The sequence below is a fragment of the uncultured Barnesiella sp. genome (assembly GCF_946496565.1).
Lineage (GTDB): Bacteria > Bacteroidota > Bacteroidia > Bacteroidales > Barnesiellaceae > Barnesiella > Barnesiella merdigallinarum.
In genome coordinates this window covers 1-57,671 of sequence record NZ_CAMMHD010000019.1, presented here as the reverse complement: position 1 = coordinate 57,671, position 57,671 = coordinate 1, and the positions used below count along the sequence as shown (strand labels likewise).

Annotated in this window: 51 protein-coding genes and 1 tRNA gene (1 of these 52 running past the window's edge); 18 read left to right on the top strand and 34 right to left on the bottom strand. The window is 47.0% G+C overall.

Features of this window, described 5'->3' with window-relative positions; genetic code table 11:
• The 3 genes from Q1K76_RS10295 to Q1K76_RS10285 form a co-directional block, all read left to right on the top strand.
• A protein-coding gene (locus tag Q1K76_RS10295) for an electron transfer flavoprotein subunit beta/FixA family protein (protein WP_087409536.1) crosses the window boundary here: on the top strand, window positions 1–546 show its 3' portion. 327 nt of this gene lie to the left of the window's left edge; 546 of the gene's 873 nt are visible here — the last part of the coding sequence; its start codon lies off the left edge, out of view; the stop codon is at window positions 544–546.
• 34 nt (window positions 547–580) lie between these two features.
• Window positions 581–1,600 (top strand): electron transfer flavoprotein subunit alpha/FixB family protein, encoded by a 1,020-nt coding sequence (locus tag Q1K76_RS10290; RefSeq protein ID WP_087409535.1) that lies wholly within the window; start codon window positions 581–583, stop codon window positions 1,598–1,600.
• A 103-nt stretch (window positions 1,601–1,703) separates the two neighbouring features.
• Window positions 1,704–3,407, top strand: coding sequence for an acyl-CoA dehydrogenase family protein (locus Q1K76_RS10285; protein WP_300133109.1), 1,704 nt, complete (start codon window positions 1,704–1,706; stop codon window positions 3,405–3,407).
• A 164-nt stretch (window positions 3,408–3,571) separates the two neighbouring features.
• Here Q1K76_RS10285 and Q1K76_RS10280 read toward each other — a convergent pair whose 3' ends face one another.
• The 23 genes from Q1K76_RS10280 to Q1K76_RS10170 form a co-directional block, all read right to left on the bottom strand.
• A complete protein-coding gene (locus tag Q1K76_RS10280) occupies window positions 3,572–4,642 on the bottom strand; it encodes a DUF1972 domain-containing protein (RefSeq protein WP_300133107.1) in 1,071 nt (356 codons plus the stop codon).
• 80 nt (window positions 4,643–4,722) lie between these two features.
• Complete coding sequence (locus Q1K76_RS10275) at window positions 4,723–5,811, bottom strand: glycosyltransferase family 4 protein (protein WP_300133105.1); 1,089 nt, start codon at window positions 5,809–5,811, stop codon at window positions 4,723–4,725.
• Window positions 5,808–7,073, bottom strand: coding sequence for a glycosyltransferase (locus Q1K76_RS10270; RefSeq protein WP_300133103.1), 1,266 nt, complete (start codon window positions 7,071–7,073; stop codon window positions 5,808–5,810). The genes Q1K76_RS10275 and Q1K76_RS10270 overlap by 4 nt, the downstream gene beginning before the upstream one ends.
• 1 nt (window position 7,074) lies before the next feature.
• Complete coding sequence (locus Q1K76_RS10265; RefSeq protein ID WP_300133101.1) at window positions 7,075–7,941, bottom strand: glycosyltransferase family 2 protein; 867 nt, start codon at window positions 7,939–7,941, stop codon at window positions 7,075–7,077.
• A complete protein-coding gene (locus tag Q1K76_RS10260) occupies window positions 7,910–9,136 on the bottom strand; it encodes a hypothetical protein (RefSeq protein ID WP_300133099.1) in 1,227 nt (408 codons plus the stop codon). Before Q1K76_RS10260 ends, Q1K76_RS10265 begins: the two co-directional genes overlap by 32 nt.
• A complete protein-coding gene (locus Q1K76_RS10255) occupies window positions 9,111–10,112 on the bottom strand; it encodes an acyltransferase family protein (RefSeq protein WP_300133096.1) in 1,002 nt (333 codons plus the stop codon). The genes Q1K76_RS10260 and Q1K76_RS10255 overlap by 26 nt, the downstream gene beginning before the upstream one ends.
• A 62-nt stretch (window positions 10,113–10,174) precedes the next feature.
• On the bottom strand, window positions 10,175–10,981 hold the full coding sequence (locus tag Q1K76_RS10250) for a glycosyltransferase (RefSeq protein WP_300133093.1): 807 nt from the start codon (window positions 10,979–10,981) through the stop codon (window positions 10,175–10,177).
• Window positions 10,981–11,949: a glycosyltransferase family 2 protein gene (locus tag Q1K76_RS10245; RefSeq protein ID WP_300133090.1), complete on the bottom strand. Its 969-nt coding sequence runs from the start codon at window positions 11,947–11,949 to the stop codon at window positions 10,981–10,983. Before Q1K76_RS10245 ends, Q1K76_RS10250 begins: the two co-directional genes overlap by 1 nt.
• A gap of 5 nt (window positions 11,950–11,954) precedes the next feature.
• On the bottom strand, window positions 11,955–13,022 hold the full coding sequence (locus Q1K76_RS10240; protein ID WP_300133088.1) for a polysaccharide pyruvyl transferase family protein: 1,068 nt from the start codon (window positions 13,020–13,022) through the stop codon (window positions 11,955–11,957).
• On the bottom strand, window positions 13,023–14,189 hold the full coding sequence (locus Q1K76_RS10235; protein WP_300133086.1) for a Coenzyme F420 hydrogenase/dehydrogenase, beta subunit C-terminal domain: 1,167 nt from the start codon (window positions 14,187–14,189) through the stop codon (window positions 13,023–13,025).
• Complete coding sequence (locus Q1K76_RS10230) at window positions 14,176–15,714, bottom strand: lipopolysaccharide biosynthesis protein (protein WP_300133083.1); 1,539 nt, start codon at window positions 15,712–15,714, stop codon at window positions 14,176–14,178. The genes Q1K76_RS10235 and Q1K76_RS10230 overlap by 14 nt, the downstream gene beginning before the upstream one ends.
• Entirely contained in the window at window positions 15,714–16,853 is a 1,140-nt protein-coding gene (locus Q1K76_RS10225) for a glycosyltransferase family 4 protein (protein ID WP_300133080.1), read from the bottom strand. Before Q1K76_RS10225 ends, Q1K76_RS10230 begins: the two co-directional genes overlap by 1 nt.
• Window positions 16,854–16,863: 10 nt before the next feature.
• The gene (gene rfbB / locus Q1K76_RS10220) at window positions 16,864–18,009 is read right to left on the bottom strand and encodes a dTDP-glucose 4,6-dehydratase (RefSeq protein ID WP_300133137.1); all 1,146 of its coding nucleotides are present in this window, start codon (window positions 18,007–18,009) and stop codon (window positions 16,864–16,866) included.
• Complete coding sequence (rfbD, locus tag Q1K76_RS10215; protein ID WP_300133135.1) at window positions 18,009–18,881, bottom strand: dTDP-4-dehydrorhamnose reductase; 873 nt, start codon at window positions 18,879–18,881, stop codon at window positions 18,009–18,011. Before rfbD ends, rfbB begins: the two co-directional genes overlap by 1 nt.
• 1 nt (window position 18,882) lies before the next feature.
• Window positions 18,883–19,455, bottom strand: coding sequence for a dTDP-4-dehydrorhamnose 3,5-epimerase (rfbC, locus tag Q1K76_RS10210; RefSeq protein WP_258328020.1), 573 nt, complete (start codon window positions 19,453–19,455; stop codon window positions 18,883–18,885).
• A gap of 3 nt (window positions 19,456–19,458) precedes the next feature.
• Complete coding sequence (gene rfbA, locus Q1K76_RS10205; RefSeq protein WP_258328019.1) at window positions 19,459–20,364, bottom strand: glucose-1-phosphate thymidylyltransferase RfbA; 906 nt, start codon at window positions 20,362–20,364, stop codon at window positions 19,459–19,461.
• 18 nt (window positions 20,365–20,382) lie between these two features.
• Window positions 20,383–21,039, bottom strand: coding sequence for a CpsB/CapC family capsule biosynthesis tyrosine phosphatase (locus tag Q1K76_RS10200; RefSeq protein ID WP_300133077.1), 657 nt, complete (start codon window positions 21,037–21,039; stop codon window positions 20,383–20,385).
• Window positions 21,040–21,105: 66 nt separating this feature from the next.
• Complete coding sequence (locus tag Q1K76_RS10195; protein ID WP_300133075.1) at window positions 21,106–23,511, bottom strand: polysaccharide biosynthesis tyrosine autokinase; 2,406 nt, start codon at window positions 23,509–23,511, stop codon at window positions 21,106–21,108.
• Between the two features lie 9 nt (window positions 23,512–23,520).
• Complete coding sequence (locus Q1K76_RS10190; protein ID WP_258328017.1) at window positions 23,521–24,312, bottom strand: polysaccharide biosynthesis/export family protein; 792 nt, start codon at window positions 24,310–24,312, stop codon at window positions 23,521–23,523.
• 4 nt (window positions 24,313–24,316) lie between these two features.
• The gene (locus tag Q1K76_RS10185) at window positions 24,317–25,447 is read right to left on the bottom strand and encodes an MraY family glycosyltransferase (protein ID WP_300133073.1); all 1,131 of its coding nucleotides are present in this window, start codon (window positions 25,445–25,447) and stop codon (window positions 24,317–24,319) included.
• A 50-nt stretch (window positions 25,448–25,497) separates the two neighbouring features.
• The gene (locus Q1K76_RS10180; protein WP_300133070.1) at window positions 25,498–25,884 is read right to left on the bottom strand and encodes a hypothetical protein; all 387 of its coding nucleotides are present in this window, start codon (window positions 25,882–25,884) and stop codon (window positions 25,498–25,500) included.
• Window positions 25,885–25,923: 39 nt separating this feature from the next.
• Window positions 25,924–26,526, bottom strand: coding sequence for a UpxY family transcription antiterminator (locus Q1K76_RS10175; RefSeq protein ID WP_366944496.1), 603 nt, complete (start codon window positions 26,524–26,526; stop codon window positions 25,924–25,926).
• A gap of 506 nt (window positions 26,527–27,032) precedes the next feature.
• Window positions 27,033–28,241, bottom strand: coding sequence for a site-specific integrase (locus Q1K76_RS10170; protein WP_298662964.1), 1,209 nt, complete (start codon window positions 28,239–28,241; stop codon window positions 27,033–27,035).
• 301 nt (window positions 28,242–28,542) lie between these two features.
• Between Q1K76_RS10170 and Q1K76_RS10165 the strand changes: the two genes are divergently transcribed.
• Window positions 28,543–29,919 carry an aldehyde dehydrogenase gene (locus Q1K76_RS10165; protein ID WP_300133067.1) on the top strand — a complete coding sequence of 459 codons (1,377 nt, stop codon included), beginning with the start codon at window positions 28,543–28,545 and terminating at the stop codon, window positions 29,917–29,919.
• Between the two features lie 244 nt (window positions 29,920–30,163).
• Here Q1K76_RS10165 and Q1K76_RS10160 read toward each other — a convergent pair whose 3' ends face one another.
• Window positions 30,164–30,535 (bottom strand): hypothetical protein, encoded by a 372-nt coding sequence (locus tag Q1K76_RS10160; RefSeq protein WP_143240980.1) that lies wholly within the window; start codon window positions 30,533–30,535, stop codon window positions 30,164–30,166.
• Between the two features lie 436 nt (window positions 30,536–30,971).
• Window positions 30,972–31,388 carry a hypothetical protein gene (locus tag Q1K76_RS10155; RefSeq protein ID WP_087423062.1) on the bottom strand — a complete coding sequence of 139 codons (417 nt, stop codon included), beginning with the start codon at window positions 31,386–31,388 and terminating at the stop codon, window positions 30,972–30,974.
• Window positions 31,389–31,420: 32 nt separating this feature from the next.
• Between Q1K76_RS10155 and Q1K76_RS10150 the strand changes: the two genes are divergently transcribed.
• The 4 genes from Q1K76_RS10150 to Q1K76_RS10135 all read left to right on the top strand — a co-directional run bounded on the left by Q1K76_RS10150 (window position 31,421) and on the right by Q1K76_RS10135 (window position 36,408).
• Window positions 31,421–32,362, top strand: coding sequence for an IS982 family transposase (locus tag Q1K76_RS10150; RefSeq protein ID WP_258327747.1), 942 nt, complete (start codon window positions 31,421–31,423; stop codon window positions 32,360–32,362).
• A gap of 244 nt (window positions 32,363–32,606) precedes the next feature.
• Window positions 32,607–34,961 carry an ATP-dependent helicase gene (locus Q1K76_RS10145; protein WP_300133063.1) on the top strand — a complete coding sequence of 785 codons (2,355 nt, stop codon included), beginning with the start codon at window positions 32,607–32,609 and terminating at the stop codon, window positions 34,959–34,961.
• Between the two features lie 42 nt (window positions 34,962–35,003).
• On the top strand, window positions 35,004–36,137 hold the full coding sequence (nspC, locus tag Q1K76_RS10140) for a carboxynorspermidine decarboxylase (RefSeq protein WP_300133133.1): 1,134 nt from the start codon (window positions 35,004–35,006) through the stop codon (window positions 36,135–36,137).
• 61 nt (window positions 36,138–36,198) lie between these two features.
• Window positions 36,199–36,408, top strand: a complete 210-nt coding sequence (locus Q1K76_RS10135; RefSeq protein WP_087409709.1) for a hypothetical protein — start codon at window positions 36,199–36,201, stop codon at window positions 36,406–36,408.
• On the opposite strand, the gene Q1K76_RS10130 is transcribed toward Q1K76_RS10135, so the two are convergent.
• The 6 genes from Q1K76_RS10130 to Q1K76_RS10105 all read right to left on the bottom strand — a co-directional run bounded on the left by Q1K76_RS10130 (window position 36,383) and on the right by Q1K76_RS10105 (window position 43,441).
• On the bottom strand, window positions 36,383–36,595 hold the full coding sequence (locus Q1K76_RS10130) for a hypothetical protein (RefSeq protein ID WP_300133060.1): 213 nt from the start codon (window positions 36,593–36,595) through the stop codon (window positions 36,383–36,385). The two genes, Q1K76_RS10135 and Q1K76_RS10130, sit on opposite strands and share 26 nt — an antisense overlap.
• 503 nt (window positions 36,596–37,098) lie before the next feature.
• Window positions 37,099–38,127 (bottom strand): winged helix DNA-binding domain-containing protein, encoded by a 1,029-nt coding sequence (locus tag Q1K76_RS10125; RefSeq protein ID WP_300133057.1) that lies wholly within the window; start codon window positions 38,125–38,127, stop codon window positions 37,099–37,101.
• 1,394 nt (window positions 38,128–39,521) lie between these two features.
• On the bottom strand, window positions 39,522–40,550 hold the full coding sequence (locus Q1K76_RS10120; protein WP_300133054.1) for a winged helix DNA-binding domain-containing protein: 1,029 nt from the start codon (window positions 40,548–40,550) through the stop codon (window positions 39,522–39,524).
• A gap of 303 nt (window positions 40,551–40,853) precedes the next feature.
• Window positions 40,854–40,926, bottom strand: a tRNA-Thr gene (locus Q1K76_RS10115).
• A gap of 249 nt (window positions 40,927–41,175) precedes the next feature.
• Window positions 41,176–42,606 (bottom strand): DUF4270 domain-containing protein, encoded by a 1,431-nt coding sequence (locus Q1K76_RS10110; protein ID WP_258327750.1) that lies wholly within the window; start codon window positions 42,604–42,606, stop codon window positions 41,176–41,178.
• Window positions 42,607–42,625: 19 nt separating this feature from the next.
• Entirely contained in the window at window positions 42,626–43,441 is an 816-nt protein-coding gene (locus tag Q1K76_RS10105; RefSeq protein WP_300133052.1) for a glycogen/starch synthase, read from the bottom strand.
• 219 nt (window positions 43,442–43,660) lie between these two features.
• On the opposite strand from Q1K76_RS10105, the gene panC reads away from it, so the two are divergent.
• From panC to Q1K76_RS10090, 3 genes are all read left to right on the top strand, one after another.
• Window positions 43,661–44,515 (top strand): pantoate--beta-alanine ligase, encoded by an 855-nt coding sequence (gene panC, locus Q1K76_RS10100; RefSeq protein WP_300133050.1) that lies wholly within the window; start codon window positions 43,661–43,663, stop codon window positions 44,513–44,515.
• Between the two features lie 12 nt (window positions 44,516–44,527).
• The gene (gene panD, locus Q1K76_RS10095) at window positions 44,528–44,878 is read left to right on the top strand and encodes an aspartate 1-decarboxylase (RefSeq protein WP_300133047.1); all 351 of its coding nucleotides are present in this window, start codon (window positions 44,528–44,530) and stop codon (window positions 44,876–44,878) included.
• A 96-nt stretch (window positions 44,879–44,974) separates the two neighbouring features.
• Window positions 44,975–46,297: an MATE family efflux transporter gene (locus Q1K76_RS10090; RefSeq protein WP_300133044.1), complete on the top strand. Its 1,323-nt coding sequence runs from the start codon at window positions 44,975–44,977 to the stop codon at window positions 46,295–46,297.
• A 56-nt stretch (window positions 46,298–46,353) separates the two neighbouring features.
• On the opposite strand, the gene Q1K76_RS10085 is transcribed toward Q1K76_RS10090, so the two are convergent.
• Window positions 46,354–47,037, bottom strand: coding sequence for a hypothetical protein (locus Q1K76_RS10085; RefSeq protein ID WP_300133041.1), 684 nt, complete (start codon window positions 47,035–47,037; stop codon window positions 46,354–46,356).
• Window positions 47,038–47,322: 285 nt separating this feature from the next.
• Between Q1K76_RS10085 and ffh the strand changes: the two genes are divergently transcribed.
• The 3 genes from ffh to Q1K76_RS10070 all read left to right on the top strand — a co-directional run bounded on the left by ffh (window position 47,323) and on the right by Q1K76_RS10070 (window position 50,738).
• A complete protein-coding gene (ffh, locus tag Q1K76_RS10080; RefSeq protein ID WP_087409618.1) occupies window positions 47,323–48,645 on the top strand; it encodes a signal recognition particle protein in 1,323 nt (440 codons plus the stop codon).
• Window positions 48,646–48,761: 116 nt separating this feature from the next.
• Window positions 48,762–49,643 carry a bifunctional methylenetetrahydrofolate dehydrogenase/methenyltetrahydrofolate cyclohydrolase FolD gene (gene folD / locus Q1K76_RS10075; RefSeq protein ID WP_258327762.1) on the top strand — a complete coding sequence of 294 codons (882 nt, stop codon included), beginning with the start codon at window positions 48,762–48,764 and terminating at the stop codon, window positions 49,641–49,643.
• A 12-nt stretch (window positions 49,644–49,655) separates the two neighbouring features.
• Window positions 49,656–50,738: a CapA family protein gene (locus tag Q1K76_RS10070; RefSeq protein ID WP_300133036.1), complete on the top strand. Its 1,083-nt coding sequence runs from the start codon at window positions 49,656–49,658 to the stop codon at window positions 50,736–50,738.
• Window positions 50,739–50,898: 160 nt separating this feature from the next.
• On the opposite strand, the gene miaA is transcribed toward Q1K76_RS10070, so the two are convergent.
• Window positions 50,899–51,798, bottom strand: coding sequence for a tRNA (adenosine(37)-N6)-dimethylallyltransferase MiaA (miaA, locus tag Q1K76_RS10065; protein WP_289541300.1), 900 nt, complete (start codon window positions 51,796–51,798; stop codon window positions 50,899–50,901).
• Window positions 51,799–51,886: 88 nt separating this feature from the next.
• Window positions 51,887–53,107 (bottom strand): peptidase T, encoded by a 1,221-nt coding sequence (pepT, locus tag Q1K76_RS10060; protein WP_087409621.1) that lies wholly within the window; start codon window positions 53,105–53,107, stop codon window positions 51,887–51,889.
• A gap of 121 nt (window positions 53,108–53,228) precedes the next feature.
• On the opposite strand from pepT, the gene Q1K76_RS10055 reads away from it, so the two are divergent.
• The 4 genes from Q1K76_RS10055 to Q1K76_RS10040 all read left to right on the top strand — a co-directional run.
• Window positions 53,229–54,083: a DNA/RNA non-specific endonuclease gene (locus tag Q1K76_RS10055; protein ID WP_300133034.1), complete on the top strand. Its 855-nt coding sequence runs from the start codon at window positions 53,229–53,231 to the stop codon at window positions 54,081–54,083.
• 8 nt (window positions 54,084–54,091) lie between these two features.
• Complete coding sequence (gene mnmE / locus Q1K76_RS10050; RefSeq protein WP_300133131.1) at window positions 54,092–55,498, top strand: tRNA uridine-5-carboxymethylaminomethyl(34) synthesis GTPase MnmE; 1,407 nt, start codon at window positions 54,092–54,094, stop codon at window positions 55,496–55,498.
• 268 nt (window positions 55,499–55,766) lie between these two features.
• Window positions 55,767–56,678, top strand: coding sequence for a helix-turn-helix domain-containing protein (locus Q1K76_RS10045; protein ID WP_117701813.1), 912 nt, complete (start codon window positions 55,767–55,769; stop codon window positions 56,676–56,678).
• Window positions 56,679–56,770: 92 nt separating this feature from the next.
• The coding region (locus Q1K76_RS10040) for a site-specific integrase (RefSeq protein WP_300133029.1) at window positions 56,771–57,671 on the top strand (901 nt) is incomplete at its 3' end.

The window sequence follows — 57,671 nt, the reverse complement described above, 5'->3', positions numbered from 1 at the left end:
GTGCGTAAAATCAAAGACTACGACATCATTCTGGGCGGTCGTCAGGCTATCGACGGCGACACGGCTCAAGTAGGTCCTCAGGTGGCCGAGAAGCTGGGTATCCCCCAAGTGACTTATGCCGAGCAAATACTCAAAATCGAGAACGGCAAAGCAACCGTTAAACGTCGTCTCGAGCGTGGTGTCGAGACCGTAACGGTACCCCTGCCCGCCGTCATCACCGTAAACGGTTCGGCCGACGAATGCCGTCCCCGCAACGCCAAACTCGTGCAACGCTACAAATATGCCAAGACGCCCAGCGAAAAACAGGGTCTCAGCGAAGAGTGCCTCAAGCTTTACGAGGAGCGTCCGGCCCTGAACCTCTACGAATGGAGTGTAAACGATGTCGATGCCGACCTCACGCAGGTAGGTCTCGCCGGTTCGCCCACCAAGGTGAAAGCCGTACAAAACGTAGTATTCCAAGCCAAAGAAAGCAAGCAGCTCACGGCAGCCGACAACGAAATCGAAGACCTCGTAAAAGAGTTGATCGCCAATCACACCATTGGTTAATGCCCGTGTACTATGAACTAAAAAACTAACGATTATGAACAATCTGATTGTATATTGCGAAATAGAAGACGGCATTATCGCCGATGTGAGCCTCGAACTGCTCACCAAAGGTCGTTCGTTGGCCAATCAACTCAACTGTAAACTCGAAGCCCTCGTCATCGGCAGCAACCTCGACGGCGTGGAGAAACAGATATTCCCCTACGGGGCCGACACGGTTTATACCGTAGACGATCCCCGCCTCTATCCCTACACCTCGATTCCCCACACTTCGGTACTGGTTCACCTCTTCAAGGAACAGAAACCCCAAGTGTGCCTGATGGGTGCCACCAGCATCGGCCGCGACCTGGGTCCGCGCGTATCGTCGTCGCTCCATAGCGGTCTGACGGCCGACTGTACGGCTCTCGAAATCGGCCCGCACGAGGACAAGAAAAACAACAAGACCTACGAAAACCTGTTGTACCAGATTCGTCCCGCCTTCGGTGGTAACATCGTGGCCACCATCGTCAACCCCGAGTGCCGCCCGCAAATGGCAACCGTGCGCGAGGGTGTGATGAAGAAAGAGATTTACGACCCCAACTACAAAGGCGAGGTAGTGAAACTCGACCCGAAAAAATATGTATCCGATACCGACTTCGTAGTCGAGGTTATCGACCGCCAGATGGAGAAATCGAAAGCCAACATCAAGGGCGCTTCGATTATCGTAGCCGGTGGTTACGGCATGGGCTCGAAGGAGAACTTCGACATGCTCTTCGACCTGGCTGCTACGCTGGGTGCCGAGGTAGGTGCTTCGCGTGCCGCCGTCGACGCCGGCTTCGTAGAACACGACCGTCAAATCGGCCAAACGGGTGTAACGGTACGTCCCAAACTCTATATCGCTTGCGGTATCTCGGGACAAATCCAGCACATCGCCGGTATGCAGGACAGCTCGATCATCATCTCGATCAACAGTGATCCCAACGCTCCTATCAACACGATAGCCGACTATGTAATCACCGGTACGGTCGAAGAGGTAGTTCCCAAACTGATCAAATACTACAAGAAGAACTCCAAATAATCGCACACGCTGCCACCATAGCCGTGCCGCGAGAAGACCTCCGGCCGAAGAAAGCCGCGAGAAAAGGAGGTTTCATTCATATATGAAAAAGTAAAAACAAAATATGGCTAATTTCTTTTTAGACAACAGTGATCTGAAACATCACTTGCACCACCCGCTCATGGAGAAGCTGGTGGCCTTACGGGAACGGAACTACTCCGATGCCGAAAAATACGACTATGCGCCCTTCAACTTCGAAGACGCCATGGACAGTTATGAAAAGGTGCTCGAAATCGCCGGTGAAATCAGCGGCGAAATCGTAGCTGCCAACGCCGAAGACGTAGACCACGAGGGTCCCCACGTAGTCGACGGCCACGTAGTATATGCCAAAGGTACGCAGAAGAACCTCGACGCCCTGGTAAAAGCCGGCCTGATGGGTATCTCGATGCCCCGCCGCTACAACGGCCTCAACTTCTCGCTCGTGCCCTACATCATGGCAGCCGATATGGTGAGCCGCGCCGATGCCGGTTTCGTAAACATCTGGGGTCTGCAAGACTGCGCCGAGACCATCTACGAATTTGCCAGCGAAGAGCAGAAACAGAAATACCTGCCCCGCGTATGCGCCGGTGAAACCATGGCCATGGACCTGACCGAACCCGATGCCGGTTCGGACCTCCAGGCCGTCATGCTCAAAGCCACTTACAGCGAAGCCGACGGCTGCTGGTATCTGAACGGTGTGAAACGATTCATCACCAACGGCGACGGCCACATTGCCCTCGTGTTGGCCCGTTCGGAAGAAGGCACCAAAGACGGCCGCGGATTGTCGATGTTCATCTACGACCGCAACAGCGGCGGCGTAACGGTTCGCCGCATCGAGAACAAGATGGGTATCAAAGGCTCTCCTACCTGCGAACTCGTGTTCAAGAATGCCAAAGCCGAGCTCTGCGGCAGCCGCAAGCTGGGTCTTATCAAATATGTAATGGCCCTGATGAACGGAGCCCGTCTGGGTATCGCCGCCCAATCGGTAGGTGTATCCGAGGCCGCTTACCGCGAAGCCATCGCCTACGCCCGCGACCGTAAACAATTCGGCAAACCCATCATCGAGTTCCCCGCCGTATACGAAATGATTTCGTTGATGAAAGCCAAACTCGACGCATCGCGTTCGCTCCTCTACGAGACGACCCGTTTCGTCGACATGTACAAGACTTACGAGGACATTGCCAAAGAGCGCTCGCTCGAGCCCGAAGAACGTGCCGAGATGAAAGCCTACCAGAAACTGGCCGATGCCTTCACCCCTCTGGCCAAAGGCATGTCGAGCGAATTCTGCAACCAGAACGCCTATGACTGCGTGCAGGTACACGGCGGTTCGGGCTTTATGAAAGACTACGCCTGCGAGCGTATCTACCGCGATGCCCGCATCACCTCGATCTACGAAGGTACCACCCAGCTGCAGGTAGTAGCCGCTATCCGCCACGTGACCACCGGCACCTTCCTCCACCAGATCGAAGCCTACGAGGCTGCCGCCATCGCTCCCGAACTGGAGCCCCTGCGCGACCGCCTCAAAGCCATGAAAGAGGCCTATGTAAAAGCTGTCGAATCGGTTACCGAAACCAAAGACAACGAATACATCGACTTCCAGGCTCGCCGCATGGTCGAAATGGCCGGACACATCATCATGGGTCACCTGCTGCTCGCCGATACCACACGCAACGAATCGTTCCGCCACTCAGCCGAGGTATACATCAACTTCGGTGAGGCCGAGGTAACCAAACACGCAGCCTTCATCGCCCACTCCAAACCCGAAATGATGGCCGACTATCGCAAGTAACAAGAACGATATACCCCTACCAGAGAAAGAGCTCGATACAATATCGAGCTCTTTCTTTTTTATCTATGTGACTGAAAATAGAAATGGGCCTCAAGAGTCTGAATCGACTCTCAAGACCCACTCCAATAAACTGTTCTAACAGCTTCAGCGTCAAAGCCGGGACATCAGTACAGCGAACAATATTGCTGAGAAATAGTTTTCCAGGTATATACCGACTCGGCCAGCTGTTTCATCTTATCGCCACACAAGTCCTGCCGTGCGATAAGAGTCTTCAGACTCTCTACATCAGTAAAATAATATGCTTCATTTCGTGTCGTTTCGCGATTATAAACCACATCATAGGCTATGATGGGACGACCGAAAAACATGGCCTCGACCAACGACGGATTGGTACCTCCGGCACTATGACCATGAATATACATCTCGGCATTGGCCCGCAAAGCATACAATATATCAAGATTATAGATGCCGTTAAGCAGAACGATATTCGGATATTTGCAATACGTCTCACGCAGATTCCGGGCATACTCGCTATGCTTCCAGTTACCGATGAACACCAGCTTTTTACCACTCTGTGCAAAAGCTTCCAACGTGACATGGCAGTTATTCTCCGGCTCTATTCGACAAACGGTGATGGCATATTTTCCACGCTGCAAGCCATACCCGGTGAGACACTTGTCTTGAAACTCTTCACTGACCTCGCGTCGCACATGGTCGCCTCCGTAAGCAATAAGAACCGATTTACGGTGATAGGTTTCGGTCACATAATCCTGTATTCCTTTATTATCCGAGATAATCACATCGGCCCAACGAATTGCCATAGTCGTCGAAAAGCGAAGAATCCACCGGGCTACTCGTCCCCACTTGGCACGACGGAACTCCAACCCATCGATATTAACTACCAAACGCTTATGACAAAACAGCCGAAAGACTGGCAGAAAACTGCAACCCGAGGTACCCAATACAAGTACACAGTCATACCCCCTCATCGACTTACATAACGACCAAATATCGTACGGGATACTCTGCATACCATTGGCATGCAAGGGAATATATTTCAAAATACAGCCCTTATAAAACGCCCCCGGCTCCCGAGGAATATCCTTACTGCTGCAAAAAATCGTATACTGAATATCCGACGGACAGTTGTCGCCAATGATATTCTCGACCAGCGTTTCAAAACCGCCATAACTCGCAGGAACACCTTGCGTGCCCACGATTGCTACTTTTTTCATAAAATCAGGGTAAAAAAAGAATCGCTACTAACCTTAACTCGGTAGTAGTCTTCAAATATGGTTAAAATAGTGTTCTTCGATTATTTCTCTATACACGCGACGATATGCTCTATCATCGAACGGACATCATAGCGTTTCGAACAGTTCAACGCATTGCCCGACAAACATACATACAGCGCTTTGTCGCTGAGTATTTTCCTTATGCAATCGGCTATACGATCCAACTCTTGGACATCGATCTTATAACCATTATACCCATCATCCACCAACTCGGCAATGCCGCCTACCGTAGGAACGACGACTGGCAACCCGGCCGACAGGGCCTCCAACGCCGTCAGACCAAAAGTCTCGATAGCCTGGGTCTTGTCGGTCAAATTCAGCACGACAGAAGCCCGATTGTAAAACGGCACCACATCGTTTCGGCGAGGATACACCTCCAGATTTTTCAAATTCTCAATCTTGTTATCCTGCCAAAATACGGCAATATTTTCGGGAGTCTCATTCAGCACCAATTCAAACGAAATGTCGTTCAGTCGTCGAGCCAACTCGATAAACTCCAATGTACCTTTGTATCGTTTCAACGAACCGAGCATCAGTACACGCTTCCGCTCAAATGCGGCCTCCGGATTGGGACATAACCGCTCGACAAAGCCACGAGGAACTGCATTCGGAACCACATACACATTCTTCTCCCGCTTCAAAAACGAACGCTGATAAGCCGACACACAAACAATCTCCGAAGCCAAAGCCTGCATGGCTCGAGCCAGTAGCTTATAAAAAGCCCCTTTCACAAAGGCATTTTCGTGATAGTGATATACCACTCGCTTCCCCATCAACCGACCGGCAAGCGCAGGGCCGACCGGCAAGATAGTATTCACATAAAATACAGTACCTCTACTGAATAAATAGCGCCAAGCAAGACAAAAGGTATAGAACTGCACCCACAAATAACGTCCCATCGTAATCAACGGATTATCGGAGAAACGATAGGCATAGCTGCTTATCTGCACATTCGACCATTGCGACAGGTCACTCAGTGCCCCGTCACCGCACGAAGTAACCAAATCGATATTTACTCCTCTTTCGGCCAACTCACCCAACACCAGTCTCAACACCTTTGGGCTACCGCTGTAGTCGTTAAAGAGATGAAAACAGACAAGTTTGTTCATCGGTTATGAAAGTTCTTTATGGCTTCATCATAGCAGCTCAACAAAATTTTTTCACGAGTATTCCAAGTGAATTTTTGAGCACATTCTATTACACCATTTGCAAGTTGCTCAAATCGGTCTGGATGCTCCAAGAGACCATCTATTTTATCGGCTAAATCATTGACACATTGCTCATAGCTATGAATTGGGATAAGAATGCCGCATCGATCACATATTGTATCGTGCATACCACAATGATCAAAACTCATAGTCGGTACACCATAGCTCATTGCCTCCCATATAGTAGTAGGATTACCTTCTTTAGCACTAGTAATAACATGCAAATGAGCACTATTAAAAAGCTCTATCGCTTTTTCTCGAGGTAGTTTCCCATGCCATTTAATTATCGATTGAAGTTGATGTTTTTGAGCAAAAGATTCCAAAGAATGTCGTTCTGGTCCATCTCCAACAATATCTACGACTACTTTTTCTTTGTTTTTTATCATCGTCAAAGCTTCCAATAAAATATTAACCACTTTCCCTGCCTCTAAGCGGCCAATAACAATTATACGATACCTTGTACAATTTTCAAATTTCAAAGTATTTAGATATATATTTGTTGCTATTGAATTTTCTGGTAAATAGATGCTATTCTTATTAAATCTTATTTTGAAAATCTTTTGATTCTCAGATATAGCAGTCAACAATAAATCAGTCCTTGTTAATGCTTTTTTGAGTCGTAAAGAATATTTAAGTTGTAACTCATTCAAAAGATTTCGAATTAAAAACTTTAATTTTGCAGAAATCGGCGATTTTGATAATAATATGACAGATGCTTTGTTGGCACCTCCAATCGGCCCCCATATATAAGGTAAATCTATTTTCCACAAATATCCTGGTTCTCGATATCCTATTGGCCCTACAAAATGTATTAAATCAAACTTTTCGTTCTGAACTAATTTTTTTACCACTTTATACACCTGTTTTTGCCATGATCTATAAGCAATATAAAATGTATAATTAAGGAAATTATGGCGATTACACCAATTTAATGCATTGGTCCAATTACTTGGTTTTATACAAATAAATGTAACATTAGGTAAAATATTTGTTTGAGCAAATTCTTCCATTTCACTACAATCTCCTAAATGCTCACCTGATGCACCATAAAGGACTGTTAATCGATTATATTTCGACATACGTATCACATAGTTCCATGCTACTGAATATTCAGATCCCTTGGTCGGAGATAATTGATATGCTAAGACTAAAATATTTTTCATTTTATTTACCTGATAATACCAAACGATATGCCTTAAGTTTTTCTGAAAACGTCCAATTTGTAGTTATAAAAATAGTAAGACGTATTAAACATAACATAAAGCGATTATAGTAATAGCTAAAACCATGAAAATTTTTTCTCATATAATAGTTATAACTACTTTGAGCCATCAAAAAACGGCTAAAAGAAAGCCCTTTATTTTCAAAACTACCACCTTCTAAATGAATAATACAAGGACCTGGGATAATTCTTCTACACAACCCAAGCAATGCTATTCGATATTGCAAATCGGTCTCTTCATAATACATAAAAATATTATTATCAAAACCATCTAACTGATCAAAAAGTTTCTTTGCGATGAATAAATCTGCTCCTACTATATAATCTACATTTTTCTCTAATACAATATCATTCAATATGGGCAAATGATGAATTTTCAGTAAATAGTTTATTTCGTTTTTCGCATTAGGAAAGAACCCGAATGATCTATTGGGCTTCTTGTTTTCATCTAGTAGCCATCCACCCAATACTCCTATATTCTGATTACTATGCTTCTGCATATATTCCCAGAATATCTTAACCGCATTATTTTCTAATAATGTATCTGAATTTAACAGAAATAAATATTGACCAATAGCATACTTTGCGCCTAAATTATTTGCCCGACCAAATCCTAAATTTTCTTTACTACTTATCCATCTCACGCTCGGATAATGTTGACATATATACTCCTTTGAATCATCTTGGGAGGCATTATCTACCACTATAATTTCAAAACTCACATCCTTTGTGTTATCAAAAATCGTAGATAAACAATTAGCTAATAAATATTTTGTATTATAATTCACTATGATTATCGAAACATCCATTGGCCTTTTGAATTTGAAAATATCTAACTGCAGTGAACATCATCATGGCCCCCCAATTAATAGGGACATTTGCTAATGTCGCCATACCTAATCCTACCCAAAGAAGAGATTCAAGAGAGAAAATTCTTCGAATCATACTTGTATAAACAATTATTTGCAATATTAGAAAACTTATAAAACCATAATCCGCAATATTTCCAACCATTACTATATCACTAAAGAGACCTTCACTTAATCCATAATCTACCCCATGCCCCAGCCAGCCATCCACAGAAGTTAAATCCAATTTAGTCAATGTATTAACAATAGGTATTATTCTTGCTGCGGCGCTACCATCAGCCATGGCAACAGTTTGATTATCAAGTGTAATAAATGCCAAAACTGAATCTTTGGCTCTTTGCAATGGAACAAAATCAATATACATAATACAAAAATAAACGACAATAGCCAAAAGAACTGTTGATATATAATACTGAGGCCGAATAAAATAACATAAGAGAATAGCTAATCCAATAAATGCAGAGCCACTTCCCATTGAAACCATACACCATAAAAAACCGACAGAAGGCCATTTGGACTCCCTAAATATTTCTTTTAACGATAACTTGCGATTATAATCCAGCTCTATCATTCTAATAAGTGAGAGCATAGCAAAAGACAAAATAATTGCGGCTGAAGATGGTTCATATGTTAAAGAATTTGCTCCGATTCCTCTATCTAAAAATTGCACCAAGTTAATCAAAGGGAATATTCGTACCCCAATAAGTATAAAGAACTGTTGCATAACTAATACGATAGTATAAGCAAGGATTAATCTTTCAATCAATCGTTTAAAATATTCTTTTGTATAAACTTGTTCTATGACAACTAAATTATAGAATGCGATAAATGTCACAATAAAGGTTGCCATAAATATAATAGTACTCCATCGTAATGATTCAGGATGCATAACTGCCATAACAATTATGGTAATATAATATACTAAAAACAAAAGCATTGTCCGTCCTATCTTTGGCGAATATATTAAGATTATAACAGGACATAATGCAGAAACGAATAGTTTTAAATAACTAACGCCTTCCCTACTTTCTAGTGGTATATATTGAATACAAAATAGCACTAAGATAAAACTAGCTATATTTTGTGGCGTAATATATGAAAATAAACGATTATTTTCCCAATGTAACCCTTGCATATTTTCCAATTACAAAAACAAAAAGGTATTGAATAGGAATAGATAATCCAAAGCACAACAATGTAATCCAACCATCAAAAGGTATTCCAAATTCTTGCTCAATTACAATAGAGAATAAAACAAGAGTAATAGAATAATGTGTAACCATCAAATTCAATGAATTTCTACCCCAATAATCATAAAAATTTAGACCTTCAATCTGTTGTACAGATTTTGCAACCAACAATAATCCCAATGGTCCTAATAATGGAGCAAATAAACTCCAAAAAGGAGACAGAATTGCTGGTAAATAATTTGCAGAAATAAATGCTAAAACACAAAGTATTATACCCAAAGTCATCATCGTAATATTTGATGATTTTAATACGTTTCTATGTAATATAACATACGAAATATATCCAAAAGCTATGCCGACCCAAGCACCCAAAATATTACTAATAGTACGAAATGGCGCATCAATAATTCGATAAATAAGCTCTGTTCTATCTCCCAAAAATTGGGTGTAAAAATATTGATAACAAATCGTTAGAACAAGGGCTATGAGTATTAACCATATCTTATTCTGTTTTTTCAATCCATACCAAATAATTTCTCCACCAAACAATGCTGGGAGGAACCATAAAGTTCCAATACCACGAAGTGTAATTGCTTTATATAATTCTATTTCTATATATCGAAAATCATAATATCTGAAACCCAATAAAATAATATCAAAAACAAGAATAATAACAGTCCACCATACATAAGGCATACCCAACTGTTTCCACCGCTTTTTAATAAATTCTTTTATTGTTGTATGTCGTGATGATTGAGACATTGCTGCCACCCAGCCAGAAGTAACATAAAATGCTGTTATCATAAAAGATCCAACAAAAACATTGAATTCATTAGGGAATACATTTTTCACATAATGCAACAAAACAATACACCATATAGAAAAACCCTTAACCAAATCAATATATTTTTCTCTTTTCATAATTATTTAGAAAACTGGGGAATGTATCAAGCATACTAGAATCACTAAAAAATCATCTACAATTATTTATACAATTTTTGTTTGAAAAATCTAAAACATTTAGGAATAAAGTTTATAAAATATTTTCCTAAAAGGGACTCACCTACTTTCTTAAAAATATCCCATAGCTGAATTATCCTTGCCGGTTTTATTCCCCAAGCTGCATTGAAGCGATGGATACAGTATGTTTCCGGATTTTCACGATAACTGTTAGCTATTTTATTTTTATAACTATAACTCTTTTCTATATCATATTTAATTGGGGAAAAATAGTATGTCGGACATACTAATATTACATGATTTACGAGTATTGCTTTAGAAGGCAGTTGTGTCGGGAAATTGGGATACGTTTTACATAATGCATCTTTGACAATCACAGGAGCTGTAATATTTAAATTCACTCCTCCAACTTCATCCATAACAAAATGCTTATCATGATAGAATTCCATTGCTTTTTTACACCACTCCGTTCCAGGTTCTCCTCCAAAAATAGCAGCTTCGACAGAACCTGTTGCAGCCTCAAATCCAATAAATGTCTTGTTTTCAAGCAAATCGTTAAATGATTTTACCATTTCAACATCCGAATCCAAATATATACCACCCTCTGTGTAAACTGCGTAAAGACGAATATAATCAGCTGCAAAAGCGTATTTTTTAGCTTCATAGGCCTCTTTTACCCAATCTACAGAATTAATATCAAAACGCTTTGTATCCCAAAGCACTATCTCATAATCTGGTAATACTCTTTTCCATGTATCTATACAATATTGAATTAACGATGGAAATTCGTCATTACTCAACCAACAAAAATGAATTTTCTTCGGAATCATTATCGTTTTAAAATTTTATATATCACTGGATATATTCCCAAGATAGCCAATAAAAAGATGAATTTCAATATAAAAGATATACCTTTTGTAAAAAAATATTTACAATTTATTTCAGGATAAAAACTTTTCCATAAGGGAAGATAGTGCTTGGGATTATCGAGCAATAACGGCCAAATAAAAACCCGAGGAGTATATTTTAACCGAACTATTTCGTGTCTATATTCTTTCAAAAGTCCTTTGCGTTGCAAAAATGTAAGTAATAAGTTTATATTATTTTGAGCATCAATTGCTCTCCTTCTACATGCGTCTTCCGATAAACGATGACATACAGATAAAGAATTGACGAAATAATAATATAACGGCTTTTGAATATAAATATACTTTGATGCGTAGAAAACATATTGAACACATAAAAGTTGATCTTCCAACATATGACTCTCCGGATATATTATCTTATCAGACTGAACAATTGATTTACTTACCAATTTATTACATATAGAGCATGTAGTTTTTCGACTAATTAAGTCTCTTAAATATCTATCTTTATTATAACTAACAGTTTGAGTATACTGAACTTGAGTTTTACTATCAACTTTATACATATCACAAATAACTATATCTGCCTTTTTTACAGTTGCTTCATTATATAAGATTTCATAAATATGAATATCAACCCAGTCGTCACTATCACAATGTATCACATATTCCCCTCTTGCAGCAAAGATTCCAACTTTACGAGCCTGTGCAGCCCCCATATTTTGAGGTAAATTAAATATTCGAACTTGGTGTCTTCGTTCAGGATAATTGGAAAGTGTATCTTCAAGCACCTTAACAGAATTATCCGGTGTACAATCATTTACAAATATAAATTCGATATCATCCAAAGTTTGCTCAAACAGACTTCTTGCACATCGTTCTATATACTTTTCTACTCCATAAATAGGAATAATTACGCTAACTTTAGGCATATTTTTTATAAAGTTCTTAAATATTCAAGAGAGTCAACTCGTAAGTTTTCGAGCGTCGAAACTACTTTAGAATAGTCTATTGTTGAAAGCTTAAGTGTAGACAATGAATCTACATTTATCAAGCGATCAACACCCAATGCTTCCATCAAATTAATGTAACGGATATCTCTACCATCATTAGACCGCAGTGCATAAAATGTTTTTTGAAAAAGGATAGAAAATACAACAGCATGAAAAGATGTCGTTAAAATACATTCGGCATATTTTATGGCATTCAAAAAGCTAACAGGAGAAAATGCTATATCGAACACATCTACCAACTCCAATCCTTGTCGTTGCACAAATTGCTTTATTTTAATTTTAAATTCCAAATCCGTCGATTCGGCATGAAGAAAATAAGTGAGAATATACTTTCTCCTAACTCTACTTGTTTTTGTAAGCTTGTTCCAATCCTCACAATTAAGAAGTAAAGTGGGATCTAATACGACTTTTCCCCTATACCCCGTTAATCTTTCCACTTCATCACAGATTGTTTTCTCACGGAATGACAGTCGCTTAAAATTCTGGATATATTTCGAAAGGCAATCAGCCCCAATTTCTCTAAGTGATTGAATATTGGAGCTAATGGCATATCCTTGAATACTGCTTGTTTCAGGAATCTTAAATTCTCCAAAATAAACAGGTTCAAGTTTATATCCCGTTGGATGCAAACTCCACATTTGATCAGAACCAATAAGAAATACATCTATACTCTGTGGCATATCTTGACCTTTTGCTATACGAAAAGTACAGTCCAAGTATTTTTTTCTAAAAGCATTATACTGTTTGGCGCGTTTGTAGCGTTCCGGTAGTACTTTCAGTAAATACCCAGCCATTAAACGAGGCTGTGTAATACCTTGCTTCATAATATCCCAACGGATAGGATTGTAAATCAGTTCTGTATAAGGTTCACGAAAATCGACTACTTGAGCATTATAGCCCAATTTTTTGAGAATTTCTTGAAGTGCATAACACTGAAGAACTGCTCCAAAGTTATTCGCTCTATGAAATGTTATAATACCAACTCGTTTCATTTAACAATGTATTTTTATATGCCATTTTACTTTGTCACATAACGTGACAAAATTTTTCAATAAACGCCTTAAATGATACTGAAAACCTATTACCCCATATTGCTTTGCTACATATTGGAATCCTCTCTGATTAAAATCTATTTCGAATTGTTCCCTTTTAGGATGTTTAGGAGCGGGATACTGAAGTTGTGGTTGTAAACAATTTATCACATTACTCTTAATATAAAGAATATGGGGCTTTGTTGAGTTAAATAAAAATTGTCCCCTTTCTGTATTGATAAAAACCAGGGAGACACCTAAATTATCGTTAAACTCTGTACTGATATTCGACCATCCCCAAAAATCTCCAATCGTTATATCTCCCACTCTCTCTAAATTAGTAAATGGACATTTATAACATGAATATCTCAATATAAGATGATTGTAAAATAGATCACGAAAAATACGTGTAGACATTGTTTTCCCATTACAGAATATGAACGATTCAAAATGACTTGCCCAGCCAAATTTTTTATCTCTAAATATGCAACATCTAATCTTCCCATATTTATTTCCTATATATTTGATATATTCCTGCCATACAGAAGGAGATGGAACTCCATGACATATAACATCAATAGTAGTAAGAAGAGATCTCAATTTCTCTGAGATAAACGAATTTAATCCAGCAATTTGACATGGTGTTCCACTAAATAAAACTTTAATTCCGTTCTGTAAATCCTTTTTAACTTGTTGAAATATTGTTTCTAATTGACTTTGCGTATATTTTGATAATCTCAACCTCTCAAGACCGGCTATAGTATCTACTCTTATATGCTTTACTACAAAATCGGTATCTAAACTAGCTCCATAAACGATTCCTCCTAACTTAATAAAACTCTTTGCAAACTCAAAGAAAGCAGCCCCACTTTGACTTTTTAGAAGATTCTCTTTTTTTCGACTTCTTACAGCAAATACAATCTGATTTTCACAGTGACATTTTTGCTTGTAATTTATAGAGAAACTACATATTTTTTCACACAGACCACAATCAATACATTTCTTATCATCAATTCTAGGATAAAGAAATCCTAATAAATCTGGCTGCATAGTAATAGCATGCTTAGGACAAATATTTTCACATGCGGTGCACCCACAACAATCATATAAACCTTTATGCATTCTCATCTTTATGTCGTTGTTTAAGCGATACTAATTTACTAATAATCAATTGTTTTTCATATTTATTACACCCTATTAGATAAATTATTATCAATGTTCCGGTAATACTTACAATAATGGATAAAAATAGCCTAAAGATATTTTCTTCTATTAAAACGACAAGTATGCAAGGGAGAATAGCAGACAAAATTCCAACAAATATAATCTTGAATAATTCTTCGTAAATAAATTGCCTAACCGGAAAATTTATCATCCGTTTAAGCATCAAAAGTCTTAACACAAGACATACAAATGCAATAACAATAGATAATATTATTGTCGATTCCGGTATATAACCTAATTTTAATAAGACATAAGCTAAAGGAAAATTCAACAACTGACACCCGCCAACAATCAACTGATAATTTCTAATATTCCCTATAGCCAACATTAAAGTAACCATGGTAAATGATATAGACTCTACCATCGTATATATAATAATAAGACGCACAAACCAAACAGTATGTTCAGGAACCAACTTAAGCCAAATCCCTAATATTTGATGAGCTTCAGTTATAACTGGAAGAGAAATTAACAAAATAAGAAAAAAAGAGAAACGTGCCCCTTGTAATACAATTTGAATTGAATTACTAATTTCTCCTGCTGCAAATTCTTTTGTAATTTGAGGATTCATAGCCATTGTAAAGTTATTAGCAAACTGATTTACAATACCATTAACTTGCATAGCTATTCCCCGTGCTGCATTTACGGCAGGCCCACAAAATAAATTTAGAAGTATATTTACCCCTTGGTCTCGTAATATAGCGGAGCCTGATCCGATAAAATTCCAACCAGCAAAACTAAAAATATTTTTTTCCATCTGTTTATTTCTTCCTAGAGTATATACACATTCTGCAAACATTCGCTTACAATATACCCAATAAATAATTTGACGAATAACACTTTGTATTAAAGTTAGAATTGACAAAAGTATCAATTTATCATTTTCATAATAATATATACTGAATGCGATTAGCAATTTGAATACTGCTTCAAAAATCGTCATATAAGCAAATACAGACATCTTTTCATGAGCGATGATAGCAGAATTGTAAGGGACTGAAAGTAACCCTATAGCGAATGTAAAAATAGAACTCTGTAAAATCCAGTTAGCTGCAGATAAACGATTTGCAGGAATAACCATCTTATGATTTAAAAACCATACCCCAATTATTTCGATTACAACAACAATAGCAATAGCTAAAATAATATGTATATTGAGTGTCGTGGAAAATATTTTCTTTAAATTATTGATATCTCCTTTACCAAGTTCATATGTAAGAAAACGACTGGTTGCTGTAGACAAAGATCCAGAAAGTAAAGAAAACATTGTAACCAATCCACCCACTACATTATTGATACCATAGTCATCAATCCCCAAAGCATTCAGCGTAATTCGTGCTGTCCAAAAGCTGATAAACATCATTATCAGCATTCTAATATATAATAGCCCTGTATTTTTAGCAATTCGTTTATTCCCTGGTTCTGTCATTATTGCAAAATAGAATCTATAATTTTCTCAACTTTTTGTCCCCAAACTTGCCAATTCAACTTTTCTTTATACATACTTACAGCGAACTCGGACATTTTTTCCAATTCTCCAGAATCAAGACATTCTCTAATTTTTTGTCCAAAATCTTTTCCTGTAGCGCCCAATGATAACATATAGCCATTTCGCCCATTTTCTACATAGTTGGCAACTCCACCTGTATTATATGTAAAAATAGGTAATCCATTTGCGCTACTTTCACAAAATACAATACCAGCACATTCGGCCTTAGTCGGAAGTAATAAGCAATGTGATTGTTGTATTATAGAAACCAATTGATTATAGTCGTCCGGATTGTTTTTATCAAAAAAACCATAATTCTTTACGTAAGGAAGATTTGCTATATCGTTGTCTAAATTTCGGATACCGACTATTTGCAAAGTTGTAAAAATACCATTTTCATTAAGATATTTGACTGCTTCTACAGCAATTTCTCCTCCTTTGCGAATCCAATCTACACCTAAAAAAAGAATATTCAAATGGTTGTTATATATGAATTTATGAGGGACAATATCCTCTTCATCAATATTCGCTCCAAATTCTAAAACATGTATTTGGGGTTGCGGTATGTTGTAATCTGATTGCACAGACTGTCTTGCCCACTCCGAAGAGACAACAATTATTGTTGCTTTTGATAATGCTGTTTGTTCAATTTTATTCGCCTGTTTGATATTCCAGAATGCAATTCCTTTGAAATAGTAGTCTAACATTGCGGCGAATGTGGCATCCGATAAGTAGATAATTGGCTTATCAGTTTTTAGATAATAAAGCGCAGTGGAGGCAAATGGAGCAAATAAAATATCACACTGCTCGATATATATTTTTTTCAGCGATTTGGATTCAATTTTGGCAAGAGGGACAATGTGATCGCGTAGTATTCTTGAACGAGTGAACACAGCCAACAGTTTGAAAAATAGATTGACCAATTTGTAGAAAAAATCATGTTTAGGTTGAAGCCAAACAATATCTGCTCCTATTTTTTTTAATGCCTGATACATTTGAAATGTAGTTCCACTCGATGTTTTTCTGTCGAGTGGAGAATTCACACTGATAAATCCAATTCTAACTTTTTTAGAAAACATAATCGTTGAATTATCGATTCTTATACATCTCCTCGTAATACTTTTCGTATTCGCCGGAGGTGATGTGGTCCATCCATTCCTGATTGTCGAGGTACCAGCGTACGGTCTTCTCGATACCCTCTTCGAACTGGAGAGAGGGTTCCCAGCCCAGTTCTTTCTGGAGCTTGGTAGAGTCGATGGCGTAGCGTTTGTCGTGTCCGGCACGGTCGGTTACGTAGGTGATGAGGTTCATATCCTCCCCTTCGGGGCGGCCGAGCAGGCGGTCGACGGTCTTGATGACGACTTTGATGATGTCGATGTTTTTCCATTCGTTGAAGCCACCGATATTGTAGGTTTCGGCGATCTTACCCTGATGGAAAATAAGGTCGATGGCTCGGGCGTGATCCTCTACATAGAGCCAGTCGCGCACATTCTCGCCTTTGCCATAGACGGGCAACGGCTTGCGATGGCGAATGTTGTTGATGAAGAGTGGTATCAGCTTCTCGGGGAACTGATACGGGCCGTAATTGTTCGAACAGTTGGTCACGATGGTAGGCATCCCGTAGGTGTCGTGAAAGGCTCGCACAAAGTGGTCGCTCGAGGCTTTCGAAGCCGAATAGGGACTGTGTGGATTATACTTGGTATCTTCATAGAAGAAATCTGTACCGTAGGCCAGATGGTGCTCGGTCGACGAGGCGGTAGTGGTAAAGGGCGGCTTAATCCCTTCGGGATGGGTCATCTCCAGTGCACCGTAGACTTCGTCGGTCGAGATGTGGTAAAAACGCTTGCCTTCGTATTTCTCGGGGAGCGATTCCCAATAGAGTTTGGCCGCCTGAAGCATGCTCAATGTCCCCATCACATTGGTGCGGGCAAAAGTGAAGGGGTCTTTGATAGAACGGTCGACATGACTCTCGGCAGCCAGATGGATAATGCCGTCGATCTGGTATTGCTGCATCAGCGATAAGATGGTATCGAAATCGCAAATATCGGCTTTGACAAATGTATAGTTGGGTTTGTCTTCGATGTCTTTCAGATTGGCCAGGTTGCCGGCATAGGTCAGCTTATCGAGATTTATAATGTGATAATCGGGATACTTGTTGACAAAAAGGCGCACTACATGCGAACCAATGAAACCGGCACCGCCGGTAATGATGATATTTCTTTTAAAGGCATTCATCATTTACTGATAGTTTTTAAGTTGGTCATACACACTCTCAGCGAATCGGTCCAATAGGGAACCGCCACGCCAAAAGTCTTTTTTATTTTGGTTTTATCGAGAACCGAATAGCTGGGACGTATCACTTTCGAGGGAAATTCGTCGCTGTGACAGGGCTGAATGTCGCAACCTGTGTGGTCGGCATATTCGGCTATCATTTTTGTGAAATCGAACCACGAGCATACCCCCTCGTTTGAATAGTGATAGATACCGTCGTTATCGACATATTTGCGATTCTCGACAATGTCGAAAATGGCAAGCGCCAAATCATAGGCGTAAGTGGGCGAACCAACCTGGTCGAAGACGACCTTCAGTTGAGGTTTGGTTGCCGTGAGATCGAGCATCGTTTTCAAAAAGTTCTTGCCAAACTCGCTATACAACCAAGCTGTGCGAATAATGATATGGTGACAGCCCGAGGCGATAATAGCCTGCTCGCCATGTAGTTTGGTTACGCCATAAACGCCTGTCGGGTTGGCCGGTTCATCTTCTCTACAAGGGGTATTGTTTTTGGTTCCTCCAAATACATAGTCGGTCGAGACATGCACAAGCACTCCGTCGTTTCTGCGTATAGCCCGTGCCAGATTTTCAACGGCCCGAGCATTGAGCAACTCGGCAAACTCACGGTCGTCTTCCGCTTTATCTACATTGGTATAGGCAGCACAGTTGACGATTACTTTCACATCGTTGTCGGTGACCATCTTTTCTACGGCTGCGGCATCGGTAATATCGAGCTCGGCCACATCGGTAAAGATGTAGTTGTCTGCACTGTTCCGGGCCACCACGCGCATCTCGTTGCCAAGTTGTCCGTTGGCCCCGGTTACAAGTATATTCATCTTACTCATACAAATTTTCGTTTATATCAAACGGACTGTCGAAATCGCACAACAAAGGGTGTTTCGTGTCCTTCTCGCTTAAAATTGCTTTATCTGGAGCTATCTGCCAGTCTATTCCCAACGAGGTATCCAGAATACTGATTCCGCCATCGGCCTGCGGAGCATAAAAATTGTCACACTTATACTGGAACACAGCCGTTTCGCTCAATACGGCAAAACCATGAGCAAAGCCTCGCGGGATAAAAAACTGCCGATGATTCTCTTCGGTCAGCTCTACGGCCACATGCTTGCCGTATGTAGGAGAACCTTTGCGAATATCCACGGCAACATCGAGCACACGACCTTTGACACAACGCACCAACTTGCTTTGCGTGTAGGGAGGACTCTGAAAATGCAATCCTCGCATCACGCCATAAGACGACATGCTTTCGTTGTCTTGTACAAAAGAGATTGGACGCACCTTTTCATCGAACTCCTTTTGCGAGAACGATTCGAAGAAATAGCCTCTCGCATCCCTGAAAATCCGAGGCTCTATAATGACAACTCCCTCAATTTCGGTTTTGATTACATTCATAAGTCAATCCAAATTTTCTTTTCCGGTTTGTTCTATCTCGGCAATCACTTTCAGTAAATATTGTCCATATTGATTTTTCAACATCGGTCGGGCTACCTCTTCCATTTTCTCGCGTCCAATCCAGCCCTTCCGATAGGCGATACCTTCCAGACAGGCTACCTTCAACCCTTGTCGTTTCTCTATCACTTCGACAAAAATAGAGGCTTCGGCCAATGAATCGTGGGTACCGGTATCGAGCCAGGCAAAGCCTCGGCCCAAGGTCTGAACTTTCAATTTCTGTTCTTGCAAAAACACTTGATTGACTGTGGTGATTTCCAATTCGCCACGAGCCGACGGCTTTATATTCTTTGCCACATCGACCACCTGGTTGGGATAGAAATAGAGCCCCACAACGGCATAGTTCGATTTCGGATGCTCGGGTTTCTCCTCAATCGACAAGCAGTTGCCATTGGCATCAAACTCAGCTACGCCATAGCGCTCTGGATCGTCGACCCAATACCCGAAGACTGTGGCTTTACCTGCTTGTTCGGCATTCTCGACAGCCTCTTTCAGCAACTTGGAAAAACCGGTTCCATGAAAGATATTATCGCCCAAAACCAAGCATACCGAGTCGTCGCCAATAAACTGCTCACCGATAATAAATGCCTGTGCCAGTCCATCGGGCGACGGCTGCTCGGCATATTCAAACCGTACACCATAATCCGATCCATCACCCAACAATCGCTTGAAGCCTGGGAGATCGTAAGGCGTAGAGATAATGAGTATTTCTCTGATTCCCGCCAACATCAACACCGATATGGGATAATAAATCATCGGTTTGTCGTAGATAGGCAACAACTGTTTGCTAACCCCTTTCGTAATGGGATAAAGTCGCGTGCCGCTTCCACCGGCCAATACAATTCCTTTCATAGTTTTCTTATATATTCATTATTTAATATGCAACAACCATTTTATGGTATGAATATCAGTTCCCTTATAATTATAAAATCCCCTCTTTTCGAGCTGTTCGGCTGTTGCTTGAACCTGTTTTCCATACAATCCCGTCAAAGATGGCAAATTGAGTTGAAACTCCACCCCCATCTCTTTCAGCCGTCGATAATCTCGATTGCCCATATACACATATCGCTCGGGATGTGCCAATACCGGATAATACCCCTTGGACTTGATACACTCCAAGGTCTCATACAGATTCATCGGCGGATTGAAATATGAGGTCTCTACCAGTAACCTGTTACCGGCATCTCCAATGGGCAGCAAATCATTGCTTTCCAATCGTTCTTCAAAAAGATGGTCGAGCATGTTCTCGGCAGCCAGATGAAGAGCAACCGGTCCTGGATAGGCCTGCTGCAATTCGGCAAAGCGCTCCTTCAAACGCATGGTTGTGTTGGGTATGTCCTCCATGATATGTGGGGTAAGCCATACGGCTTTCACTCCCAGCACTTCGTACTGCTGCAATATTGCCAACGACTCTTCCATGGTCTGTACACCATCGTCCACCCCCGGCAGAATATGACTATGCCAATCGGTAAGTCCGGCAAATATGCCACTTGCCTTTAATGAAATCCGTTTCTTAAAGGGCCACATTGTTCGTTCTATTCATCCACTCCTTCCGAATGGAATCTAACCATACAGTCTTCCCCAGACTTCGTGTTATTCTTCGTCCGATCCATAGTGGTAACCATAGCCATAACCGTAGTGATAGCCATATCGATAACCATATCGATAACCATACTTATTGGTATTCGACTCGGTACCATTGAGAATCAAAGCCATGTTTTTGAGCTTCTGTTCGTCATAGAGGGTCTCCAACTCGGCAAGCATACTGCGCTCGAGCAGTCCGGCTCGTACAACGAAGATAGTTCGATCGGCCAGCTTTTCTATAATCTGTGTATCGGCTACCAATTCGATAGGCGGGCAATCGATAAATACATAATCGTATTGAGTTCGCACACTGTCGGTTACCTGTTTCAGCCGTTCATTAAACAGCAATTCGGTCGGGTTGGGAGGAATCGTACCCACCGGCAGAATATCCAGATTCTTATACTTTGTATCGTTCACGATGATAGCGGACAACTGTGATACCCGACCACCCAGATAGTCACTTAATCCCAGTTTAGGAGAATTGACATAAGCCGAAGTAGACCCATGGCGCAAGTCTCCGTCAATAACCAGTACACGCTTGTCCTTGATAGCCAGACTCACCGCGATATTCATCGTCAGGAACGATTTGCCACTACCGGGATTGAACGAGGTCAGGATAATCACATTTCGATTCTTATCGCTACCGGTCATAAACTCGAGGTTGGTACGCAACACCCGAAATGCCTCGTTGATAATATCGCGGCTCCCCTCTTTGACAACAACCGATTTCGGTCTGGACACAGTCCTTTTGAACCAGCCTTTTTTCTTGTGCACACACAATGGTATCTCCCCAATAAACGGGATGCTCAACGACTCCAAATCTTTTCTTCCTCGTACCCGCGTGTTCATCGTTTCCCGCATGAAGACAATAATAATCGGTATCAGCAACCCCACGGCAAAAGCGACCAACAGAATATTCTTTTTTATTGGCGCCGTCGGATTCAGACTACCATGAGGGGGCGTAACGATACGGGTATTGTATGCCGTAAAGGCCTGAGACAATTCATTCTCCTCTCGCTTTTGCAACAAGAAGAGATACAAGGCCTCTTTCACTTTCTGCTGACGCTCTACCGAGAGCAGATATTTGGCCTGAGTCGGGTTAGCTGCAATACGTGAGGTGGTTTGCTGCTCGGAATATTGCAGACTCTTTATCTGTGCATTCAAGGTCTCAATCTGGTTGTCTATCGATCCTATTATAGCTTTGCGCATGGATTTCAGAGCCTGGTCCATGTCTACGACCAACGGGTTATCGGTGCTACTGTTGGCGACCAGATTGTTGCGTTGCAGCAACTGCCGGTTATACTCCGATATTTGAGACTCGATATTGCCATTATCTATTCCCGAATTGGCCGGCAACAACTGGCTTTTGTTCGCGTCGTTGGCCAGATAGTTCCGTATATAACGGGCCATATATAATTGATTGTTCAAAGCAAGAATCTGAGAGTTGGTCTCACTGCTTTGCATCATATACATGTTCGATGCAGCCTGAACATCGGGCAACAGATGCTCCGACTTGTACGACGATATGTCCTCATCGACATTCCCCAATTCCTGTTCGATTACCCCCAATCGCTCATTGATAAACATAGAGGTACTGACAGCAACCTGATTCTTGTCCTTGACCCAATTCTCGTTATATACCGAGATTAACGTATTCAGTACATCCTCGGCACGTTGTGTCGACAAGTCCTTAAACGACAAGTCTATGACCGATGCCTTTTCATTATTCAACGATACCGACAAATTGGCCGAATAGGCATTCACGGCACTGTATAAGGTCGATCTATCTACATAGAGGGTGCACGGGGCATCGACATAATTTGCCGTAGCATTCACCACCATACGCCCCAGCGGAGTGGCAATGGTATCGGCCAAGGTTCCCGTAATCTTATCGCTCTTCATATCGTCGCCGTTTCGAGTGAAATCGGACAGACCAAACGATCTTCCCGGACGTATCTCCACCGTAAAGCTACCCGTCTCGTCCTCGGGGAGGTCGCAAAGCGTAACCGTCACTGGCAGATTTTTTCCATAAGCGACCACCCGATGAAATTTACCCGGCAAATAATAGGTCGTCCCCAACTGCAGGCGCTTGACCACCTCGGTCATTACTGCCGGAGACTGGAATGCCAGCAACTCGTTGTTTACATTCGTACTCGACTGAAAAAGGCCAAACTCCGAAAAGGTCTCCATACCCGACGAGATGGAATTGCCTTTGGAATCCTCCTTAATCAATACCGATGCCGTGCGCGTATAAACCGAAGGGGTACGCAACAGATACAACACCGCTATACCACAGGTCACCACGAGCGATATAACGAACCATTTCCATTTGGCCAGACACAGGTAAAACAGGTCTTGAATGCGCAAAAAATCATCTGTCTGCTTATTCTTGGTAGTATCTTTATTGATTGCCATATCAAAATTTTATTTTACGATTAACACGGTAATAGTAGTCAACAGCGAAGCCAACGATATCCAGAAAGAGGTAGAACGAACATTATTACCGTTGACTGTCGATTGTCTCGCTCTCACCGAATTAGGCTCAACATATACGACATCGTTTTGCTGCAAATAGTATACGGGCGATGTGTAGAGGTCCTCTCCCGTATTTATATTCACTCTATAAAATACCTTCGTACCATTCTCTTCACGCTGAACCAAAATGTTGTCGCGCTTCCCATAAATAGTCAAGTCTCCGGCCAAGCTTAGGGCCTCCAACAGCGTCAATCGGTCTTTGTCGATGCTGAAACGTCCCGGATGGGCCACTTCACCCAATACCGATACCGTCAGGTTCATAAACTCGACCGTCACAACAGGATCTTTCACCAGATTCTTCTCCATCAACTCTTTCTTTATGTATGCAGCAATCTCGGCTCGGGTCATCCCCTCTACGTGTACATTGCCCAATACCGGGAAGTCGATATTTCCCTCGTCATTGACAGTATAGCCCGAAATGCCTTGACTTGTATTGTTGTTACTCGTCATCCCAATCTGACGGGTAATGACCGGGAGATTGAACAGATTGACCAGTAACTGATCTTTGCTATTCACCAGAATGGAAATCTTGTCACTTGGTCGGATTCGAATCTCCATCGGTTCCGATACCGTCTCCGCAGCCCCGGGTTGCACGTTTTGAAAATAGGCGACCTTAGGCGTTGCGCAAGAGATCAACATCAATGCGGTCACAATCGAAAAGACGACGTTTTTCTTTTTCATACTATTATGCGTTTGATTGTAGCTTTTTGATTCGACGAGACAATCCGATATTTACCAAAGTCCATATTGCAATATCTATGACCAGTAAAAGATTGATTTCTATATACTTCGACAACAAAATATTACCTAAGGTAAAAAGAAGAGAGACCGCAATAATCAATATCATCACGGTTCGTTGCTTCATACCGATAGCTATCAGTTTGTGATGAATGTGGTTTTTGTCGGGAAGGAAAGGATTTTTCCCATTTCTCACCCGATGCAGATATACCCGCACCACATCGAAACAAGGAATTATCAACGGCGAAAATGCCAATATCATTGGATTCAATATCTTTCCACCCTCATCGGCTCCACACTGAACCAACCGGATACTCAGGAAACAGAGCATCATCCCAATAGTCAGACTACCGGTATCGCCCATAAATATCTTTTTATGATGTTCTACCTTGCCGAATACGTTATAGTAAAAGAAAGGCATCAACACTCCCAATGTAGCGAAAGCCAACATCGAGTAGATATATTTTTCAAACAAGAAAAAGATAACGCCATAGAAGAGACAAGCTATGCTACACAGACCCGAAGCCAATCCATCGATACCATCAATCAAATTGATTGCATTGATAATAAAAACAGTAGCCAGTACCGTCAACAAATACCCAATCCATGCCGGGAGTTCATGTATACCCAATATTCCGTTCAAATCGTCGAGATAGACCCCGCCGGCAATAAGCATGACTCCACACAAAACTTGTACAAAAAATTTAGCTCGATACTTCACCCCGATAAGATCGTCGGCAATGCCAACCAAATAAAGTACGATAATCGAGCAAAATCCAAAGAAAAGAGGTTGAGCATCTTTACCAATCTCCGATAAGACTTCGGTATGCCCCACCATCATGTCTATTCCTAACAGGAGAAAAACCGAGAAAAAGATCACCGGTTTAAATGCAATCCCTCCTAAACGGGGTACAGCTCCCTGATGTATCTTTCGTTCATCAGGAACATCGAACAACTTCCGGCGAAAAGCAATTAACAAAATTTGCGGAATAACAATTCCTGCCAAAAAAACGCACAGCACAAAAACCAAGCTCACGTTTATAATCCAAAAATCTGTGTTTTGTGTAAAATCGGCCATAACCAACTTATAAATTTTTTGATAATCCCCTGTGAAAATTTGTGACCCAATTAACTATCCTCTATCTCCATGCGATACCATGTCCAATATTGCTCGGCAACAATCTTCGTCCCCACTATGACTTTATGGTCCTGATAATCGCGACAAAATATATGTTTCTCTCCATATTTTTGCAATTCATCGTCCGATATGCAAACCATGATTACCGGGAAAGGATATTCTGCAACTCGCAATATGGAGGTCTGGGTATCCTTAAATAACCGGCAAAGCAGAAACGCCGATTCGTCGAAAGCAACCCAATAGTCACGCATCTTATACAAATAGATGTATTGCCGGTTGTTTCGTTCCCGATGTATAATTCCAGGGATATAACCGGCCAACTGCTGCATAAATTCGAGATTAGAAATATTGTCAGTTGCAGAACCATTCATAGCCATAACCCGGACCTTTCTGAAAAATACTTATTGAATCGCAACTTATTCACACAGCTCAATATACTCCGAACTAATTTCAACCCCCACCGAAAAGAAATTAGGCAATTCGACCAACAGACGTTTGGTTTTAGAGCCTCGTACGGTCAGCAAGGTGCCTTTATAGCCATCCAAACCTCCTCCTATAATCTGTATCGTGTGCCCATACATAGCCGGTGTAATCTCCTCGGGTAAGTAATACTTGGGATTATCCGAAGACTTCACAGCATATATGAATCGCTCCATATCCCTGTCGCGTACAACCATGGGACGACGGAATCCCCCTTTTTGATAGCGGAATTGCAGGGTAGGAATCTTTTGGACGATTGCCTCTATCTCACACGCTTTACCGTGGACAAAAAGAAGATCCTGTATAAAAGGGACCTCTTCCCGCACTCGACGACCATGCGAAATTTTCAAAATCCGCTTCAGTGGCGTAAAGACTTCACACGGTTCATCGGCAAGTTGTTTATAGGCCGGTATCTTGGCATTAGGACGTTTAAGGTCACGCATAACAAACCAATACTTCTGCTCGTTATTCCCAGATAAAGAGCGCCCCTCCTCTGGCCTCTTCGATCCATTTAACGACTCGGTCAATTCTTTTCCCATATTGAGTTCAGAGCAAATCTTCTAATCCTGCATGATACATTTTATCGTTGTATTTCATGCAGTTACAGACACATAGACCATAAGTTCGGGGTGAATCCCCTTTTTTGCCCAATCTTTCCATCTACTGTTCAAAAGATGTTGTACACCTTTATTGTAGATTATTACAAATTAACATATCACCCACTCTATATTTCTCTGTTCAAGAGAAATATAGAGATAAGTAAGGTGCTAAGGAATAGTTATATAGAAAAAAGGGAGTGACTTTTTATATAACATCTTAATGCAAGAGTCTGGTAAATATACTTTCGGAAATATAATTTTATATGCTTCTTTTTGTGTATTTATCAAAGTTTTTTGTAATTTTGTGCCAAATATCATTCTCTTGAACAGAGAAGTTTTTTCTATTTAACGCGGCCCCTTTTACCTATACAATCTCTGGTTTTTATAATATTACTGATACTCAGACAGAACTTTCAAATAACGAGTACCTTTTTCACAAGTTTTTTTTATAGAGATTTAAGGATTATATTGTTTGCCTTATCTACAACAGAGGTATCTAACGAAGCCAAATAAATACGAGTCGTGCTCTCTGAGTCGTGCCCCATAGCCTCACTGATAACCGATATGGAAATATTTTTACTTCGTGCAATACTGGCCCATGCGTGGCGAGCCACATAGCTGGTCAAGGGTATGGACAAACCTATCTGCCGGCCCAACTGCTTCAATTTGTTATTCACCAGATGTGCGGCATTCCTATACTGTTTTCGCTCATCTATATATACACTGCGAATGATAGGCAATAAATAAGGGGAGTCCAATGTATCATATTTTTCTATAATCTCTTGCATAGGTTTCTCCCATTTGATAAAAAGCCGCTGGTTTGTTTTTTGCCGACGATACGACAATATTCCATTCTGTATATCCTTCTTTCTCAAAAAGGCCATATCTACAAACGACATTCCTCGGGTATAAAACGAAAACATAAATATGTCGCGAGCATAATCCAACGACGGATTCATCCGTAAATCCAAATCTCGTATCTGGCGAATTATCTTCAACGGCACTGCTCGTTTCACCGTTTTGTCAATGCCTGTATATACATGCCTAAACGGATACCTCTGCATTGTAAATCCCTGCTCTACGGCTCTGTTGTATATGGCTCGGAGATTACGCATATAAAAAGAGGTGGTATTCGGGCAAAGACCGGAAGCCTTCAAATAGATTTCATACGCGACCATTACGTTTGAGTCTATCTGGTCGATACCAATCTCCTGCCCGTCTCTAAATCGTACAAAACTATTCAGAGTTGTAGCGTACGTCTCGGCCGTACGTCTCTTCCCGATTTGGTTTAATTGCTCGATAAGCCTCCTTGTAAATTCCAAAAACTCCCTATTTTCTATCGGGGCAGAAAAAGCTTGGACAATCTGGTCTGCAGTATAAACCACCCCCGATTGCTCAAAGGTGTCGACAATATCCTCCAGCCGGGCTAAATCGGCACTCACCTTTTCTTTCAACGAAATCAGATAATGTTGCCGATTATTATTCCTACTGTTAGAAAAATCAAATGCCATATCTTCTTCATTCCACTCATCGGGATGCAACTTGAATCTTGTACGAATCTGTCGCGTTACTCGATTATGAATGATCTGATAATACAAAACGCCCTCTTTCGAAGGGATGGAAGAGGGGCGGAATTTTACTTTTATTGTTGCCATATTACTTATATAAGTTAAACTACTCTCTATTCTCTCTCAACAAAAACAACAAATCGTCCAACGACAAAACCCGTTTGTCAAAGGTGATAAAAAGTAATACATTCTCGATTCTGACCATAACCGGCGCCCTCTTTTTATTATATTTTCACCCTACTTATGGTCTTTTCAAAAGTTCGATTTCTTTGCCATGTAAATTCTCTATAATGCTTTCATAACGGCTCAAACAAGAATTTAGAATAATTTTAAACTGTATCTGCCGGCGAATTGTTATCTTTATCACCCAATTACAAACGACGACGATATGACAACGCACGACTATCATCACTTGGTCAATTTGCAAAAAGCATTCTTCAACGAACATATTACCCGCGAAATCCCCTACCGTTTGTGTGCCCTCGACCGCCTGGCCGAAGGAATTGCCGACCGGGAAAAACAACTGGCCGAGGCTTTGCGGACCGACTTGGGCAAGTCGCCTTTCGAAAGTTATGTAACCGAAATCGGTATCCTGCTGCACGAGATACGCATCGTCAAAAACAACCTGCAGAGTTGGGCTCGCGACCGCCGGCGCCCCACGCCTCTCTTCCTCTTCGGCTCTCACAGCCGCATTCATTACGAGCCTTACGGGTGTGTGCTCATCGTTGCCCCGTGGAACTACCCGCTGCAACTGGCGCTGTCGCCTCTGGTAGGTGCCATCGCGGCCGGCAACTGTGCCATCATCAAGCCCTCGGGCGAAGCGCCCCACACGGCTCGGGCCCTGCAAGAGCTCATCGGCGAATGTTTCGAAGAGGAGTACATCGCCGTAGCCGATGACCGGCGCGAGACGACCGAGGAGCTGCTGCAGGAGCGGTTCGACTACATCTTCTACACCGGCGGCGTGGAGTATGGCCGCCACATCATGCAGGCGGCTGCCCGATACCTCACGCCGGTCACGCTCGAGCTGGGTGGCAAGAGCCCCTGTATTGTCGACGACGACGCTCACTTGCCCACGGCTGCCCGCCGTATCGTGTGGGGCAAATTCCTGAACTGCGGACAGACTTGCGTAGCGCCCGATTATCTACTGGTACACAGCCGGGTAGAGTCGCATCTCATCGAGCTGATGCGCCGGGAAATCGTGCGGCAATTTGGCCAGGACCCGCAGCACAACCCCGACTATCCGCGTATCGTCAACGAGCGGCATTTCGAGCGACTGGCGGCTCTGCTCTCGCACGGTACTCCCCTCTGCGGCGGTACCTGCGACCCTACCGACCGCTACATAGCCCCTACGCTGCTTACCGACATCGACCCGCAATCGCCCCTGCTCACCGACGAAATTTTCGGACCCATACTCCCCGTAATTCCGTTCGACGACATCGACGACTGTGTCGAGCACATCAACCTGCGCGAGAAACCGCTGGCCCTCTACTACTTTACCCGCAGCCGCAAACGGGCCCGCTACATGATACAGCACACCTCGTCGGGCGGCGCCTGCATCAACGACACCATCATGCAGATTGTCAACAGCCAGCTTCCCTTCGGTGGCATCGGCAACAGCGGCATGGGGGCCTATCATGGCCGCACCAGTTTCGAGACCTTCAGCCACCAGCGCGGCATAGTCACCTCGAATCAGCGGCTCTACTCCGAATTCCGGTTCCCGCCCTACGGCAACAAACTGAAGTGGCTCAAACGGGTTTTGAAATAAAAAATGTTACTCTTGTTATCTAAGAATTTGGATACCACATTGCAGCGCGATATGATACGCCTCGTCACCCCGCAGTCCCATGCGGAGCCCAAGGGGCCTATTTTCTCTCTAATATCTCATCCCAACATTTCATAAACAAAAGACAATCATTTTGAACTGCACCCCAAAAGTTTCGTATCTAACTTTTGGGATGCAGTTCATTTTAAGACAGTCTTTCTTGTGTATGACAAGGATAAGTAAACACTTATCTCACAACGACTTTAAACGAAGACTCTTTTGTACAAATCACATAGACGCCAGAATCGGACAACCGTACAACCCGATCACTCCCCGTATAAACGATCTGCCCTATAAGATTATACACCCGATAAATATCTTCTCTATTCTCCACATGCAGAGTATGACCAACAACATAGATGCGATGTTTTTCATTAACAATCGCTTCAATGGCACTTTCATCAGCAGACTCTACAATATATTCAAAGTTCTTCCAATACTCGGAAACCCGATAAGCATCACTGCAGTTAATTGGCACATACAGTGTTTTATTATAGTCGCTAAATGTCTCAGCATCAATTATCGGGGGTATACTAGCTTGAACATGTACTTCCTTCAATTCATTACAATATGTTGTATTTACAACCGATTATTACTCAATATTTTATAGGTAATAAGTCAGAAATATGGTCGTTGTCTTTAATTGTACATTCTAAAGGGTGAAGATTTAACGCTTTTATTGATTATTAACTCAATTAGGATAACAATATAGGCGGTATCTTCTATTTTTCTATGCAATTCGTTTCCAATATTCCACTTCAGTTTTAGCTTATTGTTTAAGACGATAACAAAGGTAATGTATTTTGCTTAATTTATTCAATATTTCTTTACAGCACCATAAAGATTGAGTATTTCGCGCATTAAGTTGAGAAGAAAGATGGAATATCTGCTATTCTTTGAATAGTAAAATTTAAGAGGGAGAATCGTGTGGTCCTCCCTCTTAAATTTTATCATGTTAAAATATTATAGCTATTCCTAGGAATACAAAAGTTATCTTAGTTCTTATTTTGCTCAAACAAAAATGAATCAAAAGCATTTTCTGCTTGAATTCCTATTTTCAAAGTTCTATTGTCATCACTACTATTCGATAGAATCGAAACAGTCATGGTGTTTCCATCATTTATTTTTATAGAGTACCACTCTCTTTCTATTTTTTCATCTTCATTATCTATTGGAAGAGACTCACCGTTTTCAGACAACGCATTAATCCAAAAACTTTTATAATTCGTACATTTAATGACATAAACGCCACCCTCATTGGGTACTTCTATCTTGTTTTTATTGATATTTGATACATTGGTTTCCCATTTCATCGCTTCCCAATCTCCATCTTTTTCCTCGCTTTCACATGCGACAAATGTCGTTGCAAAGATTATTAATAAAAGAATTTTGAATAAATTTCCTGTTTTCATACCGTTAGTGGAATTAAATTGATAAAAGATTTATGTATAAAAAGTTATGTATACTTTTAATGGGCAAATATCATACACACAAACTATATGCAATATTCGCAAAATTTCTGAACATATGCAAGCAAGTAGCTGGAAATTTTGTCAATGAATCAGGGAATGTGCCTAGAAAAGGAGTAGTCCCTGGATTCTCAGACCTTGAAATAATGGCATTGAATATGACATCAGAAACTGTTGGTATTGACAGTAAGCCATTGTTGTTTGCAAAGCTACAGGAATATAAGATTGAAATTCCCAATCTTATATCACGCAGACAATACAATGACAGACGTAAAATCACTTCCTCCCTATGCAATACAATCCGGGAAAGAATGGCAGCGGAAATTGATGGAGGAGAAGATTGTTTCTGCATTGACTCTAAACCGATAGAAGTATGTCGTTTTTCCCGTTTCAGGCGTTGTTGTATGGGAAAGAAGAATTTTGAGAAAGCACCGTCAATCGGATACTGTGCATCACAAAGAGTGTATTATTACGGATATAAACTCCATGCAGTCTGTGGATTAAGTGGAGTCATCCATTCCTTTGACCTCACAAAGGCAAGTGTACATGACATTCATTACCTGAAGGATGTAAAAGTGGACTATAGTAATTGTACTGTCATAGGGGACAGAGGATATATAAGTGCTCAGGTACAATTGGATCTGTTTGAAACTGCCAATATCAGACTGGAAGTACCATACAGAACTAACCAGAAAGAATGGAAACCTACATTTCCAGCTTTTGCCAAAGCGAGAAAAAGAATCGAGACTCTATTCTCGCAATTGTGTGACCAGTTTATGATTATAAGGAATTATGCGAAAGATACAGACGGATTGTTTGCCCGGATTGTCGGGAAGATTAGCGCACTTACAATCCTGCAATATATTAACTATAAAAATGAGAGACCCATTGGTAGAGTTAAATATGCGCTAATTTAATTCCGCCAACGGGTGAAAGCAGAATAATATTTTGGAACGATAGTTCAGCTTGTAAAAAACTGGATACCGCATCGGAGTGCGGTATGACTTCTACCAGGCACAATCTTCATTTGAAAAGTATATTTCTATCCACCGCCATGCACATCTTTATAACTTGACAAAGAGACTGCGACGACCGCTCCGTAATGATTGCGATTCGCTCCCAAATTTGTATCTTTGCATTTGCATTTATAACAAGGGACAAGTGGAAGAAGATTTTTTGAACGAACTCAACGAGCAGCAACGCGAAGCCGTACTCTATACCGAGGGACCCGAACTGGTGATTGCCGGTGCCGGGTCGGGAAAGACTCGGGTGCTTACCTACAAAATAGCTCACCTCCTGCAGATGGGGTATCCCCCCTATCGTCTGCTGGCGCTCACCTTTACCAACAAGGCGGCCAACGAGATGAAAGAGCGCATCGCTTCGGTGGTGGGTATGGCCACGGCCTCGCGGTTGTGGGCCGGCACGTTCCACTCGATCTTCTCGCGCATCCTGCGGGCCAATGCCGACCGGCTGGGCTATCGCCACGACTTCACCATCTACGATGCCGCCGACTCACTCTCGCTCATCAAGAGCATTATCCGCGAAATGCAGCTCGACGACAAGGTCTATAAACCGTCGACCGTGCAATCGATTATCTCGAATGCCAAAAATGCCCTTATCGAGCCGCAAGTCTATGCCAAGAACCGCGAACTCATCGAGATGGATACCCGCTCGAAGCGGCCGCTCATCTGCGAGATTTACCGTATCTACCGCCACCGCTGCTTTGTATCGGGGGCGATGGACTTCGACGACCTGCTGCTCAACACCAATATCCTGTTCCGCGACCATCCCGACGTGCTGCAGCACTACCGCGACCTCTTCGCCTACATTCTGGTCGACGAGTACCAGGATACCAACTTTGCCCAGCACCTCATCGTGAGTCAGTTGAGTAAAGGGCACAACCGCATCTGCGTGGTGGGCGACGATGCCCAGAGCATCTACTCCTTCCGGGGGGCTAACATCCACAACATTCTGGGGCTGAGCAAGGAGTACCCGGGCCTGAAGATATTCAAGCTCGAACGCAACTACCGCTCTACCCAGAACATCGTGAACACGGCCAACAGCCTCATTGCCAAGAACAAGGAGCAGATACCCAAGCAGGTATTCTCGCAAAAGGAGGTGGGCAACAAGGTGAAGGTAATCAGTGCCTACTCCGATTTCGAGGAGGGGTTCATCGTCTCGAACCGCATCGCCGAACTGCGCCTCACCACCCACTGCCACTACAACGACTTTGCCATACTCTACCGCACCAATGCCCAGTCGCGTACGCTGGAGGAGGCGCTGCGCAAGCGCAACATCCCCTACCGTATCTACGGGGGCACCTCGTTCTACCAGCGCAAGGAAATCAAGGATGCCATCGCCTACTTCCGCCTCACCATAAACCCCAACGACGAGGAGGCCCTCAAGCGGGTCATCAACTACCCCGCCCGAGGCATCGGCAACACCACGCTTGCCAAGCTCATAGACCGGGCACATGAGAGCGGCGACAGCCTGTGGAGCGTGATTTCCGACCCGCTGAACCACCACCTCGAGGTCAACAATGGAACGCTGAACAAACTGAAGGGCTTCAAAGATCTCATCGAGAGCTTCCGCCAGGCGGCCACCCGCCAGAACACGGCCGAGCTGGCCGAGACCATCGTCCAGCAATCGGGCATTCTGCGCGACATCACCGCCGAACGTACCCCCGAAAACATCAGCCGGCAGGAGAATATCGAAGAGCTGCTCAACGGTGTCATGGAGTTCTGCACCCTGCGGCAGGAGGCGGGCGAAACGGAGACCACCCTCTCGGACTTCCTGGCCGAAATATCGCTGGCTTCCGACCAGGACAACGGCGACGAAGCCGAGCAGGACAAGGTGACGCTGATGACCGTACACGCCTCGAAGGGACTGGAGTTCAAGCAGGTATTCATCGTAGGGGTCGAAGAGAACCTCTTCCCCTCGTCCATGTGTCAGGGCAGCGAGCGCGAAATCGAGGAGGAACGCCGGTTGCTCTACGTGGCCATCACCCGGGCCGAAGAGAACTGCACCCTCACCTACGCCCTCACCCGCTACCGCAACGGCCAGACGGTATCGTCGCCCCCCAGCCGATTCATCAAGGAGCTCGACCCCCGATATGTCGACCTGCCTGCCCAGGAGCGGCTCGAAGAGCCTCGCGAGGAGAAAGCCCCGTGGCGCAGCTCGTTCGATGGCGAATGGGGACGCAAACCCTTCCGCCGCGACGACAACGAAGACAACCGCACCCCGGCACCCCGCCCCTTCACGGCTCCGGCCCCGGCCAAGCGGCTCACCCGCATCGAGTCACGACCCTTGGGTACAACCCCGTCGGCATCGCAAGCCTCTACCACGACGGCAGCCGGCACCGTTGCTGTAGGCAGCCGCATCTGCCACGCCCGGTTCGGCAACGGCACCGTGTCGGCCATCGAAGGCACGGGCGACAACAGCAAGATTACCGTCGAGTTTGACAACGTAGGCCGCAAACAACTGCTGCTCAAATTTGCCAAATTCACCATTTTATAAAACCATAAACCACTCAAACCGATACCCGCCATGCACAACGACATGCTATCGCAAATACCATCGCCCTGCTACGTGCTCGAGGAGGCACGCCTGCGCCGCAACCTGCAACTCATCCGCTCGGTCAAGGAGGCCGCCGGGGTCAACATCATACTGGCATTCAAGGCCTACGCCCTGTGGAAGTCGTTCCCCATCATCCGGGAATACATCCCCTGCTCCACCGCCAGCTCCATACACGAGGCCCGGCTCGCCTTCGAAGAGATGGGCAGCCCCGCCCACACCTATTCGCCGGCCTATACCGAGCGCGATTTCCCCGCCATCCTGCGCTACAGCAGCCACATCACCTTCAACTCGCTGAGCCAATTCGAGCACTTCTACCCCCAGGTCGTGGCCGACGGCAACCGCGTGTCGTGCGGACTGCGCATCAACCCCGAATACTCCGAGGTCGAGACCGACCTCTACAACCCCTGTGCCCCCGGTTCGCGGCTGGGCATCACGGCCGACAAGCTGGCGCACCTGCCGCAAGGCGTCGAGGGGCTGCACTTCCACACGCTGTGCGAGTCGACCTCCTACGACCTCGAGAAGACCCTCGTGCGGGTCGAAGAGCGATTCGGCCACCTGCTGCCGCAAGTCAAATGGCTCAACATGGGCGGCGGCCACCTGATGACCCGCCAGGGCTACGACACCGACCACCTGGTACGACTCCTGCGCGACTTCAAGCAACGCCACCCCAACCTCGAGATCATACTCGAGCCCGGCAGCGCATTCGGCTGGCAGACGGGCCCGCTGGTATCGACCGTGGTCGACATCGTCGAGAACCACGGCATACACACCGCCATACTCGACGTATCCTTTGCCTGCCACATGCCCGACTGTCTCGAGATGCCCTACCAGCCCGCCATCCGCGGCGCCGTCACCACTCCGGCCCCCGGCCTGCACGCCTACCGCATGGGCGGCAACTCGTGCCTGAGCGGCGACTACATGGGCGACTGGTACTTCGACCACGAGCTCACCGTGGGCGAGCGCATCATCTTCGAAGACATGATACACTACACCACCGTCAAAACCACCATGTTCAACGGCATACCCCACCCCTCTATCGCCTGCCTCAGGAGCGACGGCACCGTAGAGATGTGGCGCGAATACGACTACAACGACTACAAGAGCCGCATGGATTGACCCCACACGGGTCAACCCTTGCGCCCCTCGATTTGTTACACCTTAAAAACCAACTTTTACAATGGGAACATTCTTAGGCATCATAGCCCTGCTCATCACCCTGGTCGCCTTCATCCCCCTGCTGGGGATACTCAACTGGATTACCATACCCGTATCCATTATCTTCCTCATTATCTGTGCCATCCTCAAGTCCGACACCGGCAAGACCCTCTGCATCGTCTCCATCATCGTAGGCCTGCTGCGGCTCATCTTCGGCGGCGGCATCCTCTAATTTCGGTGTTTGCCTTCTTCAACTCCTTCTGGAGCTTGTTCATCTCTATTTTGTCGCCACTGTTGCGGGCCTTGGCCAGGGCATTCTCGAGGTCCTCGGCCCGTTGCCGGAGAGCCTTCAACCGCTCCTCTGCATTCTTGTCATTTACCTCCAAGACGATAGAGGCAGATGTTCCGTAGTTGCTCATATTCGTTCATATTTTTCACGAATATGGGCACTCTAGGCGACCCAATAAAAGACACAAAAAGAGCCTCGAGGGGAGGATTCCCCAAGGCTCCGACAAGAAGGCTATTCCGATAATCGACTTACGAGTGACGATATTTCCTTTTGATAAAACGAATGAAACGGGTACAAAGAGCAACTATCGCCGTTATCACGAAAGCTGCCACCACAATCCAATATATGTACCAGAATACAACGCTAACCGCCGTGAGTGCTCCAAGGACCATAATTATCACGAACAAAAGCACAAATCCAAAGGCAATCAATATAGACATATTCCCTCCTTTTCTTCGAAAATAGTGAAAATTTTCGGCATTCGCAAGCCCATCACACAAATTTTCGCGGCGTTGTAATTCGCTTTCAAATTTATATCTTTCAAGAAGATAGGCTGCGGCTCAGCAAAAAACACAAGTAAACTTGTTTGTTTTGCCCTCTCCTTGCACTATCTTTGACTTATTAAATACAGCCTTATCTATCGCTATCCCAGAATTGCCGATAGCGTAGAAAGGCATCGGCCACATCGGGCTGCATCTCGTCCCTGAAGAAAGAGGGCTCCCTCGTGGGGTGCCAGTTACCCACCACCTGCCCATCGTGAAGAATCACCGGATAGAACAAGCCGTTACTACTATGTATCCGATGGCGGAACTCCTCTTCAAAAGCATGGTGCCGACTTTTGTAACCAATCAGATATTCATCATACGACGGCAACAGAATCGTCTGCCGACGGTATCCCCTCACCCGGCAATCGCGATGTATAAAATAAGTCTCCCCGGCATACGACTCGGAAATCAACTCGCTGCAAATCGACTTGATGGCTGCCCGACACTCGCCCACGCCCAGATTGGACCACCATACAAAATCCTCGAGTGTAGCAGGCGAATGACTTCGGAAATACCTGCGGGCCAACTCGGCAATCGCTTCGTCACGCCGTAGCTCACGAAGTCGGGGTATCCGCTCCTCGACCAAGGCATACGTGTTCTGTCGACTATCCAGCTCTCCGCTGCAAATAATGCCATCCGCCTCGGCTCTGCGCAGATAAATCGACATCGTGTGAGCATCATCTTCAAGACCGCACTCGGCCAACCGAGCCAAAAGAATATCCTTCCGCACCGATTTCTCCCCAGCCAGTGCATCACAAATAAGCCTGTTGGCACGTTCATACTCTCGCTCTTCAATCCGCCTTCCGTGATAAGCCAAGTAACCCTGAATCGACACCTTGTTCCTCTCGGCACACAAAGGCAACATCCAGCCCAAATCCTCGGCCGCCACCAGTTGCCAGGTACACCGAAACAGGTGAGTGCGCACAATCCGGCCCGCATCATACGCCTCCCGAAAAGCACGCATCGAAGGCTCGCGCAGCCTCATGCCCACCGCCCAGCGCATCATCTTATACTCCTGCGCCTGCACCATACCCATCCACGCAACCAAGTCGTGTACATCGGTAAATCGGGAACTTACCAATTGCTGGTTAAGAAGTCGTATATGCGAGATATTCATAGCTCTTATTTTCTGTAAAGATACACGAAATAAAACCAATCGTATCACCTCCATCGGGAAAAGTGGAGCTAACCCCAACAAGACATTACCCTATACAACCAACCATACTCCCCCTATTACCCCGCACAACAATACCCACCTCTGTTGTCCCACACAGTGATATACACCAAGTCACCTCGCACGTGATGCGCACCGTGTCACCCCGCACTCAATACGCACCGTGTCACCCCGCACAGCGATGCGGGGTCCAGTTCATGACATAAGAGGGATGGAAACGGGGCCACTCTTTCGGATATTCCTGGATACCGCGTCGGAGCGCGGTATGACTTGGTGCTGCATTGGAGGACGGAATGACAAAGGCGGGTATTTATGGATCCCGCATCGGGGTGCGGGATGACTTGGTGACCGCATCAAAGTGCGGCATGACCGAAACGCGAAGCCATCCGGCCTATGGGAGAAAGCGGAAAGAAAAATACCGGAGAGGGCCGAATGAGGGGAAAAGATAGAAGAGCCGCAAAACCCCGCCTTTATCGGGCAGGGAGCGGGCAAGCCTGAGAAGGATAGAGGGCGAGGACTGTCTGAGCGCAGCGAGTTCCGCAGCCCCCGACGATGGCGCCGACCGCGACCGCCTCGGCCCGATAACAGCGGCGGCGCTTCTTGGTTCGTTCTTCTCGCTGCTGAGAAGAATGAACATTTCGTGTCACCCCGCACCTCGATGCGGGGTCCAGGAAAGTGAATCTTACGGGTAAACTTGTCGGTATCCCTGGATGCCGCATCAAAGCGCGGCATGACCGAAGCGCGAGGCCATCCGGCCTATGGGAGAAAGCGGAAAGAAAAATACCGGAGAGGGCCGAATGAGGGGAAAAGATGTTTGAGCCGGGGTGAATCGGTCGAGGAGCCCGGAGCGGTATAGCCTTCTGAACGGATGCGGAGCGAGCCCGGCGAGTTCTTTTCCCCCGGCTCTCGCAGACATTTTTCAGCTTTCGGACATCAGCCGGGAGCTTTCTTTGGGCTTTCACTTTTCTTTTGCAGGAAAAGAAAAGGGGAAACACAAACATAGACCTTGCGGGTAAAGATTACTAGTAAGACGCACAATCTGGGCGTCCCTACCGACCCGGACGATACTGCCGGCGTTTTCCCTTTGGTATAAACAGCGGGTATTCCTGGATCCCGCATCGAGGTGCGGGATGACTGGGTGGCTGCATCGGATGCGATTGAGCAAACTAAAAAAGGTGATTATAAAAAGGTACAGTATGTGGTTACCGAGGGTATGCGGTATGACCGAAGCAGGTAGTTTTTGGATTCCACATCAAGGCAGGGATGACTGGGTAGCTACATCGGGGGGGGTGATTGAACAAACTAAAAAGCTAATAATAGAAAGAAGACTCTCACCTTCATCTATCGCTATTCCAGAATTGCCGATAGCGTAGAAAGGCGTCGGCCACATCGGGCTGCATCTCGTCCCTGAAGAAAGAGGGCTCCCACGTGGGGTGCCAGTTTCCCACCACCTGCCCGTCATCAAGAATCACCGGATAGAACAAGCCGTTACGATTATGTATCCGGTGGCGGAACTCCTCTTCAAAAGCATGGTGCCGACTTTTATAGCCAATGAGATATTCGTCGTACGAGGGCAGCAGAATCACCTGCCGGCGGTATCCCCTCATCCGGCAATCGCGATGTATAAAATAAGTCTCCCCGGCATACGGCTCGGTAATCAACTCGCTGCGGATCGACTCGATGGCTGCCCGACACTCGCCCACGTTCAAATTCGACCACCACACAAAATCCTCGAGAGTGGCCGGGGCGTGACTCAGGAAATACTTCCGGGCCAACAAAGCGAGAGCCTCTTCCCGCAACATGTCCGGGGCTTGAGGTATTCGGTCATCGACCAGCGCATAGGTATTCTGCCTATCGTCCAACAAGCCGTTGCAAATAATACCGTCGGCCTCGGCTCTACGCAGATAGATTGACATCACGTGGGCATTATCGACCAGGCCCTGCTCCTCGAGGCTTTGCAAGAGTGCATCCTTCGGCACCGACCCCTTCCCCTCAAGCGACCGGCGAATAAGGTCATTGGCACGTTCATACTCCCACTCTTCAATCCTTCGTCCGCAATACAACAAATATCCCCGAATAGCAGTCCGGTTCTTATCGGCACACAACGAGAGCATCCACCGATAGTCCTTGGCCGCTACCAGTTGCCAGGTACACCGAAACAGATGCGAACGTACAATGCTGCCCGCATCATACGCTTCCCGGAAGGCCTTCATCGAAGGCTTCTTCAGCCTCATACCTACTGCCCAGCGCAACATCCTACACTCTTGAGCCTGCACCATACCCATCCACGAAACCAAATCGGGGACGGAGGAAAACCGCGAACTCGCCAATTGTTGATTAAGAAGTCGTATATGCGAAATATCCATAGCACTCTATTGTTCTGTAAAGATAGATGAAATATAGGCGACTCGACTGATCTTTGTTGAAAAAAACTCGGCCTATGACTGAAAGCGAAGAGAAAGAGGTACCGGATGTGTAAAAAGAGATTTGACCGAGTATCGGTAGATAACCGTAAAGCGGCCTGGCCGATAAAGTCACAGAGGGGCAGCAAGCCCGGCGAACAGCCTTTTCCCGAATCTCGCAGGCGATTCCCTGCCAATCGACCCGGCCGGACCTGAAGGGTAAGAGGCATAAAAAAAGAGGTTCAAGTTTCTTGAACCTCTTTGCTGAGCCACGACCGGGACTCGAACCCGGGACCTTTTCGTTACGAATGAAATGCTCTACCGACTGAGCTATTGTGGCGATTGCGGTGCAAAGGTAATACTTTTGAGAATACCGACAAACTCTTTGGCCTATTTTTTTCGCTGCAACCACATATTTTTTTCGCCCGACTCGCCCGACGGTTTCCGAATCGGCTGGTCCACCCTCTTATCAAAGAGAGCTAATCGGCTTACTCTAAGCTACTTACACAGCCAATACCCCTTGCTGAAAACAAAGAGGCGGAACGAACTGCATCGCCCCGCCTCCTGTTGTGCGTATATCATCGACCGGCTATTTGGTTTTCTGCCGGCTGTAAGTCAACTGCAATCGGATATGGTCCATGTCGATTTCGGCCAGAGCCGGAGCCGAGATGTAGGGAACTATGTCGGTCACCACCTCTTGCTCGTTGTACGAGTAGTAGTAATAGCTGCTACCCGACGATACGGTCTCGCTGTATACCGATACGGGTACGAGCACAATCTCCTCGTCGGCATCGGTAATTTCGGTACCCTGGCGCTTCTTCTCGATAACATCGTTCAGGAAGGTACGCAGCCCGGTAAAGCTATACTTGCGGGTATCGCTGTTGTATTCGGCATAGAACGAGCGTACGTTGTCGGCCAGCTCTTTCTTCTCGAAGAAGCTCTGGAGCTCGCTCTTCCGCACGAAGAGCAGGAATTGCGGCGGCTCGAGTTTGTAATTGCTCTTGGGCAACTCTTTCAACGGGACTTCCAAGATGAGCGAGTTGATGAGGCCCTGTATGGTAGAACCGCCAGCCCCTACCGACTCTTCGAACGAGCGGACAATCTCGCGTGTGGGGAAATGCAACAGTACGTTCAAGCCCGCCGGAGCCTGCAAATAGACCCGACCGGCATCTATATTGCTCTGCAATGTAGGGTCTATCTCTAACCGGATATGGTTGCCTGTGCTAATTTCGGGCGTTACAGCCATAAGGGTCTGGGTCGAAGCGTAGGTAGAGTCTTTATCGTTAATGACCGTGGTTTTGGTGTAGTGCAGGTTCATCACCGAGTTTTGCACATTCACTACGCAACCGCTGCCGTACGAGGTCTTCACATAGAAACCGGGGAAATATTGGGTAAACCGGCTGGGCGAAGAGAATACGAGCGGATCGGTTTTGTACTTCTCGAAGAGCTGCTCGGCCATGGCATCGGGCAACTTCACCCGTATGGTCTTGTAACCCAACTCGACCAGCGAATCGGGCAAGCCCAGGAACGAAGCGTTGTAACTCTTCAAAGCGATGGGAGCGCTCTGTGCATTGTAATATTCGGCCGGATCGACACTGCTGTATACCGGCGATTTGAGCTGTTTCTCGAGCGGATAGACACTCAACTGCATGGGCGCCAGCGAATCGCCTGTAAACGACTCGGTGTTGTAGCTCAAGTAAAGAACCAGCGAGTCGAGACGATCGACACCTACCGTATCGAAAGTAGAGGCCGACATAAACTGCGTGAGGAAATCGGTCTCCAACTTTCCGTATCCGGGTATCGAAATGCGCCCGATCAACTGGGTTATCGTGCGCCCCACCACACTATCGTTGGGAATAGACTCGGCTGTTACCATCTTTTGGAAAGAGGAATCCACCACGATTTCGAGATCCGTATCGACTATCGACGAGCCTATCATGCTGTTTTCGTCGCCACAGGAAGAGATGCCGATGCCTAAAGCAAAGACAAGAGCAACCGGCAAAAATTTAAAAACTTTCATTTCTATTTAGTAACTGACGTTATTCGTTCCCTACAATTTTACTGTAAAAGTCGTTATAGGCATCAATATAATTTTCGGGGTCCTGATATCCCAAGAAGGGGATATTCAGTTGCTGAACGTAATCGGTAACTTGAGAGTCGATGTGCTGGCTGGCCTGAATGACACCATCGCAATACTGCACGGCCAGCTTGTTGAGCGTAACCGGGTCTACCGAATCGCCTACGGCGAAGGGGAGATCGCTATCCTGAATACCCTCGAGTTTCAATTTTTCGGCAAATCGAGGATCGAACGGAACTTTAAAATCATTGTCGTACAACGAGTAAATCACCTTGGCATCACGGAACGAGGGATCCTCGGCATAACTCTTCTTGATGTACAACGGAGCCAAGGCCGTAATCCAACCGTGACAGTGGATAATGTCGGGGGTCCACCGCAACTTCTTCACCGTCTCCATCACGCCACGCACAAAGAAGATGCTGCGCTCGTCGTTATCGGGGCGCATGGCCTCTTCGGCCACCCCGTCGGCACTACGCTGAAAATAGTCGTCGTTGTCGATAAAATAGACCTGCATACGAGCCGATTGAATAGAAGCTACCTTGATGATAAGGGGGTGATCGGTGTCGTCGATGATCAAGTTCATACCCGACAACCGAATGACCTCGTGCAACTGATTACGACGCTCGTTAATAGACCCGTACTTAGGCATAAACGTACGAATCTCGTGCCCTCTATCCTGAATACCTTGCGGCAAATGGCGACATACATGGGCAATCTCCGATTCCGGCAAATAAGGAGTGATCTCCTGGGCAATAAATAGAACTTTGGCTTCTTTCATTCTACCTCTTTAAACTCGATTAGTTTTGCAAAGATAATAAAAAAAACGGCGGGAACCACGAAATATTAGAAGTATTAACAACAAAAAATCGTCAGACTTCTCATATTTTCCCCTCAACCCAAAATATTTAAGGCCACAATCCATAAAAAAGCTCTCTTTGATTTCGTCAATTGGGTTTTATTTGCTTCTTTTGCACGATTTTTTAACCAAAGTTCAATTATGAAAGTATTCACAACAATCGCCGAATTGCGCCAACAGCTCGATTCGGACAGGAATGCCGGTAAAACGATAGGACTTGTACCGACAATGGGCGCCTTGCACAACGGACATTTGCAACTGGTAAAGACCAGCGTCGCCAACAACGACGTGACGGTGGTGAGTATATTTGTCAACCCTACCCAATTCAACGATAAAAACGATTTGCGGCTCTACCCCCGCACGCTCGACAAGGATTGTCAGTTGCTCGAGTCGGTAGGCTGCACCTATGCCTTCGCCCCCTCGGTCGAGGAGATGTACCCGACCGAAGATACCCGTGTATTCAACCTGGGTCCCGTAGCCGAGGTGATGGAGGGCAAATATCGTCCGGGACACTTCAACGGCGTGGCCCAAATCGTGAGCAAACTTTTTGACATCGTGCGCCCCGACAATGCCTATTTCGGAGAAAAAGACTTCCAGCAGATTGCCGTCATCCGGGCCATGGCAGCCCAGTTGGGATACACCTTCAACATCGTGGCCGTGCCCATCGTGCGCGAGGCCGACGGCCTGGCTTTGAGCAGCCGCAACACCCGACTCACCGAGTCGCAACGAAGAAATGCCCCCAAAATAGCCGAGACTTTATTTAAAAGTCGTACCTTTGCAGCCGATCATTCGGTGAAAGAGACTATCGATAACGTGGTGGCCACCCTCAACGCCGTGCCCGAGATGCGCGTAGAATACTACGAGATTGTCGACGGAAACACGCTACAACCCATTGCCGACTGGAACGACTCGGACTATATCGTGGGTTGCATTACCGTATACAACGGCGAGGTGAGACTGATTGACAACATCGCATATCGACGTCCCCAACCATAACACGACAGAATCATGTTTATAGAGGTTGTAAAATCAAAAATTCACAGAGTAACCGTCACTCAGGCCGATTTGAATTACATCGGCAGCATCACCATCGACGAGGATTTGATGGATGCAGCAAACATTATCGCCAACGAAAAGGTCTCGATTGTAAACAATAACAACGGCGAACGGTTTGAAACCTATGTCATCAAGGGCGAACGAGGTTCGGGAGTCGTGTGCCTCAATGGCGCCGCAGCCCGCAAGGTGCAACCCGGCGACATCATCATCATCATGGCCTATGCACTGATGACTCCCGAGGAGGCCCGCGAGTTCACGCCGGCCGTCGTATTCCCCGACACCGCTACCAACAAACTGATATAACCGAATAACCTGCTTGCGAATGCCTGCCCGATTCGTCGAGTGGGCATTTTCGCTATATAACCCGACCAATACCAACCAAACGACCTGCCTTATCGTATGTACAGCCGCAAAGATATCTGGAGCATCGCACTCCCCATCTTAGTCAGTCTATTTGTTCAGAACCTCATCAACATCACCGACACCGCTTTCATGGGGCGCGTGGGACAGGTCGAGCTGGGAGCCTCGGCTCTGGCCGGTGTGCTCTATCTGGCCTTCTACATGGTCACCTTCGGCTTCAGCACCGGGGCCCAGATACTCATGGCCCGACGCAACGGCGAGGGGAAATATCAGGCACTGGGCCCCATCATGGGACAGGGCACCCTCTTTCTGGTCTTCTTCTCGATACTGCTCGTGGGGGCCTCGCTGGTGTGGACACCGCGACTGCTCGACCTGCTCATCTCATCGCCCGCCGTATGCAAGGCCGGCGAAGATTACATGGAGTACCGAATCTTCGGGCTGATATTCACCTCGATAGGGGTCATGTTCCGCGCCTTCTTCGTGGCCATCACCCGCACCCGCGTGCTCATGGTCAACGCCATCATCATGACCGTGGCCAACGTCGTGTTCAACTACATCTTTGTGTTCGGTAACTTCGGGGCTCCTCAGATGGGCATCGCCGGTGCCGCCCTGGGGTCGGTACTGGCCGAAGCCTCGGCAGCACTGCACTTCGTACTCTACACCTTCTTCTGCATCGACCGGGAGAAATACCAGCTCTCGCGGTTCGGATTCCAGGGCTTCGCACTCATCCGCGAGATACTCAACGTGTCGGTATGGAGCATGATTCTCTACTTCCTCACCATCGGCACCTGGTTTCTCTTCTTCGTAGCCGTGGAGCATCTGGGAGAACTGCCCCTGGCCATCTCGAACATCATACGCAGCACCTCTACCCTGCTGTTCATGCCTGTCAATGCCTTCGGCGCGACCGCCTGCACCCTCGTGAGCAACGCCATGGGCGCTCACCGTACCGACGATGTGATACCTATCGTCAAGCGCATCATCAAGATGTGCTACGCCATCGTGCTGCCCCTCATCGCCCTGCTTTGCATCGCTCCCCAATGGATACTGCTCATCTACACCAACGACAGCGCACTCATTGCCGACTGCACGGCTTCGGTCTACGTCATGTCGTCCTACTACCTGCTGGCTCTGCCGGGCAATGTGCTGTTCCAGGCCGTATCGGGCACGGGCGATACCCGCACCGCCTTCCTCATCGAGATGGTGACCATCGTCTTCTACACCCTGGCCATCTATGTGATTATCGTACGCAATCGCGTAGACATCTCGTTCTGCTGGACCGTCGAGTATATCTACTGGGGATTCAAACTGATGCTTTCGGCTCTCTTCTTCAAGAAGGCAAACTGGAGAAACAAGAAGATATAAGGGAACAAACAAATACAGCCGGAGCCGCCCCAACAGGTGGCTCCGGCTCTTTATTTCTACAAATCGTCGATGGCCGACTTTCGCACAGCCTGGCTATTCTCCTTATCCTGATAGACCAGTTGCGCAAAGCAGTAGAGCCTCTCTCGCTGTTCTATACTGAGAGTGATGTCACCCTCGTCCGTTGAAAACCGGGTGACATACTTGCAGCCACCGTTACTAACCGAATGCATGAAGTAGGTCTCGTCGCCAGTATTCCCCAAATAATCGGTAAACCGCTCGACACACGACACGGGCCGGCCATACTTCTCGATCAGCATCTCCTTCAAAGTCTTGTAGTCGCCATACAGATTTTTCCACTGGTCCTGAATGGGGAAACAGACGGTTATCCGGGAGACCAGGTCCTGATTGTCGAGCGTGGAGACATAGACCTCGCACTGCTTGAACCCGGCAAAGTCTCCCTCGAGACGATGAATCTCGTCTTGTCGCTCCGAAGTCACTTCGAAGCCTTTGCTCTGCATGCGCGAGAGGAATTGCGCCAGAGACCCGTCGATAGGTACTCCCTTGAATTTCAAGTGCGTACTTTGTTCCATGGCAACCGAGTCGGCCGTAGTATCGACCTCGACCGGCTCCAAAGCCTTATTCTTATTCTTGTCGTCGGGTTCGCTCTTCCACACACCGGCAATCCGAAGACACAGCAATACCAACACGACAACAAGGAGAAATGTGAAGAATTTTTTCATGATACAATCGATTAAAATCAAAGTTCTGTCGGCCTTTCCCACCCCAACTACCGGCAAGTGTTCCATGCAGAAGGATCGGAAGAGCTGTAAATCATTGACAATAATAGCAAATTTTTTCTAATTTTCGAGCCTGTCATACAAAATAATTGCATGCCTCGCGCGACTTTCGCAACGGGTCGAAGAGAAACGTATGTTATTCTTCGGTTTTTATTCGCATATTCCGCCGATTTTGAGTAATTTTGCACCGATTTATCCATCAGTGTAAAAATTTTTGTTTGAAAAACTATGTTCGAAAACCTGAGTGAAAGACTGGAACGGTCTTTTAAAATATTGAAAGGTGAAGGCAAAATCACCGAAATCAACGTGGCCGAGACGCTGAAAGATGTGCGCCGTGCGCTGCTCGATGCCGATGTCAACTACAAAGTGGCCAAGCAATTCACCGATACCGTAAAGGCGAAGGCGCTGGGACAGGATGTACTCACCGCCGTAAAGCCGGGGCAGTTGATGGTGAAGATCGTACACGACGAACTGGCTGCCCTGATGGGAGGCGAAACGGCCGACCTCAACCTGTCGCAAAATCCGTCGATTATCCTCATGTCGGGTTTGCAAGGTTCGGGTAAGACCACCTTCTCGGGCAAGCTGGCCAAGATGCTGAAATCGAAAAAGGCCAAACGCCCCTTGCTTGTGGCTTGCGACGTGTACCGTCCCGCCGCTATCGAGCAGTTGAAGGTGCTGGGCGAGCAGATTGACGTACCGGTCTATACCGAGCCCGACAGCAAGGATGCCGTGAGCATCGCCGCCAATGCCGTGAAATATGCCAAAGAAAACCACTTCGACCTGGTCATCGTCGATACCGCCGGCCGGTTGGCCATCGACGAGCAGATGATGAACGAAATCGAGGCCATCAAGAAGAAGATAAACCCCACCGAAATTCTGTTCGTGGTCGATGCCATGACCGGTCAGGATGCCGTCAACACCGCCAAGGAGTTCAACGACCGCCTCGACTTCAACGGCGTGGTTCTGACCAAACTCGACGGCGATACCCGCGGTGGTGCCGCCCTCTCTATCCGCACGGTAGTCGACAAGCCCATCAAGTTTATCGGTACCGGCGAGAAGCTCGAAGCCATCGACTACTTCCACCCCGCCCGTATGGCCGACCGTATCCTGGGCATGGGCGATATCGTTTCGCTGGTTGAGCGGGCTCAGGAGCAATACGACGAAGAGGAGGCCAAACGGCTGCAAAAGAAGATTGCCAAGAACCAGTTCGACTTCAACGACTTCCTCAGCCAGATACAGCAAATCAAGAAGATGGGTAACCTCAAAGACCTGGCCTCGATGATTCCGGGTGTGGGCAAAGCCATCAAGGATATGGACATCGACGACAACGCCTTCAAGAGCATCGAAGCCATCATCTACTCAATGACCCCCAAAGAGCGCAGCAACCCCGAGCTGCTCAACGGCAGCCGCCGCCAGCGCATCGCCGCCGGTAGCGGCACCTCCATCCAGGAGGTGAACCGACTCATCAAGCAGTTTGACCAGACGCGCAAGATGATGCGAATGGTTACCCAGAACAAGGGCGCCATGATGAAAGGATTCAGACGGAAATAAGAAAACATACATTATCAACCATGAAACTGCCGGATATACTCTCACTACAACGACCGATTGCCCCCTAGGCAAATAGAGAGTGTGTCCGGCAGTTTTTTATATAATCTCTAATGCTTATGCAACTAATCGACGGAAAAGCGGTGGCCGACCGCATCAAACAAGAAATCGCCCAGGAGGTTGCCGACATCTGCAATGCCGGCGGCAAACGTCCCCACTTGGCAGCCGTCCTGGTAGGACACGACGGCGGTAGTGAAACCTATGTAGCCCACAAGGTAAAAGCCTGCGAACAGTGCGGATTCAAATCGACACTCGTCCGCTACGAGAGCGACGTGACCGAAGAGGAGCTGCTGCGCAAGGTCGACGAACTGAACAACGACCCCGACATCGACGGGTTCATCGTGCAACTGCCTCTGCCCAAACACATCTCGGAACAGAAGGTAATCGAGGCCATCGACTACCGCAAGGATGTAGACGGCTTCCACCCCGTAAACGTGGGCCGCATGTCTATCGGCCTGCCCTGCTTCGTATCGGCTACCCCGGCCGGAATCATGGAGCTGCTGGCCCGCTACAACATCGAGACCAAGGGCAAACACTGCGTGGTGCTGGGCCGCAGCAACATCGTGGGTAAACCCGTGGCTACCCTGATGATGCAGAAGACCTACCCGGGCAACGCCACCGTAACCGTATGCCACAGCGCCACCCCCAATATCAAGGAGATATGCCGCACGGCCGACATCATCATCGCCGCCCTCGGTTCGCCCGAGTTTGTCACGGCCGATATGGTGAAAGAGGGTGCCGTCATCATCGACGTAGGGACCACCCGCGTACCCGACGCTACGAAAAAGTCGGGCTTCAAGCTCACCGGCGACGTGAAGTTCAGCGAGGTTGCACCACTCTGCTCCTACATCACCCCCGTCCCCGGCGGCGTAGGGCCCATGACCATCGTATCGCTCATGCGCAACACCCTGCTGGCCGGCAAGAAAGCCATTTACCAATAAGACCTTTGGGCCATGACAGGGCTTGTCACCTTTTTAGCACCGCTTTTGTTAGGGCAAACTCCGGTAGTTCCCGCTACCGAAGTTTCCCTGCTTTTTGCGGGCGATGCCATGCAGCACCAGGCCCAGATTGCCTCGGCCCGCACCGGCGAAGGTTATGACTACTCGGGCTGTTTCGAGCTGATTACCCCCGAGGTTTCGGCGGCCGATTATGCCGTGGTCAATCTCGAAGCCCCCACGGGAGGCACCCCCTACACGGGCTACCCCTGCTTCTCGGCCCCCGACGAGTTTCCCGCCGCCCTGCAACAGGCGGGTTTCGACCTCTTCCTCACCGCCAACAACCACTGCCTCGACCGCCAGTCGCGTGGAGCCCGGCGCACGCTGCAACGGCTCGACTCCCTCGGCGTCGACCACATAGGCACCTACGAGTCCGACCGTTCGCTCGAGCGTTTCCACCCCTTTGTCACCAACATCAAGGGCATACGCATCGCCTTCCTCAACTACACCTACGGCACCAACGGCTTCACCCCCAACCCACCCCTCATCGTCAACTACATAGACCGGGCACGCATCAAGCGCGACATCCACCGGGCCCGGGAGCTCCAGGCCGAACTGATTGTGGCCTGCCTGCACTGGGGCAACGAATACCAACTGCTGCCCAATGCCACACAAAAGGAGCTGGCCGACCTGCTGGTCGACGAGGGAGTGCAACTGGTCATCGGGGCCCACCCGCATGTGATTCAACCCATGGAGCTGCGCTGCGACAAGCAGGGCAATCCACAGGCGCTGGTCGTCTATTCGCTGGGCAACTTCATCTCCAACATGAAGACGCGCGACACCGTGGGCGGAGCCCTGGTAAAAGTGACCGTGGCCCGCGACCCGATAAACCGGGTGGTACTGAAGTCGGCCCAGTATACGCTGGTCTATACCCGCCGACCTGTCACAGCGGCCGACCCCTTCGTGGTCGTTCCGGCAGAACAGGAGGTGCAGGCTCACCCGCAACGCCCCCACCTGAAGGGTTTCCTGCAGAAGGCTCGCGAAATCTTCTCGCGCTACAATCGGGGAGTAAAGGAATATTTTATAAAGACACGAGACTGATCAAATACACGGGCGGGAAGTGCACATTCGACGCCCATAGACCCCGCATCAAGTACGGTGTGACAAACCGGTCATTCCACACTGCGACGCGGAATCCAGAAATATCCCGGACGGGATATATACACGTAAGGAAAAGCAAACAATCCCCCAAAAATCTTAACTACTTACACCCGTCGATATACTCGATAATCGCCTCCTTGTCGTCGGGCGAGAACCAGTGCATGTCGGGGTCTTTCTTGTACCAGGTCACCTGCTTTTTGGAGTAGACCCGGGTATTGCGTTTAATCTTCTCGATGGCCTGGTCGAGGGTCATCGTTCCGTCGAAACAGGCAAACAGCTCCTTATACCCCACGGTATTGAGCGAATTGAGGTGACGGAGGGGATAGACCCGACGGGCCTCGTCGAGCAGGCCGTCGGCCATCATCTGTTCGGTGCGGCGGGCAATGCGGTCGAACAGCTCTTCGCGCGGGCGGATAAGTCCGATTTTCACGATACGGAAGGGGCGCTGCTTCACCTGCCGGGTGCGCAGGTCGCTATATCGGCCGCCCGTCTGGCGGCAAATCTCAATAGCATGAATCACCCGCTTGTGGTTCTTCAAGTCAACCTCGCCGTAGTAGACCGGGTCGCGCTCGCGCAACTCCTCGCACAGAGCCTCGAGCCCCACGCGGTGGTAGTGCTCCAGCACCTCGCGGCGCACCTCGTCGGTTATGGTAGGAATCTCGTCTATTCCCTTGCACACGGCATCGATATACATCATGGAGCCCCCGGTGAGCAGCACATAAGCGTACTCTTGAAACAGCGTGTCGAGCAGGCGCAGCACCTCCTCCTCGTAGCACGAGGCGCTGTAATAGTCGGTCAAGGCCAGCTGCCCCACGAAATAGTGCTTGACCCGGGCCAGCTGCTCGGCCGTGGGAGCCGCCGTGCCGATGGGTATGTCGCGGTAGAACTGCCGGCTGTCGGCCGAGATGATAGGCGCACCGTAGTGCTCGGCCAGCTGCAGGCTGAGTTCGGTCTTTCCCACCCCCGTGGGACCGGTAAGTACAAGGAGGGTTCCTGCCATAAGATGAAGGATTGATATAAAAAGACCGACGAAACAGCCGGGCCTACCACTGGTACCTCATGCTGCTTCGTCGGGATAAAACGGTTTGTTACTTCTCGGCTGCCATGCGGGCGATTTGTACAATCACCTCAGTGGCTTTCTCCATCGACTGGATGGGCACGAACTCGTAGCGTCCGTGGAAGTTGAGGCCGCCGGCGAAGATGTTGGGGCAAGGCAGACCCTTGAACGACAACTGGGCACCGTCGGTACCGCCGCGCACCGGTTTCACCATGGGCACCACATCGACGGCACGCATGGCATCGGAGACGAGGTCGACAATGTGCATCACCGGCTCTACCTTCTCGCGCATGTTGTAGTATTGGTCGGAGATTTCGATGCTGGCACAACCGGGGAACTCGTTGTTGATTTTGCGGGTGAGGTGCTCAAGCTCCTTCTTGCGACGCTCGAAGCGGTCGCGGTCGTGGTCGCGAATGATATAGGTGAGCACCGTTTTCTCGACATTGCCCTCGAACGAAATGAGGTGATAGAACCCTTCGTAGCCTTCGGTATGCTCGGGCGTCTCCCAGCGGGGCAGCATGATGGCATACTGGTTGGCGATACGTATCGAGTTGATCATCTTGTGCTTGGCATAGCCCGGGTGTACGTTGCGGCCCTTGAAGGTAACGCGGGCTACGGCGGCGTTGAAGTTCTCATACTCCAGCTCGCCAATCTCGCCACCGTCCATCGTGTAGGCCCATTCGGCACCGAAAGCCTTCACGTCGAACTTGTGAGCCCCCTTGCCAATCTCCTCGTCGGGGTTGAAGGCCACCCGTATCTTGCCGTGCTTGATTTCGGGGTGGGCCAACAGGTACTCCATGGCCGTTACAATCTCGGCCACACCGGCCTTGTCGTCGGCACCGAGCAGTGTCTTGCCATCGGTCACAATCAGGTCTTGCCCTACGTAGTGCAGCAGTTCGGGAAACTCCGACGGCTTCAGCACCACATCCTCCTCGGCACACAGCACAATATCGGCACCGCCGTAGTTCTTGACAATGCGGGGCGACACGTGGCGGCCCGACATATCGGGGCTCGTATCGAGGTGGGCGATAAAGCCGATTACCGGCACCTTCTTGTCGGTGTTGGCAGGCAACGTGGCCATCAGATAGCCGTTATCGTCGAGGGTCACCTCGGTAAGGCCTATCTGCTTCAGCTCTTCGGCCAAAGCCTGGGCAAAGACCATCTGCCCCGGCGTACTGGGAGTCATATTGGTAAGCTCGTCCGACTGGGTATCGAAACTTACATAGTGGAGAAAACGATCTACTAAATTCATCGTATATGTTTTTTATTGGTTTTTCTTTCCGGTTCACGGTCCGATGGATTCGTCCAACAGACGAACAAAGGTAAAAATTTTTTTTCGTACATTTGCACTACCGCATTCAAAAGTAGAGCATATGGCCAAAAAGAAAAAAAAGAGGAAAAAATCGTCGTCGAGCCAGGGGAGCAGCCTCAAGTCGCTGCTACTGCTGCTACTCATTGCCGGCGGTCTGTGGTACCTCATCCAGCACGCCGACTCGTCGTCGGTCATCTCGGAGGTCACCCGCTCAGACCGGGCCCACATCGAGAAGGCCGAACTGGCCTGCACCCCGGCCGGCCGCCCCTCGCAGATACTCTACCGCACGGGATATACCACCTCGTACAACCGGCAATGGAAGCTGCCCAACTGGGTGAGCTATGAACTGCTGCGCAACGAAACGCAGGGCGAGGTATCGCGCAGCGACCGATTTGTGAGCGACCCCGACGTGAAGGGTACCCCGGCCGACACCCGCGACTACACCCGCAGCGGATATGACCGGGGCCACATGGCGCCCGCCGGCGACATGAAGTGGAGCGAACAGGCCATGGACGAGTCGTTTCTGCTCTCGAACATCTGCCCCCAGGCCCCAGGATTGAACCGCGGCCGCTGGAAAGAGCTGGAAGAGCTCGTGCGCGAATGGGCCCAGCGCGACAGTGCCCTGCTCGTGGCCTGCGGACCCATCGTGAGTGACTCGCCACGCACCATCGGGCACAACCGCATAGCCGTGCCCGACCGCTACTTCAAGGTCGTGGCCGCCCCCTATGTCGACCCGCCGCGAGGCATCGCCTTCCTCTTCGACAACAGCGACGAACAGCCCCGCATGCGTGCCCTGGCCGTGACCATCAACAGCGTGGAAAAATTAACCGGGATAGATTTCTTCTACAATCTGCCCGACAGCATAGAAACCCCGATAGAAAGCAAGTTATGGATCGAAACATGGAACCTGAACTGAATACCCCCCTGCCCCAAGATACCATTTGTGCCGTCTCTACCGCTCCCGGCCGAGGCGGCATCGCCGTCGTTCGCGTGAGCGGCCCCGAGGCCGTCGCCATCACCGACCGCATATTCCGCGCCCCCACCGGCAAACCGCTGGCCGAGGCCCGGCCCAATACCGCCCACTACGGCACCATCGCCGACGAGGCGGGCCACACCCTCGACGACGTCATCGCCACCCTCTTCGTCGCCCCCCACTCCTTCACCGGCGAAGATACCGTCGAAATCTCGTGCCACGGCTCCATCTACATACAACAGCAAATCGTGGCCCTGCTGCTGCGCCAGGGCTGCCGGCTGGCCACTCCCGGCGAGTTCACCCGCCGCGCCTTCACCAACGGCAAGCTCGACCTGTCGCAAGCCGAAGCCGTGGCCGACCTCATCGCCTCCACCTCGGCCGCCTCGCACCGCCTGGCCATCCAGCAGATGCGTGGCGGATTCAGCCGCGAGCTCGCCCGCTTGCGCGAGCAACTGCTCACCTTCGTATCGCTCGTCGAACTCGAACTCGACTTCAGCGAAGAGGAGGTAGAGTTTGCCGACCGCCAGAAACTCACCGACCTGGCCCGCGAAATCGAGCGCGTCATCAAGCGCCTCTCCGACTCGTTCAGCCTCGGCAACGCCATCAAAAACGGTGTCCCCACCGCCATCATCGGCGAGACCAACGCCGGCAAATCGACCCTGCTCAACCGCCTCGTCAAGGAAGACCGCGCCCTCGTCTCCGACATCCACGGCACCACCCGCGACGTCATCGAAGACACCGTCGTGCTGCAAGGCATCACCTTCCGCTTCATCGACACCGCCGGCATCCGCGAGACCCACGACACCATCGAGAGCATGGGCATCGAGCGCACCTTCCAGAAACTCGACCAGGCCACCATCGTCATCTGGCTCATCGACGCCACCCACGCCCCGCAAGAGATCGAGGAGCTCTCCCGGAAGATACTCCCTCGCTGCCGCGGCAAGCACCTCATCATCGCCTTCAATAAAGTCGACAAAATCGACGACACCACCCGGCAGCAACTCACCCGACTGTACGAGCGCCTCACCCGCGAGATGACCGACACCGCGATGATATTCCTCTCGGCGTCGCACAACCAGAACATCGACGCCCTCGAGTCTATGCTGGTCGATACCGTCAACCTGCCCCAGGCCGGCGAGAACGACGTAATCGTCACCAACGCCCGCCACTACGAGGCACTCATGCACGCCCACGACGCCATACAGCGCACCCTCGACGGCCTGCAAACCGGCCTCTCGGGCGACTTCCTCGCCCAAGACATCCGCGAATGCATGCACTATCTGGGCGAAATCACCGGCCAAATCTCGACCGACGAAATCCTCGGTACCATCTTCTCCAAATTCTGCATCGGTAAATAAATATTTGATTATCAAATAGTTAAATCGATTACAATCGATTAGTATGGCGCTCTTTATGGGCGCCTTTTTTGTTGCTCAAGTATCGTTGATAATCGTTGCTAAGCCTTTTTACGCCATTTTTTGTACCTCCTGTGTACCTCACCACGAAATCCGAGGATTATCGTTGGCAAGGTCGTGGAGAATGTTGACTATGGTTGACAATAGTTTACGATGGTTGACAAAAAACAGGAGAAATGAAGGAGAATTAACCCCTAAATATTAAGTAAAAATGGCAACTAGTAACTTTAGAATTAAAAAGATTTGTGAGTGGTGCGGTAAAGAATTCAAGGCTCAGAAAGTTTCTACAAGGTTCTGTTCACACAGGTGTGCAAATTTTGCCTATAAACGGGCCATACGCAAAAAACGAGTGCAGACAACAGAGACACAAACTCAAGTTCAGAAAACTGAACGCATCATTGAAGACATTAAGGAGAAGGAATATCTTTCCTTTTCAGAAACAGGACGTCTGTTAGGTTTATCTCGCCAGGCTATCTATACCATGGTAAAGGCAGGTCATCTTAAAGCGTCTAAAATTAGCAGTAGGCTTTCATTTATCAGGAGGACTGATATTGATGCTATGCTTCAAAATAAGCCTTATCAATATCGAATGCCCAAAGATACAATCCCTATCACAGACTTCTATACCACCAATGAGATTAAAGAGAAATTCGGTGTCAAAGATTCCTGGATATTTCATATAGCTAAAGAGCATAATATACCCCGGACATTTAACCGTGGGAAAACCTATTGGAGCAAAAAGCATATTGATGACTACTTTGCAAAGAAAGCTCCCGATCCTGAAATCAAGGAATGGTACAGCACGCAAGACATGCAGGAGAAGTTCGGCATGACACTAACAGCAATTTATTCTTTTGTATCAAAGAATGCCATTCCCAAAAAGAAAGTCGGCATCATGGTGTACTACTCCAAGAAGCATGTGGACATTGCCAAAGGTCTCATAGCTCCCGAAGAACCAAAATACTACACTATTGCCGAAGCGATGGAGCGATTCAATCTGACACGGGACCAGCTCTACCATTATGTGAAATACCATAATATCCCCCGTATCAAGGTCGGTAAATATACCAAGATCCTGCGGGTAGAGCTGGACAAGTTCTTTGAGCCTCCAAAGATAGAATGAGCCGAAAGTTATTTTCCGGTGATAAATACCACCATTAGAACACCTATTTTATTTGCAACAAAAACAAGTATTAATCAAAAAACAATATAGCTATGACACTTACATGCACCAACGTAACTTTGAGACAAAAGCCATTGCGTAACGATCGCATATCTCTTTATCTGGATTATTATCCGGCCATTCGCAATCCTTATACGATGAAGATGAGTCGCCGGGAATTTCTCGGCATCTATATCTATGCCAAGCCCAAGAACGAGCAACAAAGAATGTTCAATCAGGATATGCTGAACAAGGCAGAGGCAATCCGCTGTATCCGTGTCCAGTCGCTTATCAATGAAGAATTCGGGTTCCTGGACAAGAACAAGCAAAAGGTAGATTTCCTCGCCTATTTCCGGACAAAGGCACGAGAAAAGTATGAGAAATGGGATTGCGTTTATAACCACTTCGAGAAATTTGTCGGTGGCAAATGCACCTTTGGCGATGTCACCGTGGAACTGTGCGAGAAGTTCAGGGATTACCTGCTCAAATGCAAACAGATCAATCATCCCAATGCCTATATCTCACGCAATTCGGCAGCCGGCTATTATTCTACATTCCGAGCACTATTGAAAATAGCCTATAAAGAAAAGATGTTGCGTGAGAACTTGAACGACTTTTTGGAAAAGATTGAATGGAAAGAGGTCAAAAAAGAGTATCTGACACTTGATGAAGTCAAGAAACTGGCAGCTACGCCATGCAAGATTCCAGTCTTGAAACAGGCCTCCCTATTCGCTTGCATGACCGGCCTCCGTATCAGTGATATTCTGAAGCTGGATTGGCGTGACTTTGAAGTTGGGCCGGACCAAGGCTACTACATCCGTATCTGCACCGAAAAGACAGAAACCGAGGCCACCCTTCCCATCAGTCAGGAAGCACTGGAGTTGTGTGGCGAATGGGGTACCGGAAAAGTCTTCAAAGGCTTAACCCGCTCCATGACCCATCATCCCTTGAAAC

Bases quoted from the DNA above. Each gene is read 5' to 3' on its own strand.
- Q1K76_RS10290 (WP_087409535.1), top strand. From the start codon at position 581: ATGAACAATCTGATTGTATATTGCGAAATAGAAGACGGCATTATCGCC.
- Q1K76_RS10285 (WP_300133109.1), top strand. From the start codon at position 1,704: ATGGCTAATTTCTTTTTAGACAACAGTGATCTGAAACATCACTTGCAC.
- Q1K76_RS10280 (WP_300133107.1), bottom strand. From the start codon at position 4,642: ATGAAAAAAGTAGCAATCGTGGGCACGCAAGGTGTTCCTGCGAGTTAT.
- Q1K76_RS10275 (WP_300133105.1), bottom strand. From the start codon at position 5,811: ATGAACAAACTTGTCTGTTTTCATCTCTTTAACGACTACAGCGGTAGC.
- Q1K76_RS10270 (WP_300133103.1), bottom strand. From the start codon at position 7,073: ATGAAAAATATTTTAGTCTTAGCATATCAATTATCTCCGACCAAGGGA.
- Q1K76_RS10265 (WP_300133101.1), bottom strand. From the start codon at position 7,941: ATGGATGTTTCGATAATCATAGTGAATTATAATACAAAATATTTATTA.
- Q1K76_RS10260 (WP_300133099.1), bottom strand. From the start codon at position 9,136: ATGCAAGGGTTACATTGGGAAAATAATCGTTTATTTTCATATATTACG.
- Q1K76_RS10255 (WP_300133096.1), bottom strand. From the start codon at position 10,112: ATGAAAAGAGAAAAATATATTGATTTGGTTAAGGGTTTTTCTATATGG.
- Q1K76_RS10250 (WP_300133093.1), bottom strand. From the start codon at position 10,981: ATGATTCCGAAGAAAATTCATTTTTGTTGGTTGAGTAATGACGAATTT.
- Q1K76_RS10245 (WP_300133090.1), bottom strand. From the start codon at position 11,949: ATGCCTAAAGTTAGCGTAATTATTCCTATTTATGGAGTAGAAAAGTAT.
- Q1K76_RS10240 (WP_300133088.1), bottom strand. From the start codon at position 13,022: ATGAAACGAGTTGGTATTATAACATTTCATAGAGCGAATAACTTTGGA.
- Q1K76_RS10235 (WP_300133086.1), bottom strand. From the start codon at position 14,189: ATGAGAATGCATAAAGGTTTATATGATTGTTGTGGGTGCACCGCATGT.
- Q1K76_RS10230 (WP_300133083.1), bottom strand. From the start codon at position 15,714: ATGACAGAACCAGGGAATAAACGAATTGCTAAAAATACAGGGCTATTA.
- Q1K76_RS10225 (WP_300133080.1), bottom strand. From the start codon at position 16,853: ATGTTTTCTAAAAAAGTTAGAATTGGATTTATCAGTGTGAATTCTCCA.
- rfbB (WP_300133137.1), bottom strand. From the start codon at position 18,009: ATGAATGCCTTTAAAAGAAATATCATCATTACCGGCGGTGCCGGTTTC.
- rfbD (WP_300133135.1), bottom strand. From the start codon at position 18,881: ATGAATATACTTGTAACCGGGGCCAACGGACAACTTGGCAACGAGATG.
- rfbC (WP_258328020.1), bottom strand. From the start codon at position 19,455: ATGAATGTAATCAAAACCGAAATTGAGGGAGTTGTCATTATAGAGCCT.
- rfbA (WP_258328019.1), bottom strand. From the start codon at position 20,364: ATGAAAGGAATTGTATTGGCCGGTGGAAGCGGCACGCGACTTTATCCC.
- Q1K76_RS10200 (WP_300133077.1), bottom strand. From the start codon at position 21,039: ATGTGGCCCTTTAAGAAACGGATTTCATTAAAGGCAAGTGGCATATTT.
- Q1K76_RS10195 (WP_300133075.1), bottom strand. From the start codon at position 23,511: ATGGCAATCAATAAAGATACTACCAAGAATAAGCAGACAGATGATTTT.
- Q1K76_RS10190 (WP_258328017.1), bottom strand. From the start codon at position 24,312: ATGAAAAAGAAAAACGTCGTCTTTTCGATTGTGACCGCATTGATGTTG.
- Q1K76_RS10185 (WP_300133073.1), bottom strand. From the start codon at position 25,447: ATGGCCGATTTTACACAAAACACAGATTTTTGGATTATAAACGTGAGC.
- Q1K76_RS10180 (WP_300133070.1), bottom strand. From the start codon at position 25,884: ATGGCTATGAATGGTTCTGCAACTGACAATATTTCTAATCTCGAATTT.
- Q1K76_RS10175 (WP_366944496.1), bottom strand. From the start codon at position 26,526: ATGGGAAAAGAATTGACCGAGTCGTTAAATGGATCGAAGAGGCCAGAG.
- Q1K76_RS10170 (WP_298662964.1), bottom strand. From the start codon at position 28,241: ATGGCAACAATAAAAGTAAAATTCCGCCCCTCTTCCATCCCTTCGAAA.
- Q1K76_RS10165 (WP_300133067.1), top strand. From the start codon at position 28,543: ATGACAACGCACGACTATCATCACTTGGTCAATTTGCAAAAAGCATTC.
- Q1K76_RS10155 (WP_087423062.1), bottom strand. From the start codon at position 31,388: ATGAAAACAGGAAATTTATTCAAAATTCTTTTATTAATAATCTTTGCA.
- Q1K76_RS10150 (WP_258327747.1), top strand. From the start codon at position 31,421: ATGTATAAAAAGTTATGTATACTTTTAATGGGCAAATATCATACACAC.
- nspC (WP_300133133.1), top strand. From the start codon at position 35,004: ATGCTATCGCAAATACCATCGCCCTGCTACGTGCTCGAGGAGGCACGC.
- Q1K76_RS10135 (WP_087409709.1), top strand. From the start codon at position 36,199: ATGGGAACATTCTTAGGCATCATAGCCCTGCTCATCACCCTGGTCGCC.
- Q1K76_RS10130 (WP_300133060.1), bottom strand. From the start codon at position 36,595: ATGAGCAACTACGGAACATCTGCCTCTATCGTCTTGGAGGTAAATGAC.
- Q1K76_RS10125 (WP_300133057.1), bottom strand. From the start codon at position 38,127: ATGAATATCTCGCATATACGACTTCTTAACCAGCAATTGGTAAGTTCC.
- Q1K76_RS10120 (WP_300133054.1), bottom strand. From the start codon at position 40,550: ATGGATATTTCGCATATACGACTTCTTAATCAACAATTGGCGAGTTCG.
- Q1K76_RS10110 (WP_258327750.1), bottom strand. From the start codon at position 42,606: ATGAAAGTTTTTAAATTTTTGCCGGTTGCTCTTGTCTTTGCTTTAGGC.
- Q1K76_RS10105 (WP_300133052.1), bottom strand. From the start codon at position 43,441: ATGAAAGAAGCCAAAGTTCTATTTATTGCCCAGGAGATCACTCCTTAT.
- panC (WP_300133050.1), top strand. From the start codon at position 43,661: ATGAAAGTATTCACAACAATCGCCGAATTGCGCCAACAGCTCGATTCG.
- panD (WP_300133047.1), top strand. From the start codon at position 44,528: ATGTTTATAGAGGTTGTAAAATCAAAAATTCACAGAGTAACCGTCACT.
- Q1K76_RS10090 (WP_300133044.1), top strand. From the start codon at position 44,975: ATGTACAGCCGCAAAGATATCTGGAGCATCGCACTCCCCATCTTAGTC.
- Q1K76_RS10085 (WP_300133041.1), bottom strand. From the start codon at position 47,037: ATGAAAAAATTCTTCACATTTCTCCTTGTTGTCGTGTTGGTATTGCTG.
- ffh (WP_087409618.1), top strand. From the start codon at position 47,323: ATGTTCGAAAACCTGAGTGAAAGACTGGAACGGTCTTTTAAAATATTG.
- folD (WP_258327762.1), top strand. From the start codon at position 48,762: ATGCAACTAATCGACGGAAAAGCGGTGGCCGACCGCATCAAACAAGAA.
- Q1K76_RS10070 (WP_300133036.1), top strand. From the start codon at position 49,656: ATGACAGGGCTTGTCACCTTTTTAGCACCGCTTTTGTTAGGGCAAACT.
- miaA (WP_289541300.1), bottom strand. From the start codon at position 51,798: ATGGCAGGAACCCTCCTTGTACTTACCGGTCCCACGGGGGTGGGAAAG.
- pepT (WP_087409621.1), bottom strand. From the start codon at position 53,107: ATGAATTTAGTAGATCGTTTTCTCCACTATGTAAGTTTCGATACCCAG.
- Q1K76_RS10055 (WP_300133034.1), top strand. From the start codon at position 53,229: ATGGCCAAAAAGAAAAAAAAGAGGAAAAAATCGTCGTCGAGCCAGGGG.
- Q1K76_RS10045 (WP_117701813.1), top strand. From the start codon at position 55,767: ATGGCAACTAGTAACTTTAGAATTAAAAAGATTTGTGAGTGGTGCGGT.